The organism is Streptomyces sp. NPDC056061 (assembly GCF_042266885.1).
Taxonomy (GTDB): Bacteria; Actinomycetota; Actinomycetes; order Streptomycetales; family Streptomycetaceae; genus Streptomyces.
Map to the genome: position 1 here is coordinate 315,893 of NZ_JBHJWQ010000002.1, position 56,981 is coordinate 372,873.

Annotated in this window: 49 protein-coding genes and 2 tRNA genes (1 of these 51 cut by a window edge); 18 read left to right on the forward strand and 33 right to left on the reverse strand. The window is 70.6% G+C overall.

Annotated elements, in window-relative coordinates; all coding sequences use genetic code 11:
• The 12 genes from ACFC79_RS05455 to ACFC79_RS05510 all read right to left on the reverse strand — a co-directional run.
• A partial coding sequence (locus tag ACFC79_RS05455; RefSeq protein WP_376235503.1) for a hypothetical protein occupies positions 1-337 on the reverse strand: 337 nt, incomplete at its 3' end.
• Between the two features lie 232 nt (positions 338-569).
• Positions 570-1,352 (reverse strand): TIGR03936 family radical SAM-associated protein, encoded by a 783-nt coding sequence (locus ACFC79_RS05460; protein WP_376235505.1) that lies wholly within the window; start codon positions 1,350-1,352, stop codon positions 570-572.
• A gap of 405 nt (positions 1,353-1,757) precedes the next feature.
• Positions 1,758-3,683, reverse strand: coding sequence for a TIGR03960 family B12-binding radical SAM protein (locus tag ACFC79_RS05465; RefSeq protein ID WP_376235507.1), 1,926 nt, complete (start codon positions 3,681-3,683; stop codon positions 1,758-1,760).
• 50 nt (positions 3,684-3,733) lie between these two features.
• A complete protein-coding gene (locus ACFC79_RS05470; RefSeq protein ID WP_376235509.1) occupies positions 3,734-5,272 on the reverse strand; it encodes a CHAD domain-containing protein in 1,539 nt (512 codons plus the stop codon).
• A gap of 67 nt (positions 5,273-5,339) precedes the next feature.
• On the reverse strand, positions 5,340-6,530 hold the full coding sequence (rodA, locus tag ACFC79_RS05475) for a rod shape-determining protein RodA (protein WP_376235511.1): 1,191 nt from the start codon (positions 6,528-6,530) through the stop codon (positions 5,340-5,342).
• Positions 6,530-8,695 carry a penicillin-binding protein 2 gene (gene mrdA / locus ACFC79_RS05480; RefSeq protein ID WP_376235514.1) on the reverse strand — a complete coding sequence of 722 codons (2,166 nt, stop codon included), beginning with the start codon at positions 8,693-8,695 and terminating at the stop codon, positions 6,530-6,532. The genes rodA and mrdA overlap by 1 nt, the downstream gene beginning before the upstream one ends.
• A gap of 70 nt (positions 8,696-8,765) precedes the next feature.
• Positions 8,766-9,428, reverse strand: a complete 663-nt coding sequence (mreD, locus tag ACFC79_RS05485; protein ID WP_376235517.1) for a rod shape-determining protein MreD — start codon at positions 9,426-9,428, stop codon at positions 8,766-8,768.
• 11 nt (positions 9,429-9,439) lie between these two features.
• Positions 9,440-10,480: a rod shape-determining protein MreC gene (gene mreC, locus ACFC79_RS05490; protein ID WP_376235520.1), complete on the reverse strand. Its 1,041-nt coding sequence runs from the start codon at positions 10,478-10,480 to the stop codon at positions 9,440-9,442.
• A gap of 128 nt (positions 10,481-10,608) precedes the next feature.
• Positions 10,609-11,628: a rod shape-determining protein gene (locus ACFC79_RS05495; protein WP_376235522.1), complete on the reverse strand. Its 1,020-nt coding sequence runs from the start codon at positions 11,626-11,628 to the stop codon at positions 10,609-10,611.
• Between the two features lie 312 nt (positions 11,629-11,940).
• Entirely contained in the window at positions 11,941-12,354 is a 414-nt protein-coding gene (gene ndk, locus ACFC79_RS05500; protein WP_376235525.1) for a nucleoside-diphosphate kinase, read from the reverse strand.
• Positions 12,355-12,451: 97 nt separating this feature from the next.
• On the reverse strand, positions 12,452-12,811 hold the full coding sequence (locus ACFC79_RS05505; RefSeq protein ID WP_376235527.1) for a DUF4233 domain-containing protein: 360 nt from the start codon (positions 12,809-12,811) through the stop codon (positions 12,452-12,454).
• A gap of 3 nt (positions 12,812-12,814) precedes the next feature.
• Entirely contained in the window at positions 12,815-14,338 is a 1,524-nt protein-coding gene (locus ACFC79_RS05510) for a bifunctional folylpolyglutamate synthase/dihydrofolate synthase (RefSeq protein WP_376235530.1), read from the reverse strand.
• Positions 14,339-14,628: 290 nt separating this feature from the next.
• Here ACFC79_RS05510 and ACFC79_RS05515 point away from each other — a divergent pair, with 290 nt between their 5' ends.
• Complete coding sequence (locus ACFC79_RS05515; protein ID WP_376235533.1) at positions 14,629-15,090, forward strand: glycosyltransferase; 462 nt, start codon at positions 14,629-14,631, stop codon at positions 15,088-15,090.
• A gap of 28 nt (positions 15,091-15,118) precedes the next feature.
• On the forward strand, positions 15,119-15,847 hold the full coding sequence (locus ACFC79_RS05520; protein WP_376235535.1) for a glycosyltransferase family 2 protein: 729 nt from the start codon (positions 15,119-15,121) through the stop codon (positions 15,845-15,847).
• A 91-nt stretch (positions 15,848-15,938) separates the two neighbouring features.
• On the opposite strand, the gene ACFC79_RS05525 is transcribed toward ACFC79_RS05520, so the two are convergent.
• The gene (locus ACFC79_RS05525; RefSeq protein ID WP_376235538.1) at positions 15,939-18,587 is read right to left on the reverse strand and encodes a valine--tRNA ligase; all 2,649 of its coding nucleotides are present in this window, start codon (positions 18,585-18,587) and stop codon (positions 15,939-15,941) included.
• Positions 18,588-18,740: 153 nt separating this feature from the next.
• Between ACFC79_RS05525 and ACFC79_RS05530 the strand changes: the two genes are divergently transcribed.
• Positions 18,741-19,784, forward strand: coding sequence for a hypothetical protein (locus ACFC79_RS05530; RefSeq protein WP_376235828.1), 1,044 nt, complete (start codon positions 18,741-18,743; stop codon positions 19,782-19,784).
• 72 nt (positions 19,785-19,856) lie between these two features.
• Here the strand turns inward: ACFC79_RS05530 and clpX are convergent, their stop codons facing one another.
• From clpX to ACFC79_RS05555, 5 genes are all read right to left on the reverse strand, one after another.
• On the reverse strand, positions 19,857-21,155 hold the full coding sequence (clpX, locus tag ACFC79_RS05535; protein ID WP_376235541.1) for an ATP-dependent Clp protease ATP-binding subunit ClpX: 1,299 nt from the start codon (positions 21,153-21,155) through the stop codon (positions 19,857-19,859).
• Between the two features lie 157 nt (positions 21,156-21,312).
• A complete protein-coding gene (locus ACFC79_RS05540) occupies positions 21,313-21,996 on the reverse strand; it encodes an ATP-dependent Clp protease proteolytic subunit (RefSeq protein ID WP_376235543.1) in 684 nt (227 codons plus the stop codon).
• A 79-nt stretch (positions 21,997-22,075) separates the two neighbouring features.
• Positions 22,076-22,681 (reverse strand): ATP-dependent Clp protease proteolytic subunit, encoded by a 606-nt coding sequence (locus ACFC79_RS05545; protein ID WP_376235830.1) that lies wholly within the window; start codon positions 22,679-22,681, stop codon positions 22,076-22,078.
• Positions 22,682-22,970: 289 nt separating this feature from the next.
• Positions 22,971-24,395 carry a trigger factor gene (tig, locus tag ACFC79_RS05550; protein WP_376235546.1) on the reverse strand — a complete coding sequence of 475 codons (1,425 nt, stop codon included), beginning with the start codon at positions 24,393-24,395 and terminating at the stop codon, positions 22,971-22,973.
• 262 nt (positions 24,396-24,657) lie between these two features.
• Positions 24,658-24,734 (reverse strand) — tRNA-Pro (locus ACFC79_RS05555).
• Between the two features lie 177 nt (positions 24,735-24,911).
• Here ACFC79_RS05555 and ACFC79_RS05560 point away from each other — a divergent pair.
• A tRNA-Gly gene (locus tag ACFC79_RS05560) sits at positions 24,912-24,985 on the forward strand.
• Positions 24,986-25,173: 188 nt separating this feature from the next.
• Here the strand turns inward: ACFC79_RS05560 and ACFC79_RS05565 are convergent.
• Positions 25,174-25,368, reverse strand: a complete 195-nt coding sequence (locus ACFC79_RS05565; RefSeq protein ID WP_376235548.1) for a hypothetical protein — start codon at positions 25,366-25,368, stop codon at positions 25,174-25,176.
• A 520-nt stretch (positions 25,369-25,888) separates the two neighbouring features.
• On the opposite strand from ACFC79_RS05565, the gene ACFC79_RS05570 reads away from it, so the two are divergent.
• The gene (locus ACFC79_RS05570) at positions 25,889-27,043 is read left to right on the forward strand and encodes an acyltransferase family protein (RefSeq protein ID WP_376235551.1); all 1,155 of its coding nucleotides are present in this window, start codon (positions 25,889-25,891) and stop codon (positions 27,041-27,043) included.
• A gap of 171 nt (positions 27,044-27,214) precedes the next feature.
• Here the strand turns inward: ACFC79_RS05570 and ACFC79_RS05575 are convergent, their stop codons facing one another.
• The 3 genes from ACFC79_RS05575 to ACFC79_RS05585 all read right to left on the reverse strand — a co-directional run bounded on the left by ACFC79_RS05575 (position 27,215) and on the right by ACFC79_RS05585 (position 31,139).
• A complete protein-coding gene (locus ACFC79_RS05575; protein ID WP_376235554.1) occupies positions 27,215-27,721 on the reverse strand; it encodes an HD domain-containing protein in 507 nt (168 codons plus the stop codon).
• Positions 27,722-27,795: 74 nt separating this feature from the next.
• Positions 27,796-30,276, reverse strand: a complete 2,481-nt coding sequence (locus tag ACFC79_RS05580) for an FtsX-like permease family protein (protein ID WP_376235557.1) — start codon at positions 30,274-30,276, stop codon at positions 27,796-27,798.
• Entirely contained in the window at positions 30,276-31,139 is an 864-nt protein-coding gene (locus tag ACFC79_RS05585; protein ID WP_376235560.1) for an ABC transporter ATP-binding protein, read from the reverse strand. The genes ACFC79_RS05580 and ACFC79_RS05585 overlap by 1 nt, the downstream gene beginning before the upstream one ends.
• A gap of 398 nt (positions 31,140-31,537) precedes the next feature.
• On the opposite strand from ACFC79_RS05585, the gene ACFC79_RS05590 reads away from it, so the two are divergent.
• Positions 31,538-32,734 (forward strand): cation:proton antiporter, encoded by a 1,197-nt coding sequence (locus tag ACFC79_RS05590; RefSeq protein ID WP_376235562.1) that lies wholly within the window; start codon positions 31,538-31,540, stop codon positions 32,732-32,734.
• A gap of 238 nt (positions 32,735-32,972) precedes the next feature.
• Here the strand turns inward: ACFC79_RS05590 and ACFC79_RS05595 are convergent, their stop codons facing one another.
• Positions 32,973-34,118 carry a PP2C family protein-serine/threonine phosphatase gene (locus ACFC79_RS05595; RefSeq protein ID WP_376235564.1) on the reverse strand — a complete coding sequence of 382 codons (1,146 nt, stop codon included), beginning with the start codon at positions 34,116-34,118 and terminating at the stop codon, positions 32,973-32,975.
• 104 nt (positions 34,119-34,222) lie between these two features.
• Here ACFC79_RS05595 and ACFC79_RS05600 point away from each other — a divergent pair, with 104 nt between their 5' ends.
• Positions 34,223-35,455 (forward strand): GNAT family N-acetyltransferase, encoded by a 1,233-nt coding sequence (locus tag ACFC79_RS05600; RefSeq protein ID WP_376235566.1) that lies wholly within the window; start codon positions 34,223-34,225, stop codon positions 35,453-35,455.
• Positions 35,456-35,639: 184 nt separating this feature from the next.
• Here the strand turns inward: ACFC79_RS05600 and ACFC79_RS05605 are convergent, their stop codons facing one another.
• Positions 35,640-36,449: an Fpg/Nei family DNA glycosylase gene (locus tag ACFC79_RS05605; RefSeq protein WP_376235569.1), complete on the reverse strand. Its 810-nt coding sequence runs from the start codon at positions 36,447-36,449 to the stop codon at positions 35,640-35,642.
• Between the two features lie 92 nt (positions 36,450-36,541).
• On the reverse strand, positions 36,542-37,030 hold the full coding sequence (locus ACFC79_RS05610) for a ribose-5-phosphate isomerase (protein WP_376235571.1): 489 nt from the start codon (positions 37,028-37,030) through the stop codon (positions 36,542-36,544).
• 256 nt (positions 37,031-37,286) lie between these two features.
• Between ACFC79_RS05610 and ACFC79_RS05615 the strand changes: the two genes are divergently transcribed.
• The gene (locus ACFC79_RS05615) at positions 37,287-38,762 is read left to right on the forward strand and encodes an amino acid permease (RefSeq protein WP_376235573.1); all 1,476 of its coding nucleotides are present in this window, start codon (positions 37,287-37,289) and stop codon (positions 38,760-38,762) included.
• A gap of 251 nt (positions 38,763-39,013) precedes the next feature.
• Here ACFC79_RS05615 and ACFC79_RS05620 read toward each other — a convergent pair whose 3' ends face one another.
• Entirely contained in the window at positions 39,014-39,607 is a 594-nt protein-coding gene (locus ACFC79_RS05620) for a biotin transporter BioY (RefSeq protein ID WP_376235575.1), read from the reverse strand.
• A 414-nt stretch (positions 39,608-40,021) separates the two neighbouring features.
• Between ACFC79_RS05620 and ACFC79_RS05625 the strand changes: the two genes are divergently transcribed.
• Positions 40,022-41,488, forward strand: a complete 1,467-nt coding sequence (locus ACFC79_RS05625; protein ID WP_376235578.1) for an amino acid permease — start codon at positions 40,022-40,024, stop codon at positions 41,486-41,488.
• Here the strand turns inward: ACFC79_RS05625 and ACFC79_RS05630 are convergent.
• Positions 41,478-42,137 carry a histidine phosphatase family protein gene (locus tag ACFC79_RS05630; RefSeq protein ID WP_376235580.1) on the reverse strand — a complete coding sequence of 220 codons (660 nt, stop codon included), beginning with the start codon at positions 42,135-42,137 and terminating at the stop codon, positions 41,478-41,480. The two genes, ACFC79_RS05625 and ACFC79_RS05630, sit on opposite strands and share 11 nt — an antisense overlap.
• 702 nt (positions 42,138-42,839) lie before the next feature.
• Here ACFC79_RS05630 and ACFC79_RS05635 point away from each other — a divergent pair.
• Positions 42,840-43,481, forward strand: a complete 642-nt coding sequence (locus ACFC79_RS05635; protein WP_376235583.1) for a superoxide dismutase — start codon at positions 42,840-42,842, stop codon at positions 43,479-43,481.
• Positions 43,482-43,843: 362 nt separating this feature from the next.
• Here the strand turns inward: ACFC79_RS05635 and ACFC79_RS05640 are convergent, their stop codons facing one another.
• Entirely contained in the window at positions 43,844-44,722 is an 879-nt protein-coding gene (locus ACFC79_RS05640) for an alpha/beta fold hydrolase (RefSeq protein ID WP_376235586.1), read from the reverse strand.
• Between the two features lie 440 nt (positions 44,723-45,162).
• On the opposite strand from ACFC79_RS05640, the gene ACFC79_RS05645 reads away from it, so the two are divergent.
• From ACFC79_RS05645 to ACFC79_RS05655, 3 genes are read left to right on the forward strand one after another with little or no spacing between them, the layout of a single operon-like run.
• On the forward strand, positions 45,163-45,600 hold the full coding sequence (locus ACFC79_RS05645) for a hypothetical protein (protein WP_376235589.1): 438 nt from the start codon (positions 45,163-45,165) through the stop codon (positions 45,598-45,600).
• A 33-nt stretch (positions 45,601-45,633) separates the two neighbouring features.
• Complete coding sequence (locus ACFC79_RS05650) at positions 45,634-47,073, forward strand: hypothetical protein (protein ID WP_376235590.1); 1,440 nt, start codon at positions 45,634-45,636, stop codon at positions 47,071-47,073.
• Entirely contained in the window at positions 47,070-47,582 is a 513-nt protein-coding gene (locus tag ACFC79_RS05655; protein WP_376235593.1) for a hypothetical protein, read from the forward strand. The genes ACFC79_RS05650 and ACFC79_RS05655 overlap by 4 nt, the downstream gene beginning before the upstream one ends.
• Before the next feature lie 38 nt (positions 47,583-47,620).
• On the opposite strand, the gene ACFC79_RS05660 is transcribed toward ACFC79_RS05655, so the two are convergent.
• Positions 47,621-48,289 carry an O-methyltransferase gene (locus ACFC79_RS05660; RefSeq protein WP_376235595.1) on the reverse strand — a complete coding sequence of 223 codons (669 nt, stop codon included), beginning with the start codon at positions 48,287-48,289 and terminating at the stop codon, positions 47,621-47,623.
• A gap of 102 nt (positions 48,290-48,391) precedes the next feature.
• Between ACFC79_RS05660 and ACFC79_RS05665 the strand changes: the two genes are divergently transcribed.
• Together ACFC79_RS05665 and ACFC79_RS05670 are read left to right on the forward strand one after the other, a co-directional pair.
• A complete protein-coding gene (locus ACFC79_RS05665; protein ID WP_376235597.1) occupies positions 48,392-49,051 on the forward strand; it encodes a CatB-related O-acetyltransferase in 660 nt (219 codons plus the stop codon).
• On the forward strand, positions 49,048-49,884 hold the full coding sequence (locus ACFC79_RS05670) for an MOSC domain-containing protein (RefSeq protein ID WP_376235600.1): 837 nt from the start codon (positions 49,048-49,050) through the stop codon (positions 49,882-49,884). The genes ACFC79_RS05665 and ACFC79_RS05670 overlap by 4 nt, the downstream gene beginning before the upstream one ends.
• Here ACFC79_RS05670 and ACFC79_RS05675 read toward each other — a convergent pair.
• From ACFC79_RS05675 to ACFC79_RS05685, 3 genes are all read right to left on the reverse strand, one after another.
• A complete protein-coding gene (locus tag ACFC79_RS05675; RefSeq protein ID WP_376235601.1) occupies positions 49,874-50,140 on the reverse strand; it encodes a Scr1 family TA system antitoxin-like transcriptional regulator in 267 nt (88 codons plus the stop codon). The two genes, ACFC79_RS05670 and ACFC79_RS05675, sit on opposite strands and share 11 nt — an antisense overlap.
• Positions 50,137-51,060: a hypothetical protein gene (locus ACFC79_RS05680; protein WP_376235603.1), complete on the reverse strand. Its 924-nt coding sequence runs from the start codon at positions 51,058-51,060 to the stop codon at positions 50,137-50,139. The genes ACFC79_RS05675 and ACFC79_RS05680 overlap by 4 nt, the downstream gene beginning before the upstream one ends.
• A gap of 147 nt (positions 51,061-51,207) precedes the next feature.
• Complete coding sequence (locus ACFC79_RS05685) at positions 51,208-52,185, reverse strand: ArsR/SmtB family transcription factor (RefSeq protein ID WP_376235605.1); 978 nt, start codon at positions 52,183-52,185, stop codon at positions 51,208-51,210.
• Positions 52,186-52,247: 62 nt separating this feature from the next.
• Between ACFC79_RS05685 and ACFC79_RS05690 the strand changes: the two genes are divergently transcribed.
• Positions 52,248-53,465 (forward strand): MFS transporter, encoded by a 1,218-nt coding sequence (locus ACFC79_RS05690; protein ID WP_376235607.1) that lies wholly within the window; start codon positions 52,248-52,250, stop codon positions 53,463-53,465.
• A gap of 247 nt (positions 53,466-53,712) precedes the next feature.
• Positions 53,713-54,564: an NADP-dependent oxidoreductase gene (locus tag ACFC79_RS05695; RefSeq protein ID WP_376235832.1), complete on the forward strand. Its 852-nt coding sequence runs from the start codon at positions 53,713-53,715 to the stop codon at positions 54,562-54,564.
• A gap of 156 nt (positions 54,565-54,720) precedes the next feature.
• On the opposite strand, the gene ACFC79_RS05700 is transcribed toward ACFC79_RS05695, so the two are convergent.
• Positions 54,721-55,371 (reverse strand): DsbA family protein, encoded by a 651-nt coding sequence (locus ACFC79_RS05700; RefSeq protein ID WP_376235609.1) that lies wholly within the window; start codon positions 55,369-55,371, stop codon positions 54,721-54,723.
• 146 nt (positions 55,372-55,517) lie between these two features.
• Here ACFC79_RS05700 and pepN point away from each other — a divergent pair, with 146 nt between their 5' ends.
• A protein-coding gene (gene pepN, locus ACFC79_RS05705; protein WP_376235610.1) for an aminopeptidase N crosses the window boundary here: on the forward strand, positions 55,518-56,981 show its 5' portion. It continues 1,152 nt past the right edge of the window; only the first 1,464 of its 2,616 coding nucleotides appear in the window; it begins with the start codon at positions 55,518-55,520; its stop codon lies off the right edge, out of view.

Consider the following 56,981-nt stretch of genomic DNA (forward strand, 5'->3'; position numbering starts at 1 on the left):
ACTCCGCCACCACCGGCTCGACCACGGCCTCAACGGCTTCGACAGTCTCGGCAGCCTTCGGCGCACCCGCCGGAGCCGTCGCCTTGCGGACCGCACGACGACGCGGACGCGCCGGCGCGGCCTCCGCCTCCGGGGCGCTCGTGGGCTCGGCGGCGACGACGTCGCCCGCCGCGGCCTCGGTGGCCGGTATGGCCGGGGCGGCGTCCTGCGTCTCGGTCACCGGCGGACCCGCCGGGCGGGACGCGGCGCGCCGCCTGCGGCGCGGCGGCAGCTTGTCGCCGGGGGCGTTGTTCTCTTCGATGTTCCCGGTCGTGCCGGGTTCGTTGGACTGGGGCATGCGGGCGGTTCTCCCGTCAGGCTCCCGGGCGCCGCGTCTGGTTCCGGTCCGGCGCGGTCCGCGTGATGTGCGCGAATCCGCCGTCCGGGGCGCGGGCGCCGCACAGGAGCTCAATGTCTGGCTCACCGGTTCCGTACGTGATGTGCGCACGGCCTGGCGAAAGTCTTATGGGTCCTCGCGCGGTCCGACCCAGGTGGCTCCCGAGTCCCGGGACTGCGCTGCAACGACCGCCTTACGCGGAACCTGTACCTTCCGGCGCCGTCGCGACGGCGGTCCCGGTGGCCGTGGGTGGAACGGCCGGGGCTGCCTCGCGGTCGGGCGCGAGCGGGTCGGTCACCGTGCCGGACCCCTCGTCGAAGAGCCCCTGCGCCAGCCTGGTCACCGCTACCGGGACCGGCGGCGCCAGGTCGGCCACAACGCGGAGACCGGACAGGACGTCGTCAGGTCGCACGGCAGGCGTCACGTGCCGAACAACCAGCCGCAGTATCGCACAGGGCCTGTCGTCGGGCCCATCGGCCCGCGCGTCGAGAGCCCGCAGGTCGACCACGGCGGCCCGGGCATCGAAGGTGCGAACGCCGTTCTTGGCCCGGCGCTGCACCTCGACGCTCTCCGCGCCGTTGAACGCCTCCACGGCCTTGGCCGCCGTCTCGACGGCGACCCCGTCGAGACGCAGTTCCCACACGGAGGCGGTCAGCCGGTCGGCGAGGCCCGAGGTGCGGGCCTCCACGGCATCGACGACGTCGAGGCCGTCCGGCAGCGAGGCGTCGAGCAGTCCGCGCAGAACGGCCGGGTCCCGCGATTCGGTCAGGGCGATCTCCAGGTACTCGGCCTCACTGCCCGTGCCGGTGGGGGCGGCATTGGCGTACGACACCTTCGGGTGCGGGGTGAACCCCGCCGAGTAGGCCATGGGCACCTCGGAGCGGCGCAGTGCCCGCTCGAAGGCGCGCTGGAAGTCGCGGTGACTGGTGAACCGGAGGCGGCCGCGCTTGGTGTAGCGCAGTCGGATGCGCTGCACCGCCGGTGCGGGCGGTGGGCCTTCGGGCTGTCGCTTGCCCAGTGGTTCTTCTCCTCGGTGCGGGGCGGACGCGGTGGCGTGCCGCCCACGAAATGCGGGGTGGCCCGGGGTGTCCGGTCCGGCTCGCCCCCGCTCGGTGTTCTGCTCTCCGGGCGGGGAGATCTCTGGTCGGGCGCCGCGCTGGGCACAGTCGTTGCAGTACCCAGAGTACGCGCACGGGGGCTTCCGGGTTCCCGGGGCTCGGACGCCCCCGCTCCTGCGGGGGCGTCACGGCGGGCGCCGGACGCCGCGGCGGGCGGCTTCGGCCCGCACGGCGCGAACGCCCGGACCGGAGTTCCCGGACCGGGCGTTCGCCATCGAGTCGCCGCCCGGACCGCCCTCGGGGGCCCTCCTCGCGGCCGTCGGCTACTTCACGACCGTCAGCGGCAGCAGCTTCTTGCCGGTCGGGCCGATCTGGATGCTGGTGTCCATCTGCGGACAGACGCCGCAGTCGAAGCACGGCGTCCAGCGGCAGTCCTCGACCTCGGTCTCGTCGAGCGCGTCCTGCCAGTCCTCCCAGAGCCAGTCCTTGTCGAGACCGGAGTCCAGGTGGTCCCAGGGCAGGACCTCCTCGTAGGACCGCTCGCGGGTGGTGTACCAGTCGACGTCCACGCCGTACTCGGGCAGCGTCCGCTCGGCGGCCTTCATCCAGCGGTCGTAGCTGAAGTGCTCGCGCCAGCCGTCGAACCGGCCGCCGGACTCGTAGACCTCGCGGATGACGGAGCCGACCCGGCGGTCGCCGCGCGAGAGCAGGCCCTCGACGATGCCCGGCTTGCCGTCGTGGTAGCGGAAGCCGATGGAGCGGCCGTACTTCTTGTCGCCGCGGATCTTGTCGCGGAGCTTGGCCAGCCGGGCGTCGGTCTCCTCGGCGCTCAGCTGCGGGGCCCACTGGAACGGGGTGTGCGGCTTGGGCACGAAACCGCCGATGGAGACGGTGCAGCGGATGTCGTTCTGCCCGGAGACCTCGCGGCCCTTGGCGATCACGTTGACCGCCATGTCGCCGATCTGGAGGACGTCCTCGTCGGTCTCGGTGGGCAGCCCGCACATGAAGTACAGCTTCACCTGGCGCCAGCCGTTGCCGTACGCGGTGGCGACGGTGCGGATCAGGTCCTCCTCCGAGACCATCTTGTTGATGACCTTGCGCATCCGCTCGGAGCCGCCCTCGGGGGCGAAGGTGAGGCCGGAGCGGCGGCCGTTGCGGGTGAGTTCGTTGGCCAGGTCCACGTTGAACGCGTCGACGCGGGTGGAGGGCAGCGAGAGGCCGATCTTGTCCTCGGTGTACCGGTCGGCGAGGCCCTTGGCGATGTCGCCGATCTCGGTGTGGTCGGCGGAGGAGAGCGAGAGCAGTCCGACCTCCTCGAACCCGGTGGCCTTGAGACCCTTGTCGACCATCTCGCCGATGCCGGTGATGCTTCGCTCCCGCACGGGGCGCGTGATCATGCCGGCCTGGCAGAAACGGCAGCCGCGGGTGCAGCCGCGGAAGATCTCGACGGACATCCGCTCATGGACGGTCTCGGCGAGGGGAACGAGGGGCTGCTTCGGGTACGGCCACTCGTCCAGGTCCATCACGGTGTGCTTGGACACCCGCCACGGCACTCCCGACCGATTGGGCACGACCCGGCCGATGCGCCCGTCCGGGAGGTACTCGACGTCGTAGAAGCCCGGGACGTAGACGCCACCCGTCCTCGCGAGGCGCAGCAGCAGTTCCTCGCGTCCGCCGGGGCGGCCCTCGGCCTTCCAGGCGCGGACGATGTCGGTGATCTCCAGGACCGCCTGCTCGCCGTCGCCGATGACCGCGCAGTCGATGAACTCGGCGATCGGTTCGGGGTTGAACGCGGCGTGGCCGCCGGCCAGCACGACCGGGTCGTCGACGGTGCGGTCCTTCGCGTTCAGCGGGATGCCGGCGAGGTCCAGGGCGGTGAGCATGTTCGTGTAGCCGAGCTCGGTGGAGAAGCTCAGCCCGAAGACGTCGAACGCCTTGACCGGGCGGTGGCTGTCCACGGTGAACTGCGGGACCTCGTGCTCGCGCATGAGTTCCTCCAGGTCCGGCCACACGCTGTAGGTGCGCTCGGCGAGGACGCCCTCGCGCTCGTTGAGCACCTCGTAGAGGATCATGACGCCCTGGTTGGGGAGTCCGACCTCGTACGCGTCCGGGTACATCAGAGCCCAGCGGACGTCGCATTCGTCCCACGGCTTGACGGTGGAGTTCAGTTCACCGCCGACGTACTGGATGGGCTTCTGCACATGCGGGAGCAGAGCTTCGAGCTGTGGGAAGACCGAATCGACAGACATCGCGCACTTTCGAGAGCGGGCAGGGGTGACCATCCAGCGTACCGCGACGCTCAGCCTTCCCATGCCCGTCGCAGCTTGGGCCGGGAGGCCCGCCGCCACACCTCCGGCAGTCGCCGCTCCCGCGCGGCGGCGGTCGCCTCCTCGCGCCCGTGGAGCAGTCCCCAGGTGAAGGAGGTCTCCCCCGCGGCGTGCGCCCGGACGGCGAGGTCGCGCAGGGCGTCGCGGGCCACCACGCTGTCCTGGTGGTCGCCGAGGAGGGTCTGCAACTCCTTCATCCGCCCGGCGAACCGTTCGGCCGGCTTCCCCAGCGCGGGGCGGGCCGCCTCCGCCGCGTACCTGGCGCGTTTGGCGGCCTTGCGGACGTCGTGCAGGGCGAGGTCGCGGTCGTGGCCGGGCGGGAGGTCCCGGGCACGGTCGACGCGGGCCGCGAGGCGCGCGTACTCCTTGAGCACGGCGCGGGGCAGCGCCCGCCCGGGGGCGCCGGACGCGGCGGGCAGCAGCGGCGGCTCGGCGAGCAGGGCGTCGAGGCGGTCCAGCAGGGCCAGGTACCGCTCGCCGTCGAGCGCGGCGAGGACGCGGGCGCCGGAACCCCTGCGGCGGGCCGTCGACCAGATCCGGAGCCGGGCGCGGACCGGCCCGAGGGCCAGGGTGCGGGGCAGGTCGTCCAGTGCCGCGCGCAGCCGGGCGTCGAGCACCTCCTGGTCGCGGCCGGCGCCGAGCTCCGCGGCGAGCCATTTCAGCTCGTCGCCGACCGGGTCGGTGACGTTCCGGTCGAGGATCTTCCGGTACGTCCGCAGGGCGCTGCGGAGTCTGCGGGTGGCCACCCGCATCCGGTGCACGGAGTCGGGGAGGTCGCGGCGGACGGCGGGGTCGAGGGCGACGATCGCCTCGGTCTGGGCGCGGAGGTACGCGAGGACGTGGTCGCCCGCGTCGGCCGGTGCGGCCGGTCCCGGTGCGCCGCCCGCCCGTGCGTTCGGGGGGAGACGGTCGGGGTCGGTCGCGGCGAGTGCCCGGGCGAGTCCGGAGGGCGCGGTGGACGGGTGGGCTCCGGCCCGGCGCAGCCGTCGTCCGACGAGGTCGAGGAGGGCGGGGTCGCCGTCGTCGGCGAGTACGGCCTCGATCGTGGTCCAGGCGGCCGTGGTCCCGCCGCCGTCCGGCCGTTCGGCCCGCACGGTGTCGACGGACACTTCGGCGAGCAGGGTGCCGTCGGCGCCGTTCAGGTGGTGGACGTCGCGGGTGCCGAGCAGCCGGACGACGGGGACGAGTGCGCCGTCGCGGACCCGGGAGCGGAGCAGGCGGGCGAGGGAGCGGGGCAGGGTGTCGGAGGGCGGTGCGCGCAGGTCGTCGCGGGTGTCCGGGGCGACCGTGAACGTGAGGTGCCAGCCTGCGTCGGGCCCGCCCGTACGCTGGCACAGGGCGAGCGAACCGGCCGTGAGCCGCAGGTCCTCGGTGTCGTAGTGGACGGCGTCCAGTGCGATGGCGCCCCGGTGGACGACGGACGCCACCCCGGCCACCCGGGTCAGATCGGGCAGCCGGGCGGCCCCGGTGGTTTCGTACGTGCGTGCGATCTCGCGCTTCGAGTCCGCCATGAGTCGAATCTAGTGCGGTGACCGGCCGGGTGCGACAGTCCTTCCCCGCTCCGGGGGCTTCCCCGGCTCAGGCACTCATCGGCCGCTGCACCCGGATCGACTGGAGCAGCCCGACGGCGACCCAGACGGCGAACATCGACGAGCCCCCGTACGACACGAACGGCAGCGGCAGCCCGGCGACCGGCATGATGCCGAGCGTCATCCCGATGTTCTCGAACGCCTGGAAGGCGAACCAGGCGATGATCCCGGCGGCGACGACGGTGCCGTACAGCTCCGTCGTCTCGCGGGCGATCCGGCAGGCGCGCCACAGGACGACGCCGAGCAGGACGAGGATCAGCCCGGCCCCGAGGAAGCCGAGTTCCTCGCCCGCGACGGTGAAGACGAAGTCGGTCTGCTGCTCGGGGACGAACTGACCGGTGGTCTGGGTGCCCTGGAAGAGGCCCGTTCCGGTGAGGCCGCCGGAGCCGATCGCGATGCGGGCCTGGTTGGTGTTGTAGCCGACGCCCGCCGGGTCGAGCGCCGGGTTGGCGAAGGCGGCGAAGCGGGCGATCTGGTAGTCGTCGAGCAGGCCGAGCTGCCAGACCGCGACCGCGCCGGCCACGCCCGTGCCGAGCAGGCCGAAGATCCAGCGGTTGGAGGCGCCGGAGGCGAGGAGCACGCCGAGGACGATGACGGCCATGACCATCACGGAACCGAGGTCCGGCATTCCCATGACGACGGCCATCGGGACGGCGGCCAGGCCGAGGGCCTTGGCGACGGTCCGGTGGTCGGGGTGGAGCTGGTCGCCCGCGTCGACGCGTTCGGCGAGGAGCATCGCCATGATCAGGATGATGGTGATCTTGGTGAACTCGGACGGCTGGATGGAGAAGCCGCCGCCGATGATGATCCAGGCGTGCGCGCCGTTGACGGTGGCGCCGAGCGGGGTGAGGACGGCCAGTACGAACAGCACCGAGATGCCGTAGAGGATCGGGACGGCGCCGCGCAGGGTGCGGTGTCCGAGCCAGAGGGTGCCGACCATCAGGGCGAGGCCGATGCCGGTGTTGAGGGCGTGCCGGAAGAGGAAGTAGTACGGGTCGCCGTGGGTGAGCGAGTCCCGGCCCCGGGTCGCCGAGTACACCAGCAGCGAGCCGATGAACGAGAGGGCGAGCGCGGAGCCGAGCAGCGGCCAGTCGAGGCGGCGGACGACGGAGTCGCGGGCGACGAGCTTGCCCCAGGCGGAGCGTTCGGGGGCGTAGCGCGAGACGGAGAAGCCGGCCATCAGTCGCGCCTCCCCAGGACCGCGGCGAGGGTCTGGTTCTCCGGCGTCTTCTGCGAGGCCGGGTTGTAGGGCTTGATCTCCGGGGCGTCGATGGAGCCGTCCTGCTGGATCTTCGGCAGGGACTTCTGCGGGGCGGGCAGCAGTGCCTTCTTCAGGTCCTGCTTGCCGGAGTCGTCGAGGCCGTAGATGGCGTCGTAGATGTTGCGCACGGCGGGGCCGGACGCGCCGGAGCCGGTGCCGCCCTGGGAGATCGTCATGACGATCGAGTAGTCCTTGGTGTACGTGGCGAACCAGGAGGTCGTCTGCTTGCCGTAGACCTCCGCGGTACCCGTCTTGGCGTGCATCGGGATCTTGTCCTGCGGCCAGCCGCCGAACCGCCAGGCGGCCGAACCGCGGGTGGCGACCCCCGCGAGGGCTTCGTCGATCTGGTTGCGCGTCTTGCGCGTGAAGGGCAGCTTGCCGTGCGACGTGGGCTTGATCTCCTGGACGGTCTTGCCGTCGCCGCTGACGATCGCCTTGCCGACGGCGGGGTCGTAGAGGGTGCCGCCGTTGGAGATGGCGGCGTAGATGGTGGCCATCTGGATCGGGGTGACGAGGGTGTCGCCCTGGCCGATCGAGTAGTTGACGGAGTCACCGGCGCGCATCTTGCCGCCTTCGAGGCAGTTCTCGTACGCGATCTTCTCGACGTACGAGCCGTCCTTCTTGCCCTGCTTGCACCAGGCGTCCTTGTTCGCCTCGTAGAAGTCCTTCTTCCACTTGCGGTCGGGGACACGGCCGCTGACCTCGTTGGGGAGGTCGATGCCGGTCTCCTTGCCGAGGCCGAACTGGTGGGCGGTCTTGTAGAACCAGTCCTTGGGGTCCTTCTTCGGCTTGTTGCCGCCGTCCTTCTGCCACTCCTTGTGCGCGATGCCGTAGTAGACGGTGTCGCAGGAGACTTCGAGGGCGCGGCCGATGGTGATGTCGCCGTAGCCCTGGGACTCGAAGTTCTTGAAGGTCTGCCCGCCGACGTTGTACGAGCTGGGGCAGGGGTAGTGGCCGTCGAAGGGGTATCCGGCGTTGACCGCGGCGGTCGAGGAGATGACCTTGAAGATCGAGCCGGGGGCGGCCTGGGCCTGGATGGCCCGGTTCAGCAGCGGGAAGTTGGACTTGGGGCCGGTGAGCTTGGCGTAGTCCTTGACCGAGATGCCGCCGACCCAGGCGTTGGGGTCGTAGTTGGGCAGCGAGGCCATCGCCACGACGCGCCCGGTCTTGGCCTCCATGACGACGACGGCGCCGGAGTCGGCCTTGTAGTTCTGGTTGGTGTTCTTGTCGAAGGTCTTGCGGACCTCCTTCATCGCGTTGTCGAGCTCGTACTCGGCGACGGCCTGGACCCGGGCGTCGATGGAGGTGACGACGCTGGAGCCGGCCTCGGCCTTGTCGTTCTTCGCCTCGCCGATGACCCGGCCGAGGTTGTCGACCTCGTAGCGGGTGACCCCGGCCTTGCCGCGCAGTTCCTTGTCGTAGGTGCGCTCCAGGCCGGAACGGCCGACCTGGTCGGAGCGCAGGTACGGCGATTCGGTGTCCTGGGCCTTGGTGATTTCCTCGTCGGTGACCGGCGAGAGGTAGCCGAGGACCTGGGCGGTGTTGGCCTTGCCGGGGGCGGGGTAGCGGCGCACGGCGGTGGGTTCGGCGGTGATGCCGGGGAAGTCCTCGGCACGTTCGCGGATCGTGAGGGCCTGCTGGGTGGTGGCCTCGTCGGTGACCGGGATCGGCTGGTAGGGCGAACCGTTCCAGCAGGGCTGGGGGGTCTTCGCGTCGCAGAGCCGGACCTTGTCGATGACCTCCTGGGGCTTCATGCCGAGGACACCGGCGAGCCGGGTGAGGACGTCCTTGCCGTGGTCGTCCGTCTTCATCAGCTCGGTGCGGCTGGCGGAGACCACCAGACGGGTCTCGTTGTCGGCGAGCGGCACGCCGCGCGCGTCGAGGATGGAGCCGCGGACGGCGGGCTGGACGACCTGCTGGACGTGGTTGTTCTTCGCCTCGTCGCTGTACTCCTGGCCGTTGCGGATCTGGAGGTACCAGAGCCGCCCGCCGAGGGTGAACAGCAGGGAGAACACCAGGACCTGGATGACGACGAGCCGGACCTGGACCCTGGGGGTCCGGCCGGTCTCGGGGATGTTGCTCACGGGGTGCCCCCGGTGGTGGTCGGGCCGGAGTCGTGGGAGGGGCCGGGGGTGTCCGCCGGGTGCCGGTGCCTCACAGTCGCCTTACCCCCTTGATGCGTCCGGCGCGAGCCGCCCGGCCGCGGGACGCCTTGACGCGCAGTCCGCCGCGCTGGCCGCCGATCCGCAGGCCGGTGCCGGAGGCGAGCCAGCCTGACGTCACGTCGCCGCCGCCGGACGCGTCGGCGACCGGATCGTTCACCGTGCGCCGGGCGATCGCCATGACCAGCGGCACGACGAACGGGGCGAGCAGCAGGTCGTAGAGGGTGGCGGTGAACAGCAGGCTGCCCAGGCCGACGTGACGGGCCGCCGTGTCCCCGACGAGCGCGCCGACGACGGCGTACAGCAGGGTCGAGCCGATCGCGGCGCCGGCCACCCCGGCCAACGGCACGAACGCGGACCTGATCCGGCCGCTCTCCGGCTTGAGCAGTCCGGCGAGGTAGCCGATGACGCAGAGGACCAGGGCGTAGCGCCCGGCGGCGTGGTCGGCGGGCGGTACCAGGTCGGCGAGCAGCCCGGCGCCGAAGCCGATGAGGGCACCGCTGACGTGCCCGTACACGAAGGCGAGAGCGAGGACGACGAGGAGCAGCAGGTCCGGCACGGCACCGGGGAGTTGGAGGCGGGCGAGCACCGAGACCTGGACGACGAGGGCGGCCACGACCAGGACGACGGAGAGCAGAATCCGGTTCAGACGCATGGGGATCAGCTCTACCTCTGCTCGTTGACCGCGGTGCCGGTGCCGACACTGCCGCCGGGGCTCGGGCCGCCGCTCGGGTCGGGGCTCTCGTGGATGTTCCCGACGACGTTGCCGTCGGTGTCGACGATGTCGCCGTTGGGCGAGATGGTCACGGTGACGGTCGGGGTGGGCTTGGGCTTGGCGGGCTTGGCCGGGGCCTTGGGCAGGACCATGTCGCGGGGGTCCTCGCGCGGGGCCTGGACGACGATGCCGACGATGTCGAGCTTGGTGAACCCGACGTACGGGTTGACGTAGACCGTACGGGTGAGGCCGCCGCCGGACGGGTCGACGCGGACGACCTCGCCGACCGGGACGCCCGGCACGAACGGCTTGCCCTTGCTGGAGCCGAAGGTGACCAGGCGGTCGCCCTTCTTCACCTTTGCCTTGCCGTTGAGGAACTGGACGGAGAGCGGCCGGGAGCCCTGGCCGGTGGCGAAGCCGAGTTCGTCGGTCTTCTCCATGCGGGTGCCGACGGTGAAGTCGGGGTCGTTGGCGAGGAGCACCGTGGCGGTGGAGGGGCCGACGGTGGTGACCCGGCCGACGAGTCCGTCGCCGTTGATGACGGTCATGTCGCGCTCGATGCCGTCCCGCGAGCCGGCGTCGATGGTGATGGTCCAGGAGAAGCCCTGGGCCGCTCCTATGGCGACGACCTCGGCGGCCTTGATGCCGTACTGTCCGGTGGCCGACTTCTTGAGCATCTTGTCGAGCTCGCGGACCCGGTTGCGGTTCTGGTCGTCGCTGCCGAGCTTCGTCTTGAGCGCGGCGTTCTGCCGTTCCAGTTCGGCGATGCGATTGTGCCGGGTGCCGGAGTCGCGGACCGCTCCTATGGCGTTGCCCACCGGGTCGACGGCGGCCGCGACGCCGTTCTCGACCGGCCCGAAGGCCGCGGCGGCGGCCCGCCTGGCGCCGTCCACCGGTGATGCCTCGCCGCCCCGGATGTCCACCGTGATCAGTGCGAATGCGATGGCGATCAGCAGCACCAGGAGCAGCCGGCTCTCTCGTGTGTCCCTCACGTGCGGCGGCCGTGCCTTCCTCGTCGGAATATTCGTGCCTGTATGTCGACGCCCGCTGTGCGGACCGGCAGGGGTCCGCACAGCGGACCGCTGTGTCGTCCGCCCGTGCGCGGGCGGGTCGTGCCGTACTACCTGCGGGGCTGGGCGTCCAGCACCTGCTGGAGCGCCTCGAACTCCTCGACGCACTTGCCGGATCCGAGCGCCACCGAGTCCAGCGGGTCCTCGGCGATGTGGATGGGCATGCCGGTCTCCCGGCGCAGCCGCTCGTCCAGCCCGCGCAGCAGCGCGCCGCCGCCGGTGAGGACGATGCCGCGGTCCATGACGTCGCCGGAGAGCTCCGGCGGGCACTTGTCGAGCGTGGTCTTCACCGCGTCGACGATCGCGTTGACCGGCTCCTCGATGGCCTTGCGGACCTCGGCGGCCGAGATGACCACGGTCTTGGGCAGTCCGGAGACCAGGTCGCGGCCGCGGATCTCGGTGTGCTCGTCCTGGTCCAGATCGTCGGCCGAACCGATGGTGATCTTGATCTGTTCGGCGGAACGCTCGCCGAGGAGGAGCGAGTACTCCTTCTTGATGTGCTGGATGATCGCGTTGTCCAGTTCGTCGCCGGCGACCCGGATCGACTGGGCGGTGACGATTCCGCCGAGCGAGATGACGGCGACCTCGGTGGTGCCGCCGCCGATGTCGACGACCATGTTGCCGGTGGCCTCGTGGACCGGCAGCCCGGAACCGATGGCCGCCGCCATGGGCTCCTCGATGATGTGCACCTGCCGGGCACCGGCCTGCGTCGACGCCTCGATGACGGCGCGGCGCTCGACCCCGGTGATGCCGGAGGGCACGCAGACCACGACCCGCGGGCGGGCCAGGTAGCGGCGCTTGTGGATCTTCAGGATGAAGTAACGGAGCATCCGCTCGGTGATCTCGAAGTCGGCGATCACGCCGTCCTTCAGCGGGCGCACGGCGACGATGTTGCCGGGGGTGCGTCCGATCATCTTCTTGGCCTCGGAGCCGACCGCGAGGATGCCACCGGTGTTGGTGTTGATGGCCACGACGGACGGCTCGTTGAGAACGATGCCGCGCCCCCTGACGTACACCAGCGTGTTGGCAGTCCCGAGGTCGATAGCCATGTCACGACCGATGAACGACATTGATTTCCCCTTGTTCCCCATGAGGATGCGTCGGGCCTTCCGGAATAGCGACGATGGCTTGTTCTGGTCGGCGAGATGGGCGCTGTGGGCGTGGAAGATTCCATCGTAGTGCCGTCTGCACGGACACCGCGCGAGGGTCCTTCGCCATTGTGGGCGGAACGGGTGGCTGTTCCACTCATGGTGACGTTACGTCGAAGCGATCCGTTCCCGCGACCCGGTCCACTATGCCGAAGGGCGACCGAATTAATTCGGTCGCCCCAGGTCATGAGCGCTGTTCGGCTGATCAGCGGTCAGGAAACTCTCGGCCGCAGGTCAGAAAAGCCCCGGAAAGAAAAGCTTCAGTTCCCGCTCCGCGGACTCCTCCGAGTCCGAGGCGTGGATGAGGTTCTCCCGGGTGATCGTGCCGAAGTCGCCCCGGATGGAGCCGGGCGCGGCGGCGATCGGGTCGGTGGGGCCGGTCAGCGTACGGACGCCCTCGATGACCCGCTCGCCCTCGGCGACCAGTGCCACGACCGGGCCGGACAGCATGAACTCGACGAGCGGCTCGTAGAACGGGCGCCCGACGTGCTCGGCGTAGTGCTGCTCCAGGGTTGCACGGTCGAGGGTGCGGAGCTCCAGCGCGGTGATCTGCCAGCCGGCCTTGCGCTCGATCCGCCCGACGATCTCGCCGACCAGTCCGCGCCGGACGGCGTCGGGCTTGAGCAGAACGAGGGTGCGCTGGGTCATGGTGTGCGGCTCCTTGCGGGCATGCGGGTGCGGTTCTGCGAGGCTACAGGGATACGGAAACGGGTCCGCGGCCGGGTTTGGCCAAAGGTTACCGGGATCAGCCGCCCGCCGGGGCCTCGGCCGCCTCCTGCGCGGCCGCCCAGCGGGCCTTCGCCTCGTCGATCTTGCGGCCGTAGTGCACCGAGGCCCACCACAGCCCGCCGAAGACCACGCCGAGGACGAACATCATCGGAACGACGAAACCGCTGGCCACCAGGGCGATCTGAAGCACCCAGCCGAGCTGCACACCGCCGGGACGGGTGATCATTCCGCAGAGCAGCACGGAGAGCAGCATGCCGATGCCGCACACCGTCCACACCGTGGCGGTCGTCAGATCGTCGGACTTCATGGCGACGAGGCCGGCGAATCCGATCACGAAGAATTCACCGAGCAGTGTCGACGCACAGAGCATGCGCATGGGTCAGCGCCTTCCCAGGAGCAGCCGGGCCTCGCCGACCGTGATCACCGAACCGGTCACCAGAACCCCGGCGCCCGCGTACTCGTCCTCCTCCTCGGCGAGGGTGATCGCCGCCTCCAGCGCGTCGTCGAGCCGCGGCTCGACCTGGACGCGGTCGTCGCCGAAGACCTCGACGGCCACGGCGGCCAGGGCGTCGGCGTCCATCGCGCGGGCGGTGGAGTTCTGGGTGACGACGACCTCGGCGAAGATCGGCTCGAAGGCTTCGAGGAGTCCCCTGACGTCCTTGTCGCCGCTGGCTCCGACCACCCCGATGAGCCGGGAGAAGCCGAACGCCTCGGAGATCCCCTCGGCCGTGGCACGGGCACCGGCCGGGTTGTGCGCGGCGTCCAGGATGACCGTCGGGCTGGAACGGACCACTTCCAGGCGCCCCGGCGAGACCACCGAGGCGAACGCCTGCCGGACCGTGTCGACGTCGAGCGGACCGGGGCGCTCGGCACCGACGCCGAAGAACGCCTCCACCGCGCAGAGCGCCACCACCGCGTTGTGCGCCTGATGGGCGCCGTACAGCGGGAGGAAGATCTCCTCGTACTCGCCGCCGAGGCCGCGCAGCGTCAGCAGCTGTCCGCCGACGGCGATCTCGCGCGAGACGACACCGAACTCCATGCCCTCGCGGGCGACCGTGGCGTCCACCTCGACGGCCTTCTTCAGCATCACCTGCGCGGCGTCGACCGGCTGCTGCGCGAGGACGACCGTCGCGTCCTGCTTGATGACCCCGGCCTTCTCCCCGGCGATCTCGGCGGGCGTGGAGCCCAGCCGGTCGGTGTGGTCCAGCGAGATGGGGGTGATCACGGCGACCGGGGCGTCGATGACGTTCGTCGCGTCCCAGCTGCCACCCATGCCGACCTCGACGACGGCGACGTCGACCGGCGCGTCGGCGAACGCCGCGTACGCCATGGCCGTCAGCACCTCGAAGAAGGAGAGCCGGTAGGGCTGGCCACTGTCGACCATCTCCACGTACGGCTGGATGTCCCGGTACGTCTCGATGAACCGCTCGGGGTCCATCGGGGCGCCGTCCAGGCTGATCCGCTCGGTGATCGACTGGACGTGCGGCGAGGTGTAGCGGCCGGTACGCAGGTCGAAGGCACCGAGCAGGGCCTCGATCATGCGGGCCGTGCTCGTCTTGCCGTTGGTCCCGGTGATGTGGATCGAGGGGTAGGCGCGCTGCGGATCGCCGAGCACGTCCATCAGGGCGGCGATGCGCGTGACGGAGGGCTCCAGCTTGGTCTCGCCCCAGCGTCCGGCGAGTTCCTGCTCGACCTCGCGCAGCGCCTTGTCCACTTCGGGGTCGGCGGGGCGGGCGGGGACGTCCTGGCCCTGTGCCGGTCCCGAGCGGGTGCGCAGCGTGCGGCTCCCGGCCTCGATCACCGCCAGGTCGGGGTCGCGCTGGGTCGCCTCGTCGACGATCTCCGCGAAGGAGTCGTCGGAATCGGAGGCGTCGTGCCGGTCGGAAGGGCGGGGCTCACTCACGGGGCCAGTCTACGGATGGGCGCCGACATCGTGCGCGGCGCCCGGCGGCGTTCCGGGCCCGCTCCCGGTGGCGACGCCGTGCCGTCGGCCGGGTGCGGCGGACGAGCGCCCGGTGCACGGCGGAACGCGCCGCGGCGGCGCATGGTGGGGAGTGCGCCCGCATCCGCTGATCCCGATCGCCGTACCGGACGGCTCCCATCCGGCGCTCACCGAGTTCTGCGCCGTGCCGGGGTTCGAGACGCTGATCGTCCACACCGGCGAGAGCGCGCTGCGCGGTGGGAGCGGGCCGGGTGGCCCGTCGGGCCCCATCGAAGCAGACCCGGGAGAGCAGTCCCCGTGCCCGCCTCACTCGCCCTCGCCCTGGTCCCGTACCCCTTGTCCTCCTGCTGGGCCTCCTGCTCCACTGGGCCGGGGCCCGCCGGTCGTACACGCGCCGCTCCCCCGTCGAGCCGGGCGACGTCTCCTGGTTCGACGGGCACTTCTTCGTGCCGTGCCGCGACGAGGAGGCGGTCGTCGGCACCACCGTCACCCGGCTGCGCACCGACTTCCCGGCCTCGCACGTCTGGGTGATCGACGACGACAGAGACGACCGCACGGGGGCGATCGTCACCGAACTGGCCGCGGACGACCCCCGCGTGCACCTGGTGGCCCGCCGCCGCCCGAACGCCGGGACCGGGAAGGGCGCGGCGTCAACGCCGCGTACGACCGCCTCGGGGCGTTCCTTCCGGAGGGCACCGACCGTTCCCGCGTGATCGTCTGTTCGCGGTGTCCAACGCCGGGATGCAGCTGTTGCGCAACCGCACCGGCTCCACCGGCCACGGCGGCAACGGTCAGTGCACCCGGCTCGCCGCGCTGGACCGGATCGCGGTGGCCGAACGCCGCCCCTGGCTGGAGGGCGCGCTCCTGGAGGACCACGAACTCGGCCTGCGCATGCTGCTGGCCGGCGACCGCACCACACACGTCGCCGGCACCTGGGGCTCCCAGGAGGGCCTGCCCAGCGCCCGCCGGCTGCTGACCCGGCGCACCCGCTGGGCCCGGGGCTACCTCCAGTGCGTGCGGTACGCGCCCCGGATCGTCCCGTCCCGGCACATCGGCGGTCGCGGCGTGCTGGAGACGCTGTACACCTTCCTGCAGCCGCCGGCCCATCTGCTGACCCCGGCGCCGACCGTGGTCCTGCTCGGTTCCCTCGCCGTCGCGGCGGCCACCGGCCAGGACACCGGCGACGAACTCCGCGGGCTCCTGGACCACCGGCCGCTGGTGCTGGTCCTGGCGTCCGTGTCCGTCCTGCCGTTCGTCCTGTGGGGTCCGCTCTGCCGCCGGGACCACGCGCCCGACGCGTCGATGGTGAAGTCGCTGCTGTGGGGCGTGGCGCTGTGGCTGTACGCGTACCACCTGTTCGTCGTCTCGGCGCGGGCGTTCGTGCGCATGCTGCGTGGCCGGAACGGCTGGGCGAAGACCCGCCGCAACACGGAGCCGCCGACCGCGGGCCCGGTCGCGCCGGAGTCCTGACGGCGCGGACGGCGGCTCCCGCGCCCCTGAAAGGGTGAAGCCCCCGTACTCCCGGCATCGGGAGTACGGGGGCTTCGCCGTCGGCGGGCGCTCAGCCCTGCGGCAGCTTCGCCAGCTGGGCGGTGATCCGCTCGATGTCGGACTCGGCCTTGGCGAGCCGGCCTCGGATCTTGTCGACCACGTTGTCCGGGGCCTTGGCGAGGAATGCCTCGTTGCCGAGCTTGCCGTTGGCCTGCGCCTTCTCCTTCTCGGCGGCGCCGAGGTCCTTCGTCAGGCGCTTGCGCTCGGCCTCGACGTCGATGGTGCCGGACAGGTCGAGGGCGACGGTGGCCCCGGCGACCGGCAGCGACGCGGTGGCGTGGAAGCCGTCCCCGGCGGGCTGGAGGCGCAGCACCTGGCGGATGGCCGCCTCGTGCGGGGCGAGCGCCGTACCGGCGAGGGTGAGCTGGGCCGGGACCTTCTGGCCGGGCTGGAGGCCCTGGTCCGAGCGGAACCGGCGGACCTCGGTGACGACCTGCTGGACCAGCTCGATCTCCCGCTCGGCCGCTTCGTCCCGGAAGCCGCCCGGGGCGTCGGCACCGGGAACGCGCACGGCCTTCGGCCAGTCGGCGACGACGACGGACTCCTTGCCGGTGAGCGTGGTCCAGAGCGTCTCGGTGACGAACGGGACCACGGGGTGCAGCAGCCGCAGCATCACGTCGAGGACCTCACCGAGGACCCTGCCGGAGACCTTCGCCTGCTCGCCGCCCGCGAAGAACGTCGTCTTGGACAGCTCGACGTACCAGTCGAAGACCTCGTCCCACGCGAAGTGGTAGAGCGCCTCGCTGAGCTTGGCGAACTGGAAGTCGTCGTAGAACGCGTCGACTTCGGCGACGGTCTTGTCGAGGCGCGACAGGATCCACCGGTCGGTCACCGACAGCTGCTCGACGGGCGGCAGTTCGCCCTCGACCGTGGCGCCGTTCATCAGCGCGAAGCGCGTGGCGTTCCAGATCTTGTTGGCGAAGTTGCGGGAGCCCTGGACCCAGTCCTCGCCGATCGGGACGTCGACCCCGGGGTTGGCGCCGCGCGCCAGGGTGAAGCGCAGGGCGTCGGAGCCGTACTTGTCCATCCAGTCCAGCGGGTTCACGACGTTGCCGAAGGACTTCGACATCTTCTTGCCGAACTCGTCGCGGACCATGCCGTGCAGCACGACGGTGTGGAAGGGCGGGACGCCGTCGTTGACGTACAGCCCGAACATCATCATCCGGGCGACCCAGAAGAAGAGGATGTCGTAGCCGGTGACCAGGACGGAGTTCGGGTAGAACTTCGCGAGGCTGTCGGTCTTCTCGGGCCAGCCGAGCGTGGAGAACGGCCACAGGCCGGAGGAGAACCAGGTGTCCAGGACGTCGCTGTCCTGCGTCCAGCCCTCGCCGGTGGGGACCTCGTCATCGGGTCCGACGCAGACGACCTCGCCGTTCGGGCCGTACCAGACGGGGATGCGGTGGCCCCACCAGAGCTGGCGCGAGATGCACCAGTCGTGGAGGTTGTCGACCCAGTCGAAGTAGCGCTTCTCCATCTCCTGCGGGTGGATCTTGACCTTGCCGTCGCGGACGGCGTCGCCGGCCGCCTCGGCGAGCGGGCCGACCTTGACCCACCACTGGAGCGACAGGCGCGGCTCGACGGTGGTCTTGCAGCGCGAGCAGTGGCCGACGGAGTGGACGTACGGCCGCTTCTCGGCGACGATCCGGCCCTCGGCGCGCAGCGCGGCGACGATCGCCGACCGGGCCTCCAGGCGGTCCAGGCCCTCGAAGGGGCCGGGGACGGTGATGACCGCGCGCTCGTCCATGACCGTGAGGAACGGCAGGTCGTGGCGCTTGCCGATCTCGAAGTCGTTCGGGTCGTGGGCGGGCGTGACCTTCACGGCGCCGGTGCCGAACTCCGGGTCGACGTGGTGGTCGGCGACGACGGGAATGGTGCGGTCGGTGAGCGGCAGCTTGATCCGCTTGCCGATCAGGTGCGTGTAGCGCTCGTCGTCGGGGTGGACGGCGACGGCGGTGTCACCGAGCATCGTCTCGGCGCGGGTGGTGGCGACGACGATGGTGTCGTCCCCCTCCCCGTAGGTCATCGAGACGAGCTCGCCGTCGTCGTCCTGGTACTCGACCTCGATGTCCGAGATCGCGGTGAGACAGCGGGGACACCAGTTGATGATGCGTTCGGCGCGGTAGATCAGCCCGTCGTCGTACATCTTCTTGAAGACGGTCTGGACGGCGGTGGACAGGCCCTCGTCCATGGTGAAGCGCTCGCGGGACCAGGCGACGCCCTCGCCGAGCCGACGCATCTGGCCGGAGATCTGGCCGCCGGACTCGTTCTTCCACTTCCAGACGCGCTCGACGAACGCCTCGCGGCCCAGGTCGTGGCGGGACTTGCCCTCCTTGCCGAGCTCACGCTCGACGACGTTCTGGGTGGCGATGCCGGCATGGTCCATGCCGGGCTGGTACAGCGCCTCGAAGCCCTGCATGCGCTTGCGGCGGACGAGGGCGTCGATCAGCGTGTGCTCGAAGGCATGCCCGAGGTGCAGGCTGCCGGTGACGTTCGGCGGCGGGATGACGATGGAGTACGGCGGCTTCTCACTGTGCTCGTCGGCCTCGAAGTAACCCCGTTCTACCCAGCGCTCATACAGCTTCCCCTCTACCTCGGCCGGTGCGTACTGGGTCGGCAGTTCGGGGTTGCTGGCTGGCGTCTGCTGAGTGTTCTCGGTCACGGGGGACAGTTTACGGCCGTCGCAGTCGTGTGCCGAAACAGGTTTGTTCCGTAACGGTGTGCCTCCCGGTGGACCATCCGCGCACGCGTTCGGTCAGGATGTTCGGAAAAGATAAACACGTCGATGAGCACCTCCGAACAGGGGACACCGCACATGAGCCACAACCAGCCCGGACCGTACGGCGGCCAGCCGCCCCAGGGCCAGCCCGGCCCCTACGGCCAGCAGCCCGGGCCCTACGGCGCCCCGCCGCCCCAGCCGCAGGGCCAGCCCGGCCCGTACGGTCAGCCCCAGCAGCCGAACCCGTACGGCCAGCCGCCGCAGGGCCAGCCCGGCTACGGCTACCCGCAGCAGCCCCCGCAGGGAGTCCCCCCGCAGGGCCAGCCCGGCCCGTACGGTCAGCCCCAGCAGCCGAACCCCTACGGCCAGCAGCCGCCCGCACCCCCGTACGGCGGTCAGCCCCCGTACGGCGGCATGCCGCCGGCCCCGGAGCAGCCGAAGAAGAAGACCGGCCTGATCATCGGCGGCGTGATCGTCGCCCTGGCGGTCATCGGCGGCGGCATCTACTTCCTGACGTCGGGCGGCGGCGCGAGCAACAGCGATGTCGCGGACTCCACCAAGGGGTACAAGCTGACGCCCGCGGCGTCGGTGGACGACTACAAGAAGGGCAACAGCTCACTGGCCAAGCCCGGTCCGGTGACCGGTGAGCAGAAGACCCAGTTCGACGGGCTCGGCTTCAAGAACGCCCAGCAGGTCGGCGCCCAATACACCTCGGGCTCCGAGCAGAACCAGCTCTCCGTGAAGAGCCTGACGTTCCAGGGCTTCTGGGGCGATGTCAGCGACCCCGCCAAGATCATCGACAGCTCGTTCACGAACACCGAGCAGAACATGAAGAAGAGCAACGATGGCGTGGAGTACTCCCTCGTCGACAGCCCCAAGCAGGTGACGCCGCCCGGGTTCGAGGGTGCGCTGATGAAGTGCCAGGACCTGAAGATCGCCAACAGCAAGGGCGACGGCACCGCGGAAGGAGCGGGGCCCAAGGAGTTCACCGCCCCCGTCTGCATCTGGGCCGACTACAGCACGGTCGGCGTGGTCATGGGTGTCGACGTGGCGCAGTCCATGGCGGGCAAGGGCATGTCCCAGGACGACGTGGCCGCCCTGACCGCCAAGCTCTACAAGACCTCCCGCACCAAGATCTGACCGCAACAGAACCACGCGAGGGGCGCCCGGCGATCCATCCGCCGGGCGCCCCTCGCGTCGTCGCTCCCGCCCTCAGGCGGACTTCTCGTGCCTGCCGCCGTCGTTCTTGCCGATCGTGCGCGGCTCGCGCGGGACCAGCGTCGGGTTCACGTTGTCGCGGACGACGTCCGCAGTGATGACGACGCGGGCGACGTCCTTGCGGGACGGCACCTCGTACATCACGGACTGGAGGACCTCCTCCATGATGGCCCGCAGGCCACGCGCCCCGGTGCCGCGCAGGATCGCCTGGTCGGCGATGGCCTCCAGGGCCGGGCGGTCGAAGTCCAGCTCCACACCGTCGAGTTCGAAAAGACGCTGGTACTGCTTCACCAGCGCGTTGCGCGGCTCGACGAGGATCTGGAGGAGCGCCTCGCGGTCCAGGTTGTGGACCGAGGTGAGGACGGGCAGCCGGCCGATGAACTCCGGGATCATCCCGAACTTCACCAGGTCCTCCGGCATGACCTCCTGGAACTGGTCGCTCGCCTCGATCTCCCGCTTGGAGCGGATGGTCGCGCCGAAGCCGATGCCCTTGGCGCCCGCGCGCGCCTCGATGATCCGCTCCAGACCGGAGAACGCGCCGCCGACGATGAACAGCACGTTCGTCGTGTCGATCTGGATGAACTCCTGGTGCGGGTGCTTCCGGCCGCCCTGCGGCGGGACGGAGGCGGTGGTGCCCTCCAGGATCTTCAGCAGGGCCTGCTGGACGCCCTCGCCGGAGACGTCACGGGTGATCGACGGGTTCTCGCTCTTGCGGGCGACCTTGTCGATCTCGTCGATGTAGATGATCCCGGTCTCGGCCTTCTTGACGTCGTAGTCCGCGGCCTGGATCAGCTTCAGCAGAATGTTCTCGACGTCCTCGCCGACATAGCCGGCCTCCGTCAGCGCCGTCGCGTCGGCGATGGCGAACGGGACGTTGAGCATGCGGGCCAGGGTCTGCGCGAGCAGCGTCTTGCCGGAGCCGGTGGGGCCCAGCAGCAGGATGTTGGACTTGGCGAGCTCGATGGCGTCGTCCCGGCCCTGCGCGCCGCCGTTCTCACCCGCCTGGACCCGCTTGTAGTGGTTGTACACAGCGACCGAGAGGGCCTTCTTCGCGGGCTCCTGCCCGACGACGTACCCCTCCAGGAACTCGTAGATCTCGCGCGGTTTGGGGAGTTCCTCCCACCGGACCTCGGAGGTCTCCGCGAGCTCCTCCTCGATGATCTCGTTGCAGAGATCGATGCACTCGTCGCAGATGTACACACCGGGTCCCGCGATGAGCTTCTTCACCTGCTTCTGGCTCTTTCCACAGAACGAGCACTTGAGCAGGTCGCCGCCATCACCGATGCGTGCCACGAGGTGCTTCCCCTTCGCCTGGGAGCAGCTTGGTTCAGCGGCTCCTGGTGCCTCTATCCGACGGTACCTTGCCTTGGCCCCCGTTCGGGCCCCCCTTGGCAGGGTTCACACGGCCGGAACCGTGCGAACGCCTCGCGCCAAGGGGTGAAGGCCGACGTCAGGCGGCCGCTCCGGCCGCGCTCTTGCGAGTCGACACGATCTGGTCGACGAGACCGTAGGCGAGGGCTTCCTCGGCGGTCAGGATCTTGTCGCGCTCGATGTCGTCGCGGACCTTCTCCAGCGGGGTGGTGGAGTGCTTGGCCAGCAGCTCCTCCAGCTGGGTGCGCATCCGCAGGATCTCGTTGGCCGCGATCTCCAGGTCGGAGAGCTGCTCACGGCCGGTCTGGGAGGACGGCTGGTGGATCAGCACGCGGGCGTTGGGCAGCGCCATCCGCTTGCCGGGCGTGCCGGCGGCGAGCAGCACGGCCGCGGCCGAGGCGGCCTGTCCCATGCAGACGGTCTGGATGTCCGGCTTCACGAACTGCATCGTGTCGTAGATCGCGGTGAGCGCGGTGAACGAGCCGCCGGGGCTGTTGATGTAGATCGAGATGTCGCGGTCCGGGTCCATCGACTCCAGGCACAGCAGCTGCGCCATGACGTCGTTCGCCGAGGCGTCGTCGATCTGGACGCCGAGGAAGATGACGCGCTCCTCGAAGAGCTTCGCGTACGGGTCGTACTCGCGCACACCCTGCGAGGTGCGCTCCACGAAGCGCGGCACGATGTAGCGGTTGTCCACCTGCGGGCCCGTGTAGAGGCCGCTCGCGGAGGCGCCGGGGAAGTTGTTCATGTGGGTGTTCACCATCCTGGTGGCGTTCTGTGGCTGGGTGTCTCGGCGTACGAGAGGTGCGCGGGGCGAGGAGCCGGATCCGGTGGGTGCCGGATCAGGCGCCGGTGCCGCCGCCGCCCGGAACGCCCGATGCGATCGAGATGATCTCGTCGATGAGGCCGTACTCCTTGGCCTCCTCCGCGGTGTACCAGCGGTCGCGGTCGCCGTCGCGGATGATCGTCTCGACCGTCTGCCCGGAGTGGCGGGCGGTGATCTCCGCCATCCGCTGCTTGGTGCGCAGCAGGTACTGGGCCTGGATCTTGATGTCCGAGGCCGTACCGCCGATGCCGGCCGAACCCTGGTGCATGAGGATGTCGGTGTTGGGGAGCGCGAAGCGCTTGCCCGCGGTACCGCCGGTCAGCAGGAACTGGCCCATCGAGGCCGCCATGCCCATACCGATGGTGACCACGTCGTTCGGGATGTACTGCATGGTGTCGTAGACCGCCATACCGGCCGTCACCGAGCCGCCGGGGCTGTTGATGTAGAGGTAGATGTCCTTGTCCGGCTCGGCGGCGAGAAGAAGCAGCTGCGCCGTGATCTTGTTGGCGATCTCGTCGTCGACCTGCTGACCGAGGAAGATGATGCGTTCGCCGAGCAGTCGGCTGTAGACCTGGTCACCGAGGCCTCCACCGAGGGACGGCTCACCGGCGGCGTAGGGCATCAGATTCGTCACGTATCCACCTGCTCGTCTCTGACGGCTCCGGCCGTCTCAGCGTCTTCGTACCGGGTGGGCGGGGACTCCCCTGCCCTTCCTATTCATGGACCCTAACGCGCAGGTGGGACAACGCCATCCCGCTTCCCCAACTGTTCGCTGGGAGCGCAAGGTCCGCAGTCCGCACAAGGGTTGTGGGCCACCGTACGCCACCGGCGGACGGGTCCGGACCACGGGGCGAAGCGGACGGGCTCCGGACGCTGTGCGTCCGGAGCCCGTCGTACGGATCGTGCGAGGCTCAGGCCTCGTTCTTCTCCGCGGCGGCCTCGGCCTTGTCGGCAGCCTCGGTCGCGGCCTCGACCACGGCCTCGGCGGAACCGTCGGCGGCCTCGACCGTCTCGATGGCCTCCTCGTCGTCCTCCAGGTCGACGACCTCACCGTTGGTGTCGACGACCTTGGCGGCCTCGACGACCACGGCCAGCGCCTTGCCGCGGGCGACCTCGCCGACGAGCATCGGCACCTGGCCGCCCTCGACGACGGCCTGGGCGAACTGGTCGGGGCTCATGCCGGAGGAGGCGGCACGGCGCATGAGGTGCTCGGTGAGCTCCTCCTGGTTGACGTTCAGCTTCTCCTTGTTGACGATCTCGTCGAGGAGGAACTGGGTCTTGATGCCCTTGACCGCCTGCTCGGAGGTCTCGGTCTCGAACTCCTCGGCGGTCTTGCCCTGGATCTCCAGGTACTTGTCGAGGGTCAGGCCCATCTGGCCGAGCTGGTGGTGCTCCAGGTTGTGCTTGCGGGTCTGGACCTCGTCCGCGAGCAGCTTCTCCGGGATCGGGACCTCGGCGAGCTTCAGCAGCTCCTCCAGGACGCGCTCCTGGGCCTGGGTGGCCTGCTCGTACTGCTTGCTGTCCGCAAGGCGCTTGCGGCTGTCCGCCTTCAGCTCGTCGAGGGTGTCGAACTCGCTCGCCATCTGGGCGAACTCGTCGTCCAGCTCGGGGAGCTCACGGGCGGCGACGGCGCTCACCTTGACGGTGACCTCGGCCTCCTTGCCGGCGGCCGAGCCGCCCTTCAGCTCGGAGGTGAAGGTGGCCTCGCCACCCGCCTCCAGGCCGGTCACGGCGGCGTCGATGCCGTCGAGCAGCTCGCCGGAACCGATGGTGTACGAGACACCCTCGGCCACGCCGTCCTCCAGGACCTCGCCGTCGACCTTGGCCTGCAGGTCGATCGTCACGACGTCGCCCTCGGCGGCGGCGCGCTCGACCGGGTTGGTGGACGCGAAGCGCTCGCGCAGCTGCTCCACGGCCTTCTCGACGTCCTCGTCGCTGACCTCAAGGGCGTCGACGGTGACCTCGATGCCGGAGTAGTCCGGAATCTCGATCTCGGGGCGTACGTCAACCTCGGCGGTGAAGGCCAGCAGCTCGCCGTCCTTCAGCTCGGTGATGTCGACCTCGGGCTGGCCGAGGACGTTGAGCTCACCCTCGTTGACAGCCTCGGTGTAGAACTTCGGGAGCGCGTCGTTGACGGCCTCCTCCAGCACAGCACCGCGGCCGAACCGCTGGTCGATGACCCGCGCGGGGATCTTGCCCTTGCGGAAGCCCTTCACCGTGACCTGCTGGTTGATCTTCTTGTACGCCGCGTCGAGGCTGTCCTTGAGCTCCTCGAAGGGCACCTCGACAGTGAGCCGAACCCGGGTCGGGTTCAGGGTCTCCACGGCGCTCTTCACGGTTCGGTCTCCTTGTGGCTGACTTCTTGGGGTTCTGCTCCGCCGCACGGGGCGGCTTCGCGGACCGAGCCCGGTACATCAGACACACGGGCACGCATTTTGCATAGTAACGGCAAGGAGACGGACTCCCACAATGCGCTCCCGCCGGTGGTCGTGATCCCGCCGGAACGGTCCGCCGATGCCGCCGGAGCGGGTTCCCGTCCCTGTCGGACGGGTCCGCATTCCTGCCGATTCCTGCCGGTTGGGTCCGTGGTCCTGCCGTTGGTCGGGGTGGCCGGATTCGAACCGACGACCTTCCGCTCCCAAAGCGGACGCGCTACCAAGCTGCGCCACACCCCGTCGGTGCGACACGTAGGGTACATGCAGTCGGCCGGTGCATCGGCCGCTTCGTACGAGCGGCACGGCGAGTGGCACGAAACGCGACCGGGCGATCGCGGATCGGGTGTGCGGGCGGCCCCCGCGACCCGCTACGATGCTTCTCGTGCCGCCGGTCACCGGACCTGCGGTGCGGTGCTTGCGGGCGTAGCTCAATGGTAGAGCCCTAGTCTTCCAAACTAGCTACGCGGGTTCGATTCCCGTCGCCCGCTCCATGCCTGGGCCCGGTTCGGCGAACTGCTCGTCGAACCGGGCCCTTTGCGTTCCGTTCACGTTGTGTGCCGTTCGCTTCCCGCGCCCTTCGCGGACCACGCCGCAAACACCGCCGTCGCGCACGACGCGGCCGGGCGAACCGGTCGCACCGCCGCGGCGGGCTGCGCGCCCTGCACGGGCGCCGGGCGGGTCAGAAGCTGATCTGGTTGATGGTATGCGCTATGGAGTCCATGAACTTCTGGATCGTCGGCGCCATCCCCGTCGATGCCAGGAAGAAGCCGAAGAGCGCCGCGACGATCGCGGGCCCGGCCTTTATGGAGCCGCCTCGGATCATGACCACCAGGACGATCGCCAACATCAGCACCACGGACAGCGAAATGGCCACAACTGATCACACCCTCGGTCGGTTCGCCTTGCCGGCCCGGAGGCATGCGGCCGAGCACCCCTCCGTTCGGTCCATCGTGCCACCAACTGCCCGGTGACCGCTGCCGCGTGACGAATCGACGTGACGGGATCACGCCATCCTTGCGCGCCCCGCGCGACTCCGTGCGACCCCACGTGCGCCCGGGGCACCCGGTCGGACGACGGGCGTGATCGGCCCGCCGCCGCTCCGCACCCCCGACCGCGGACGGCGAATCTTTCTGTGAGCGACCTGTGAATCAATAAGTCACAACAACCTATCGCCATGAGAGTTTCCACATCCGCACACGTTATTCACATGCAATCCCCAGACGTGCACGCAGCGAAATCGGCACCCCTGCAACACCCTCCGTTATGCCCCATTCAAGGTGATTAATCCGGGCATAACGGTCAGCTGTTCACGGTTTCGGGTCTGATTGGACGCGAACATTCAATAACCGGAGGCGGTTTTACGAATTTCGATCGATGCGTCTATGGTGCTTTAGATGTTCCACGCTCCGAACGTATTTCAGAGGGCCCCGCTCCCGTCGGCGACCCGGGAGTCGGAGCCCAGACACCGAGGGCCGCTGCCCACCGCCGAGGCACCACCCGCAACGGCTGGGAACAAGCCTCCGACGGCCGTCCCGGCAAGGAAACGGGACGCCTACTTCGACAACGCCAAATATCTCGCCATCGTTCTGGTGGCGATGGCGCACGCATGGGAACCGGTGATGGAGGGAAGCCGGACCACCCGCGCGTTGTACATGGTCGCGTACACCTTTCACATGCCCGCGTTCATCATCGTCTCCGGCTATTTCTCGCGCTCGTTCGACATGTCGGCCGCCAAGGTGAAACGCCTGGTCACCGGAGTCGCCGTGCCCTATGTGGTGTTCGAGACCGCGTATTCGCTGTTCAAGCGGTACGCGGACGACTCGCCCGGTCAGCCGATCAGCCTGACCGACCCCTGGTATCTGACCTGGTTCCTGATCGCGCTGTTCATCTGGCGGATCACCACTCCGTTGTGGCAGTCGCTTCGGCATCCGCTTCCGGTGGCGTTGGTCGTCGCCGTGCTCGCCTCTTTCTCGCCGACGATCGGTGACGATCTCGATCTCCAACGAGTGCTGCAGTTCCTGCCGTTCTTCGTGCTGGGCCTCCGGCTGAAGCCCGAACACTTCGAGCTGGTACGCCGACGCGAGGTGCGCATGGCCGCCCCCGCGGTCTTCGCCTCCGCCCTGGCGGCCGCCTACTGGCTGGCGCCGCGGATGCAGTTGGGCTGGCTCTACCGCAGCAACAGCGCGCAGGAGATGGGCGCCCCGTGGTGGTCCGGCGCGGTGATGACGCTGCTGCTGTTCGGCTGCGCGCTGCTGCTCAGCATCGCCTTCCTGTCCCTGGTTCCGCGCCGCCGCACCTGGTTCACCGTCCTCGGCGCCGGAACGATCTGCGGCTATCTGCTGCACGGATTCCTGGTCAAGGGCGCCGGATATGCCGGGGTGTTCGACGCCGAACCATGGCTGTCGGCGCCCGTCGGTCTGGTCGTCGTCTCCCTCGTCGCGGCCGCCGCGGTGACGCTGATGTGCACGCCGCCGGTACGACGGGCGCTGCGCCCGGTGACCGAGCCGGAGATGAACTGGGCGTTCCGGCGGGACACCACCCGTCGCTGAGCCCGCCCGGAACGCCGTGGGGCCGCCTGCCGGTCCGTACGCGGATCGGCGGGCGGGCCCCGTGCGGGACGGGCGTCGGGCCCGTGCCGACCGGCCCGTGGGGACCGGCGTGGGTCCCGTGCGGCTCGGCCCGCGGGGACCGGAGTGGGTGCCGTGCGGATCGGTGTCCGGTCAGTCTTTCGCCGTGTTGGCTTGAATCGATCGCTCGACGGGCGATTCACCAGGGGTGAGACCGAGAAGACTCCGCACATGCGCATACTTCTCGGCCAGCCGGGTACGCGTCGCCGGTTCCAGCACGGCGAGACGTGCCGGGTCGGCGTTGTGCGCCAGGTCGGACTCCTTGACGAGCAGGGCGCCCGGGGTGTCGAGGATGCGGCGGGTGTAGGCGGGAAGGTCCTCGCCCGCACGCTTGGTGACGGCGAGGACCATGTCCTTGACCTGTTGCGGCAACGCGGCGCCGACCAGCCATTCCTCCGTCAGCGCCGCGTCCTCGACGGCATCGTGCAGCCAGGCGGCGGCGATCTGGTCGTCGCTGCCTCCTCTGGTCCGGACGCCCTCGGCGACGGCGGCGAGGTGTTCGGTGTACGGGCGTCCCGCCTTGTCCCGTCGACCGGCGTGGGCCGTGCGGGCGATGGCCTCGATTTCGGCCAGGTCGAGGTTGCTGCGTGGCGTGGTCATGCCCCGACTGTACGGGCGACCGCCCGACCCATTCCGCGGTCGGGCGGTCGGTCCGCTCCCGCGGTCGGTCCGTGCTACGGGCGGGCGGCCGCCCCGCGCAGGGCCGCCCGGGCCGGGATCAGCGCGGCGGCGAGCCCGAGCACGACCGTCGCGGCGACGAAGGTCCCGTACAGCAGCGGCGGGATGTAGGGGGATTCGCCGGTCAGTCCCCTCATCATCGGGTTCAGCGTGGCCAGCGCGATGGCCGTGCCGAGCCCGACCCCGGCGACGGTGACGAGCAGCGCCTCCCAGCGGATCATGCCCAGGACCTGGCGTCGGGTGGAGCCGACGAGACGGAGCATGATCAGCTCGCGCCGACGGTCGAGGACGGTCATCACCAGGGTGTTGACGGCGGCGACGGCGGCGAATCCGCCGAGGACCGCGGCCATGACGGTGTTGGCCCAGGCGCCGAACTCGCGGTCCTTGTCCTGCGCGGCGGCGTAGCCGGAGGCGTCGGTGACGGTGCCGAGCGCGGCAAGTTTCCGTGCGGCGTCGGGGGTGCCCCGCACCAGCAGCTCGGAGGCGTACGGCGTGCTGACGCGGCCCTCGAGGTCGGCGGCGGGAAGGGTGACGAGGCTGGTGCCCTGGCCGCGGCCGTAGACGGCGACGATCTTCGGCGATGCCTCGGTGCCGTCCGGGAGGTGCACCGTGAGGCGGTCGCCGGTCCTGCGGTCCGCGGAGTCGGCGAGGGTGGTGTCGATGGCCACGGTGCCGGGGCGCAGACTGCCGAGCGAGCCGGACCGGACGTCGAGGTCCTGGACCTTGCTCAGGGCGTCGCCGGTGCCGATGAGGCCCTGGGCGGGGGCGCTCTGCAGCATGCGTGTTTCGCCCGAGCCGACGGGCACCAGGACGGAGGTGCGGAGCAGGCCGACGGCGGTGGAGACGCCGGGGACGGCGGCGGCCCGGTCGGTGGCGTCGGAGGCGAGTCCCGCGGGGGCGGTGACGACGTGGTCGGCGGTGATGGCGTCGCGCTGCTGGTGGGCGGTCACCCGTTCCTGGCTGGTCTGCATGAACACGAGCGTGGAGGCGAAGGCCATGGCGAGCACGATCGGGGTGATCGCGGAGGCGAGTCGCCGGGAGTTCGTACGGGAGTTGGCGGCGGCCAGCGAGCCGGCGGCGCCCGCGGCACGCAGCGGGAGTCCGATGGCCGCGGCGCAGATCCGGGCGATCAGCGGCCCGAGCAGACCGACGGCGAGCATGAAGAGCATGACGACGCCGAGTGCGGCGTTCGCCGCGTCCTCGCCACCACTGGCGCCCGCGACACCGGCCAGGGCGATGCCGCCGATGAGCGCGACGATGCCGAGCGGGGTGCGGATCCAGCCGTACGGCGGCTGTTCCACGGCGGACTGGGCGAGGGCGAGTCCGGGCTTGATCCTCGCGGGGCGGCGGGCGGCGAAGTACCCGGCGCCGAGCGCGGTGAGCATGGTGGTGGCGGTGGCGACGGCCAGCGGCAGCACGGACACGTGCAGCTCGACGGCTTCGGGGATGGCGCCCTTGTCCCGGAGCTGTCCGAACCACCAGTGGGCCAGGGCGGTTCCGGGCAGGCAGCCGATCAGTCCGGCGAGCGGGGCGATGAGCAGGGATTCGGTGGCGATGGTGCGGCGCAGCTGGCCGGGGGTGGCGCCGATGGCGCGCAGCATGGCGAACTCGCGGCTGCGCTGGCCGACGGAGAGGGCGACCGTGCCGGCGGCGGTGAAGACGGCGACCATGGTGGCGACGCCGCCGAAGGAGCCGCCGAGTCCTATGAGGAGTTCCTCGGCGCCCGCGAGGTTCGGGTCCTCGACTCCGCCGCGGCCGTCGCCGGTGTGGACCCGGGCCCCGGCCGTGTGGCCGATGCTCTCGCGGACCTGGTCGGCGAGGGTGCCCGTGGCGGTGCCCGGTGCGGCGAGCACGGCGATGGCGTCGACCCGGCCGGGGTGGCCGGAGAGCTTCACGGCCTCGCGGTCGGCGAACCAGACGGTCGCGTCGGTGCCGGTGGTGCCCGCGATCCGGAACGTCTTCGCGCCCGCGGGGGTGTCGAGGGCGATGGTGTCGCCGACCCGGCCCCCGGTCCCGGTGGGGAGAACGACCTCGCCGGTGCGGGGGGCTTCGCCGGTGAGCAGCCGGGTGCCGGTCAGGGCGGTGGAGGCCCAGCCGTGGGCGGTGAGGGGGGTGCCGTCGTGGCGTACGGAATAGGCGACGTCTCCGATCGCGGTGGCGGCGCCGGGTGCCGAGGCGGCTTTGCCGACCAGTGATTCGGGGAGGCGTGCGGTGTCGGGCACGAGCGCACCCACATCGGACTCGCTCTCGCCGTGGCCGATGATCAGGTGGACCTTCTGGTCGGCGGCGACCACGACAGGGGCCTTCGCATAGCGCTCCGCGGGGACGGAGGCGCGCAGACCGGTCTCCAGCAGGATGCCGCAGGCGGAGACGATGGCCGCGGCCAGCAGGAGGGCGACGAAGGTCCCGGCGAACGACGCGGGTTTGAAGCGAACGGCCGCGCGGGCGAGGCCGTTGGGGACGCGCGGGGTGAACATCAGGCTGCTGCTCCTGCGTGAGCGGGGGTGCCCGCGGTGGTGTGCGCGGGGACCGAGGTGGTCAGCGCGGTGAGCCGGGCGGCGATCTGCGCGACGTCGGAGCGCGGCAGGCGGTCCGCGATCGCCCCGTCGGCGAGGAAGAGGACCTGGTCGGCCCAGGCCGCGGCGGCCGGGTCGTGGGTGACCATGACGACGGTGGCGCCGAGGCTGTCCACCGCGTGCCGGAGCAGTCCGAGGATCTCGGCGGCGGTGGTGGTGTCGAGTGCGCCGGTCGGCTCGTCGGCGAAGATCACGTCGGGGCGGGTGATCAGGGCGCGGGCGACGGCGACGCGCTGCTGCTGGCCGCCGGAGAGCTGGCCGGGGCGTCGGCCGCCCTTGTCGCCGAGGCCGACCGCGGTGAGCATCTCGGCGGCGGCGCGGCGGCTGCGGGCGGTGCCGGTGCGCTGTCCGGCCAGGCGCATCGGCAGCAGGACGTTCTGCTCGACGGTGAGCGACGGGAGCAGGTTGAACGCCTGGAAGACGAAGCCGAGGCGGGTGCGGCGCAGTTCGGTGAGCCGGTTCTCGTTCATCCCGGTGATCTCGGTGCCGCCGAGGCGGACGGAGCCTGCGGTGGGGCGGTCGAGGCCGGCCGCGCACTGCAGGAAGGTCGACTTCCCGGAGCCGGAGGGGCCCATGACCGCGGTGAAGCCGGCGCGCGGGAGGGCGAGGTCGATGCCGCGCAGCGCGTGCACGGCGGAGCCGCCGCGGCCGTACTGCCGACTGACGCCGCGCAGTTCGACCGCGTGGTCCGGGTGACCGGGCCGCCGGTGGACGTCCGCCGCGTACTGCCCCTGCGCGCCCTGCTTGGTGCGTCGCAGCCCCATGATGTCCGCCTTCCGTTGTTCGCCGACCGGTCTTCCGGCCCGTTCGTCGTCCGGTCCTGCGCCGGTGATTCGAACGTACGGATTGCGGGTGGGCGCGGACCATGGCGACTGCTGGCGGATCGGGGGTGGGGAAAACCCCATGAGGAGCCGGGGGCCGAGCCGCTCGGACCGGGAACGACGGCCGGCTCGCGAGACGGCGCGGCGGAGCCGCAGGGGGCACGAGGGCGCGGGGCACGTGGCAGCGTCCGGTCACTCCCGGAGGCCCAGGAGCGGCCACGGGAACGGGCACCATAGTTGCAACGTCAATCGTTCGGTAAACTAATTACTGACGATTTCTTGACGCGCTCTTGACCCAACAAAGGATCAGGCTCATCGGACACGCAGACACGCTCATCGCCATGGGCGGCGCCTTTCTCGCCGCCGCCGTTCTCGCCCGCGTCGGCAGCCGCATCGGACTGCCGACGATCCCCCTGTTCATCCTGGCCGGAATCCTGCTCGGCCCGCACACCCCGGGCATCGTGCTCGTCGCCGACCCGCACGAGCTGGAGATGCTCTCGGCGCTCGGCCTGGTGCTGCTGCTCTTCTACCTCGGCCTCGAATTCCATCTCGACGACCTCAAGACCGGCGGCCGCAAGATGGTCGTCGCGGGCTCCGTCTACCTGGCACTGAACGTCGGGGCCGGGCTCGGCTTCGGCTTCGCACTGGGCTGGGGCACCTCGGAGGCCCTGGTCATGGCCGGGGTCATCGGCATCTCCTCGTCGGCCATCGTGACCAAGATCCTCGTCGACACGAAGCGCCTGGCCAGCCCGGAGACGAAGACCATCCTGGGCATCATCGTGGTCGACGACATCTTCCTGGCCCTCTACCTCGCCGGGCTGCAGCCGGTCCTGTCCCACTCGGACAGCCTGGGCGCCGCGGTGCTCGACGGGGGCAAGGCGTTCGCCTTCCTGCTGCTGCTGGCGCTCACCGCCCGGTTCGGCACGAAGCTCATCAGCAAGGTCATCCACACCCAGGACGACGAACTGCTCGTCATCTCCTTCCTCGGGGCCGCCGTCTTCGTGGCCGGGGTCTCCGAGTGGTTCGGGGTCGCGGACGCGATCGGCGCCTTCATGGTGGGACTGATGCTCGGCAGCACGACGTCGGGCAAACGCATCCTCACCCTGGTCCACCCGCTGCGCGACGCCTTCGGGGCGATCTTCTTCTTCGCCTTCGGACTCTCCATCAACCCCGGTGACCTGCCGGGCGTGATGTGGCCGGTGCTGGCCGCCGTGGTGCTGACCGTGGCCATGAACGTGCTCTCCGGCATGGTCTCGGCACGGGTCTACGGATTCGGCGCGCAGGCCGCGGCGAACATCTCCACCACCCTGACGGCCCGCGGCGAGTTCGCGCTGATCCTCGCCACCATGGCCGCGGGCGCCGGACTCGACGAGCGGCTCCCGCCGTTCATCGCCGGATACGTACTCGTCCTCGCGGTCCTGTCGCCGCTGGCCGCCGGGCGGTCGCACTGGCTGGCCCGCTTCCTGCCGGGCGGACGGGGCCGGAGTGAGGGCAGTGGCAGCGACGACGGGACGAAACAGGTCTCGGTCCCGGCCTGAGACCACGTGACGCCCGGTCGCCCGGGGGATGCCGGGCCCTGGTCCGCCTCGGGGAGGTTCCCGCGCCGACGGTGCGGTCGCCTCCCCGCATGCCGTTCCCCCGCGCTTCCCCGGTATGTCCCCGAGAGCCCTGTCCGCCGCGACGGACGCGGGTACGGCACGGGCGGTACGGGCAAGCGCGTACGGTACGGGCGGTACGGGCAAGCGCGTACGGTACGGGCGGTGCGCGCCGACGGGGTCAGGCGCTGCGCGACAGCAGCAGCAACGCCCGGTCGTCGTTGACGTCCTTGGCGCACGCCTCGATCAAATGCCAGGCCGCGCCCTCGAAGCCGGTGGCGACATAGCGGTCGGCCTCGCCGGTCAGCCGGTCGATGCCCTCCTCGATGTCGCGGTCGGACGCCTCCACCAGGCCGTCGGTGAACAGCATCAGCACGTCGCCGGGGCCCAGCGAGCCCTTCACGGCGTCGAACTGCGCCCCGTCGTACACCCCGAGCAGCGGCCCCTCCGCGGCCTTCTCCTCCCACCGGCCGCTGCCGGAGTGGAGTTGCAGGGCCGGCGGGTGTCCGGCGGAGAAGAGTTCGTAGTCGCCCGATTCGAGGTCGAGGACCAGATGGATCGAGGTGGCGAAGCCCTCGTCCCAGTCCTGCCGCAGCAGATAGCCGTTCGCCGCCGGGAGGAAGCCGTGCGGCGGCAGCGAGCCGAGGAGGCCGCCGAAGGCGCCGGACAGCAGCAGGGCACGCGATCCCGCGTCCATGCCCTTGCCGGAGACATCGGTGAGCACGGTTTCCATGGTCCGGCCGCCGTTGGTGCAGGCGGCGACGACGAAGTCCCCGGAGAAGGACTGACCGCCCGCCGGGCGCAGTGCCATCTCGCAGTGCCAGCCCTGCGGCAGCCGGGGCAGGGCGCTCTGCACCCGGATGCGTTCGCGCAGGTCGAAGAGCATGGTGCTGCCGCGCCGCCACGGCACGCCGACCCTGGCCCGGAACTGTGCGAGGACCAGCCCGAAGAGGCCGCAGGCGGCGACCACCAGGACGATGCCGGGCGTCACCGTGCCGGGGCCGTCCTGGTACGGGCCGAGCCCCAGCGACTCCACGATCAGGGCCGCGGCGGCGGCCGAGTACAGGCCGAGCAGGCTCGCCGGACGCAGCAGCAGACCGCCCGCCACGATGGGCAGACCGAGCGCCGCCGGGGAGAACCACAGCGGCTCCAGCAGGGTGGCGCAGGTGATGGCCGGAACGGTGAGCAGCAGTCCGGCCAGCGCGATCCAGTCGGCCCCGTCGCCACGGAAGTAGTCGACCCCGGATTTGCGCAGCGCGACGCGCGCCCGGTGCACCGATTTCCTCAATCGGGCCGGGTACGTGTCTGCTCCTGCGCGACGGGCCATTGCGGGGACCCTATCCACCCGAGGCCGCCAGGTGGAGGGGGACCCCGTGACAATGCGTTCGAAATCGGGTCGACCAGGTGCTGCACCCCTGGTAGGCATGGGTCATGACTACCGAGCTCCGTGTACTGCGACCGTCCGAGTGGAACCAATGGTTCGAGTGTCTGGAACTCGCGTTCGGCGGGGTGGCGGAGCCACCGGAGCAGCGCGAGCTCGATGAACAGCTGACCGAGCATGAGCGGTCGCTCGGCATCTGGGACGGCTCCGACGTCGTCGCCACGTCGGGGGCGTTCAGCTTCCGGGTCGCCGTACCCGGGGGGACGCTGGTGCCCGCCGCCGGGGTGACGATGGTGAGCGTCGCCGCCACGCACCGCAGGCGCGGGCTGCTGACCTCGATGATGCGCCGCCAGCTCGACGACGTCCGGGCGCTCGGCGAGCCGCTCGCCGTGCTGACGGCGTCCGAGCCGGTGATCTACGGCCGATTCGGGTACGGCGCGGCCACCCGCCAGATGTCGCTGGTGATCGACACGGACCGGGTGCGGCTGACGGTGCCGGACGGCACCGACGCGGTGCGGCTGCGCCACGCGAAGCCGGACGAGGCGACGGCCGCGTGCGAGAGCGTGTACGACCGGCTGGTCGCCGGTCGGCCCGGCACACCGGCCCATGGGCCCGGCTGGGAGCGGAAGTCGATGGTCGACCCGGTGAGCGCGCGGGAGGGCGGCTCGGCCCAGCAGTGCGTACTGGCGGAGGTGGACGGCGAGGTCGTCGGCTATGTGACGTATCGCATCAAGCCCGAGTGGGACCTCTCCGGCCCCAAGGGCACGGTGCGGATCGGCGACCTGGCGGCGCTGGATCCGGCGGCGTACGCGGCGCTGTGGCGGTTCGTGTTCGACATCGACCTGACGTCGACCGTCGAGGCGCGCAACCGGCCGGTCGACGACGCGGTGCTGCACCTGGTGTCGGACGTGCGGCGGTGCGGCATCCGGATCCGGGACTCGCTCCACGTGCGGCTGGTGGAACTGGGCGCGGCGCTGGAGGCGCGGACGTACCAGGCCCCGGTGGACGTGGTGTTCGAGGTGGAGGACGCGTTCTGCCCCTGGAACGCGGGGCGTTGGCGGCTCACCGGTGACGCGAAGGGGGCCGCGACCTGTCGGCGGACCGAGGACGCCGCCGATCTCGCGCTCACGGTGCGGGAGCTGGGCTCGGCCTACCTGGGCGGCGAGTCGCTCACCGCGCTGGCGGGGGCCGGCAGGGTGCGGGAACTGCGGCCCGGCGCGCTGGCGGAGGCGTCGCGGGCGTTCGCCTCGGACGTCGCGCCCTGGCTGCCGCAGGGGTTCTGACACCCCGACCGCGTCCCGGAGAGAAACCCTGGGGGGCTGACACACCGGCCGTCCCGGAGAGAGCCCCTGGGGGCTGATGCCCGACCGCGCCCCCGGGACCGACCGCGCCCCCGGGACCGACCGCGTCCCCGGGACCGGTGGCGGCCCCGGGACCGGTGGCGGCCCCGGACCGTCGGAGCGGCGTTCAGACCCGCTGGCAGTCCGGGCACCAGAAGAGGTTGCGGGCGGCGAGATCGGCGGTGCGGATCTCGCCGCCGCAGATGTGGCAGGCCTGCCGGGCCCGACGGTAGACGTACACCTCGCCGCCGTGGTCGTCGACGCGCGGCGGGCGGCCCATCGCCTCGGGCATGTGCTCGGGCCGGACCGTGTCGATCCGGTTGTTGCGCACGCCCTCGCGCATCAGCACCACCAGATCGGCCCAGATCGCGTCCCACTCCGCGCGTCGGAGGTCCTTGCCCCGGCGGTACGGGTCGATGCCGTGCCGGAACAGGACCTCCGCGCGGTACACGTTGCCGACCCCCGCGATGACCTTCTGGTCCATCAGCAGGGCCGCGACGGTGATACGGCTGCGGGAGATCCGCCGCCAGGCGCGCTCGCCGTCCTCGTCGGTGCGCAGCGGGTCCGGGCCGAGGCGGTCGTGTATCGCGTCCTTCTCGGGCTCGGTGATCAGCGCACAGGTGGTGGGGCCGCGCAGGTCCGCGTGGTGGTCGTCGTTCACCAGGCGCAGCCGGACCGTGTCGGTGGGCGGCGGGGCCGGGGCCGGGCCGAAGCCGAGCTTGCCGAAGAGGCCCAGGTGGATGTGGACCCAGCCGGTGTCCCCGAAGCCGAGGAAGAGGTGCTTGCCGTGGGCGTCGACGCCGGTGAGCGTCCGGCCGTCGAGCAGTGCGGCGCCGTCGGAGAACTTGCCCTGCGGGCTGCTGACCCGCACCGGCCGCCCGGCGAACCTGTCCCGGTGGTCCGCCGCGAGGCGGTGGATCGTATGTCCCTCGGGCACTCCGGCGGCTCTCCTCGATGGCGTGCGGACGTGGTGACGTGCGTAAATGCCTGTGCCGCCGGGGGCACCGGCGGCACAGGGGTGGGCGTGTGTCAGCCCTGCTGCGGGTGGTGGTCCGGGATCGGCGGGAGCTCGCCGGTCGTCTCGTACGCGGTCAGCATCTCGATGCGGCGGGTGTGGCGCTCCTCGCCGGAGTACGGGGTGGCGAGGAAGACCTCGACGAACTTGGTGGACTCCTCCACCGAGTGCATCCGGCCGCCGATGGCGACCACGTTGGCGTTGTTGTGCTCGCGGCCCAGAGCGGCGGTCTGCTCGCTCCAGGCGAGCGCGGCACGCACGCCCTTGACCTTGTTGGCGGCGATCTGCTCGCCGTTGCCGGAGCCGCCGATCACGATGCCGAGGCTGTCCGGATCGGCGGCCGTCCGCTCGGCGGCACGCAGGCAGAACGGCGGGTAGTCGTCCTGGGCGTCGTAGATGTGGGGACCACAGTCGACGGGCTCGTGGCCATGGGCCTTCAGCCACTCGACGAGGTGGTTCTTGAGTTCATAGCCGGCATGGTCCGAGCCGAGGTACACGCGCATGTTCCGAGTGTGGCACGAGCGTCGCCGGGTAGCCGTCATCGGGGTCTGGACCCTCCGGCCGGCCCGCCCGACGGGCGGCGGGAGCCGCGTGCGGGCTTCCTGTACGGGTGCCGTGTGGTCGACGCCACTCGGACAAATGCGGAAGAAGGGGTTCCGCTTTTGCGGTCCGGCGGGCTTCAATGCATCACTCGCTGCCGCACCCCACTCCGGCGGCGAGTCACGCACCGCGTGATCCGAGAACGTAAGGATTCGATCCATGACGTCGCAGACGACTCTGGCCGAGCCGGGCCACCAGCCCGAGAAGCCGGACCGGCCGAACGAGCCGGACACAACGGGCTCATCCGACGGACTCCAGGCAGGGCTCAAGAACCGTCATCTCTCGATGATCGCCATCGGCGGGGTGATCGGCGCGGGCCTCTTCGTGGGCTCCGGCGCCGGTATCGCCGCCGCGGGACCGGCCATCCTGCTGTCCTACGCCCTGGTCGGCCTGATGGTCGTCTTCGTGATGCGGATGCTCGGCGAGATGGCCGCGGCCCGCCCCAGCTCCGGCTCCTTCTCCGCCTACGCCGACCAGGCGCTGGGCCGCTGGGCCGGTTTCTCGATCGGCTGGCTGTACTGGTTCTTCTGGGTCGTGGTGCTCGCCGTCGAGGCGACGGCGGGTGCCAAGATCCTGGAGGGCTGGGTGCCGGGCGTCCCGCAGTGGGCGTGGGCGCTGATCGTGATGGTCGTACTGACCGCGACGAACCTGGTCTCGGTCGGCTCGTACGGCGAGTTCGAGTTCTGGTTCGCCGGGATCAAGGTGGTGGCGATCGGCGCCTTCGTCGCCATCGGGCTGCTCGCCGTCTTCGGGGTGCTGCCGGGCTCGGACAACCCCGGCTCCGGTTTCGCCCACCTCACCGACACCGGCGGGTTCTTCCCCCAGGGGCCCGGCGCCATCCTCACCGGTGTGCTGATGGTCGTCTTCTCCTTCATGGGCAGTGAGATCGTCACGCTGGCGGCCGGTGAGTCCGAGAACCCGCAGCGCGCCGTCCAGAAGGCCACCAACAGCGTGATCTGGCGGATCGCCGTCTTCTACCTGGGCTCGATCTTCGTCGTGCTCACCCTGCTGCCGTGGAACGACGAGTCGATCGTGAAGGACGGCAGCTACGTCGCCGCCCTCAACTCCATCGGCATTCCGCACGCCGGCCAGGTGATGAACGTCATCGTTCTGACCGCCGTGCTGTCCTGCCTGAACTCCGGTCTCTACACCGCCTCGCGGATGGCGTTCTCGCTCGGTGGCCGCGGGGACGCGCCCAGGGCCTTCGCGCGGGTGAACAAGCGGGGGGTGCCGCAGGCGGCGATCCTCTCGTCCGTCGTCTTCGGCTTCGTCGCCGTGTTCTTCAACTACCAGTGGCCCGACACCGTCTTCCAGTTCCTGCTGAACTCCTCGGGTGCGGTCGCCCTGTTCGTCTGGCTGGTCATCTGCTTCACGCAGCTGCGGATGCGCGGCATGATCCTGCGCGAGTCGCCGGAGAAGCTGGTCGTGCGGATGTGGCTCTTCCCGTATCTGACCTGGGCGACCATCGCGATGATCTCGTTCGTCCTCGTCTACATGCTGACCGACGACGGCGGACGCGAGCAGGTGCTGCTCTCCCTGCTCGTCGCGGCGCTGGTGGTGACGGTCTCGCTGGTGCGCGAGGCGCGGCGGCGCAGGACCGCGTCCGAGGGCGCCGCGCGGGAGCCGCGCGCCTGAGAGCCTGTCGGGTGACCTCTGACCGGGCGGCCACGTCCTGGCACGCACGCTTCCGGCGTTGCCGACATGACCGAGTAGCTCCGCTACTGGGCCCTCCCGGCGCCTTGGAATCGCACGCACCATGCCGCGTCCGCTTTCCGATCGATGGCCACCCGACAGGCTCTGAGCCGGGAGCGGAACGCACAAGCGGCTCGCCGGTCCCCTGCGACGGGACCGGCGAGCCGCTTCGACGAGTGGCGGGGGCGCGGACGTCAGCCCCGGCGTCCGGCCAGCTTCCAGGCCGTCGGCAGCGCGCCCATCGCGAGGGCCGCCTTCAGCGCGTCACCGACCAGGAACGGCACCAGACCGGCCGCGACCGCGGCGCTCATCGACATGCCGGTGGACAGCGCCAGGTACGGGACGCCGACCGCGTAGATGATCGCGGAGCCCAGCACCATCGTGCCCGCGGTGCGCAGCACGGAGCGGTCGCCGCCGCGCCGGGCGAGGGCTCCGACGACGACCGCGGCGAGCAGCATGCCCAGGACGTAGCCGAACGACGGGAAGCCCATCCCGGACCTGGCCTCGGCGAACCACGGCATGCCCGCCATGCCGGCGAGCGCGTACACGGCGAGGGAGAGGAAGCCGCGGCGGGCGCCCAGCGCGGTGCCGACGAGGAGCGCGGCGAAGGTCTGGCCGGTGACGGGGACCGGGGAGCCGGGGACCGGGACGGCGATCTGGGCGGCGATGCCGGTGAGCGCGGCGCCCCCGAGGACCAGGGCCGTGTCGACGGCGTAGCGGTGGCGGGCGGCGGGCAGCAGGTCGGCGAGGACCGCTCCGGTGCGGGCAGGGGCGGCAGCAGTGCTCATCGGGACTCCGCAGGGTGAGTGAGGGCAGGTGGGGACAGACTGGACCTGACGTTAGCCCACGGGTTAACGGTCGATCACCGTCAGCGGCTGACAAAGCGGCGGCCGGAGCGTTGGTGGGGTCCGAACAAAGACCGTCGGGCAATCATGCAGTGGCGTGATGCTTGTCACGGTGGCGAGGGCGGTTCGACCAGCGCTTTACTCACAGCGCACGGACCGGAGGGACTGTAGGGTCCTGCCAAATTCACCGTCCGGGCCCAGGGAGGACATCCTGCGGCGTCGTCATGTACCCGGATGTACACCTTGTGTGAGCATCGTGCCCGTATAGCGGACAGTGGTTCCCCGCGAACGGCGTGCCTGCTCAGACTGTCCGCGCAGGCCCTCCCCCACGCCTCCCCTACCGAACAGAGTTCGCCCATGTCCCGGACCCCCGCGTCTCCCCCCGCCGACTCCGCGGCCGACTCCGCAACCGAATCCGCGGCCGTCGCACCGCCCGGCCCACCCGCCACCGGCCCGGCCTCCGGTGCCGACTCGGCCCTCACCCACGGGCTCAAGCAGCGCCATCTCTCGATGATCGCCCTCGGCGGCGTCATCGGCGCCGGGCTCTTCGTCGGCTCCGGCGCGGGCATCGCCGCCGCCGGTCCCTCGATCGTCGTCGCGTACGCCGTCTCCGGGCTGCTGGTCATGCTCGTGATGCGGATGCTCGGCGAGATGTCGGCCGCGAATCCGGCGTCCGGATCCTTCTCCGTCCACGCGGAACGGGCGATAGGGCCGTGGGCGGGGTTCACCGCGGGCTGGGCGTTCTGGGTGCTGCTCTGCGTCGCCGTCGGGCTGGAGGGCATCGGCGCGGCGAAGATCGTCACCGGGTGGCTGCCCGGCACGCCGGAGTGGGCCTGGGTCGCGCTGTTCATGGTGGTCTTCCTGGGCACGAACCTGGCGTCGGTGACGAAGTTCGGCGAGTTCGAGTTCTGGTTCGCCGCGCTCAAGGTCGCGGCGATCACCCTGTTCCTGGTCCTGGGCGTGCTGGCGATCCTCGGGGTGCTTCCGGGCACGGACGCCCCCGGCCTCACCCATCTGAACGGGGAGGGCGGCTTCCTGCCGAACGGCGGCGAGGGCCTGGTGATCGGACTGCTCGCCTCGGTCTTCGCGTACGGCGGTCTGGAGACCGTCACGATCGCCGCCGCCGAGTCGGAGAATCCGGTGCGGGGTGTCGCCGGGGCGGTGCGCACGGCGATGTGGCGGATCGCGCTGTTCTATGTCGGCTCGATGGCCGTCGTGGTGACGCTGGTGCCGTGGGACGACCCGAAGGTCGTGGACGTCGGCCCGTTCTACGCGGCCCTGGACGGTCTCGGGATCGGCGGTGCCGCGCAGATCATGAACGTGGTCATCCTGATCGCCCTGCTGTCCGCGATGAACGCCAACATCTACGGCGCCTCGCGCATGGCCTGTTCGCTGGTCTCCCGGGGGCAGGGGCCGCGGCGCCTGGGCCGGATCTCCTCCGGTGTCCCGCGCACGGCCGTCCTGGTCTCGTCCGTGTTCGGCTTCGTGTGCGTGCTGCTCAGCTACTGGCGCCCGAACGACGTCTTCCCGTGGCTGCTCAACATGATCGGCGCGGTGATCCTCGTCGTCTGGATCTTCATCGCCGTCTCCCAGCTGATCCTGCGCGGCAGGCTGCGGCGCGAGGCACCGGAGAAGCTCGTCGTGCGGATGTGGCTCTTCCCGTACCTGACGGTACTGGCGATGCTGGCGATGGGCGGGATCTTCGTCCTGATGCTGTTCCAGCCCGACACCCGCGACCAGTTGGTGGCGACCGGTGTCATGACCGCCGTGCTGACCGTCGTCGGTGTCGTGCGGCAGCGGCGCCGGGCGCCCGTCAGGGACTGAGGGCGAAACCTCCGGCGGCGCGGGAGGGATCGGGGACGCACGGCATGTTGAGCGAGAGCAGTTCGCCGCCCCGCTCCCCGATCCGCAGCTCGCTGACCGCAGTGTTCCGCAGCTTCGGGAACACCCGGCGGTAGGAGCCCAGCGGAATCGACAGCAACTCGCAGAGCACCAGGCGCAGCAGGCTGTTGTGGGCGACGACGAGGACCCGCTGCCCCGGGTGGCCGTCCGCGATCCGACGCAGCGCCATCGTCCCCCGGGCCGCCGCCGTCCTGGGGTCCTCGGCCCCGGGGAAGGGGTGGACCACCGGGTCGGCGCGGTATGCCTCGGCCCGCTCCGGCTGCTCGGCCGCGAACTCCGCGAAGGTGCGCCCCTCCACCGCGCCGAAATCGCATTCCCGCAGGTCGGGTTCGCGCCGGGGAACGAGACCGAGGGCCCGGCAGGCCGGTTCGGCCGTCTCGATCGCACGGCCGAGCGGCGACGTCCAGATCGCGTCGACCGGGTGCCGGGCCGCCCACTCGCCCAGTTGCCTGGCCTGGCGGCGCCCCTCGTCGGTGAGCGCGATGTCGCTGATCCCGGCGTAGCGTTTCTCCGCGTGCCAGACGGTCTGCCCGTGGCGGACGAGCAGCAGCAGGGCCGGGCTCCGGGTCATGACGTCTCCGTTCGGATGCGGGCGCGGGCGGACTGCGGACCGCACGCCCGGTGAAGGTCAGCCTGCCGTCCGTCCGGACGCCGAGCAGGTCGAGGTAATCCAGGCAGTCGCGTTCCAGTCTGCCCGTGCCGGTCGGCAGGGCCGTCCGGCGCCCGGCCCCGTCGGCGGGCTCGCCGGACAGGAAGCCGGTGGCCCCGGGGCGCGACGAGGGGGAAGCGGGTGCCCGTCCCGGCGAGGGGTACGCCACACCCCCGCGCCGGTTCGCGCCCGCGGGCCGGGGCGTCCGGCAGGGCCGGCTCCGCGCCGGGAAGGACGGCGATCAGCGCGCCGCCACCCACCCCCGACACGCCACCCACCCCCGACACGCCGCCCTCCCCCGACACGCCGCCGGGCATCCGGCGGCCGTCCGGGGCCCGGCGGCCGTGAACGGCCCCGGCCCGGTCCGCCACCGGCGACGAGGCAACCCGCTTCCGGACCGGCGTCGTGCCGAGCGGCGAGTTCCGGTCGCCCACCATGGGCGTGTCGGCGGCGATCTGCGCCGCGCACCCCCATCCGGCTTCGACTTCCGCCCCGCTTCCGGGCGCACCGACACGAGGCCGGGCCTAAGACGAATGACTGATCACCATCGATCACCCCTGCTGCTAGCCTGCTCTTGCATATTGATTGCAATAACAACAGGGCAGCAGCTGGAGGGTTCGAACCATGGCCACGTACACGCTTCCGGAACTCCCGTACGACTACGCGGCGCTCGAACCGGTCATCAATCCGCAGATCATCGAGCTCCACCACGACAAGCACCACGCCGCGTACGTGAAGGGCGCGAACGACACCCTGGAACAGTTGGAGGAGGCGCGCGACAAGGGCGCCTGGGGGGCGATCAACGGGCTCCAGAAGAACCTGGCGTTCCACCTCTCCGGCCACATCCTGCACTCGATCTACTGGCACAACATGACCGGTGACGGCGGCGGCGAGCCGCTCGCGGCGGACGGCGTCGGCGATCTCGCGGACGCGATCACGGAGTCGTTCGGCTCCTTCGCCGGTTTCAAGGCCCAGCTGACGAAGGCCGCCGCCACCACGCAGGGTTCCGGCTGGGGCGTCCTGGCGTACGAACCGGTCAGCGGCAAGCTGATCGTCGAGCAGGTCTACGACCACCAGGGCAACGTCGGCCAGGGCTCCACCCCGATCCTGGTCTTCGACGCCTGGGAGCACGCCTTCTACCTCCAGTACAAGAACCAGAAGGTCGACTTCATCGACGCCATGTGGGCGGTCGTCAACTGGCAGGACGTGGCGAAGCGCTACGCGGCCGCCAAGGAGCGCGCCGACGTGCTGCTGCTCGCCCCCTGACCGGGAGGCGCGTGAACGTCCTGCCTCGTGATCGTCTTCTCAACCTTCACCGGGCAGGCGGATGAAGGGAGAACCCCCGCCAGGACGTGACTGGCGGGGGTTCTTCTTGTCGTGGTGCCGTCGCGCGACGGGGCGACCGCCGCGCGACGGACCGGACCGGGCTCGGCACGACACGAGAGGCGGGCTCGGCGCGACGGGCACGGCGCGCGACACGACAAGCACGACACGACGAGCACAACACGACGAGCACAACACGACGGGCACGACACGACGGGCACGGCACGACACGACGGGCACGGCTCGGCGGGCACGGTGCGACGGGCGGGCTCGGCACGTGACCGATCCGTGCGGCCGATGAGGGCTCAGGCCCGGCTGGGGGCGTGTTCCAGCAGAGTCCTCAGCACCTGGTCGGCATGCGTCCAGAGCACCGACCCGCCCGCGTCCGGCACCAGGTGCCGGACCGCGCCCGGGATGCGCGCAGTGAGACCGGCGCCCAGGTCGGGCGAGTGACTGGTGTCCTTCTCCCCGTACCAGAGGTCGACGGGTACGGCGATGTCCGACAGGGCGATGTCCCACCGGCCCATGGCCAGCGCGGTGTCCCGGGCATAGCCTGCGGCGGCCCCCTGCGCGAATGCCTCGTCCAGGGCGCGGCGGTAGGCCGAGGCGAAGTCCGGCCGCTGGTAGACGGCGAGATCGCACGCGGGGCTGTGGGACATGACCATGTCCCACATGGCCTGCGCGGTGAATCCGGCGAAGACCTTCTCGGCGGCGGCCGGGTCGGACACCGCGAGGTCGACAAGGCCCCGCAGGTCGTCCGGGAGCGCGTCGGAGAAACGCGGCTCGGCGACCTCGTCCGCCCCGGAGACCACCGCGAGTGCGCCGACCACCCCGGCGGCGGCGCAGGCCAGGGCGAAGGGCGCCCCCTGCGAGTTGCCGACCATCAGCGGCCGGTCCAGTCCGCGCCGGGCGGAGAACGCGCGGATGTCCTCGACGAAGTCGCCGAAGGTACGGCCCGGCAGCGGCGAGGAGGCCCCGAGGCCGGGTCGGTCGAAGGAGATCAGCCGGACGCCGAACCCGTCCACGACACCGTCACCGAATCCGAGGTGCCGACTGGTGGCGGCCCCCGGCGACAGCAGCACCGGCACCCCGTCCTGCGGACCCCACTCGGCCCAGCCCAGCAGCCGCCCTCCCGCAAACTCTTCCGTACCGATACGAACCGGGTCGTTCACGCGCAAATCCATGGATCCGATCATGCACCGGTCCGCGCGGCGGCGTCGAACGACTTTCCGGCAGACGCCGGAACGAACAACTTCGGACGGCCCAGAGGCCGGATGGCTGCCCAAGGGCGCCACGAAGAGCCCGGCGCGCGGCGAAAAGTCCCCACGTCCCACCTCGCGCCTTCGTGGAGAGTGTCCGCATCTTCATGAACTCCATGCCCGACCCCTGAGACCGGCTTGCCGTCCGCCGGATTCGGTTCAGGGGCTGTCCCGGCATCCGTGATGGGCCGGCGCACGGTGCCGAATCCGGTGCGTCGCGAGGCGGAGGGTCGCCCTCACATGTCCCCCGCATACGCCCCCGTATACGGACGGTCCGGCGACACGGCGAGATACCGCTGCTGTCGTCGGATGCCCGCCGGGGCAGCCTTTAGGCTGCTCGGCAGGCAGGCGACGGGGGGGAACGCATGACATGGGACGAGTGGGAGCGGATCAAGGCCGACGCGTCCACGCGGCAGGCCACGTCGACGCAACTGAACCAACTTGCCCCGGCCGCGGGAGGAGGTGTCAACGCCCCGGACCTGGCCTCCTGCCCGGCAGCGAAGAAGGCCGCGGCGAAGGCGATCGGGCAGGATCTGGAACCCGGTGTGGCACGGGACGGCAGGCACGCGGCCGAGCAGATGAACACCACCGTCAAGGAGTTCGGGCCGAAGGACGGTTACGGCTGGGACACGTCCGGCGCGCTGAAAAGAGCGCACAAGACCTGGGAGAGCCAGGTCAAGATGCTGCTCGGCCGCCTGGCTTCCGAGAAGGCGCTGCTGAGCGAGACCGGCGCGGGATTCCGGAGCAACGACCTCGGCATCGCCGCACAACTGACCCGGCAGTCCCGGATCCACGGCGTCTGAGCAGGGGGAGTTGTGCCGACGTACCACGAAGTGATGAGTGCAGATCTGTCCGAACTCTCCACCGGAGCCGTCAAGTGGAAGGAAACAGCAGCCAAGTTCAAGAAACTCGCGGACCAGTACGAACGGGATGTCCACGGCATCTCGATCGACGATTCCTGGGTGGGCCTGAGCGCACAGGCAGCCAACGGCAGATTCACCGTCACCCTCAAGGAGATCCGGGGGGCGCACCAGGAGGCGAAGGCAATCGCCGAAATCCTGCGTGACGCGCACGCGGAACTCACCGACCTCCGGAAACGGGTCGAGGCGGTACGCGACGACGCCACAGGAGCAGGAATGCGCGTCTCGGACAGCGGCGTCGTCGCCTTCGACTCCACACGTCTCACGCAGAGCGAGCGCATGGCGTACGTCCATGACCCGTCCTTCCAGGAAAGCGCCCGCACCGCAGCGGACGAGTGGGCGCAGAGGCTCGCGCAAGCCGTGAAGGCGGTCTCCGAAGCCGACGACGGCATCCGTCTCGCCCTGGATGCCGCAGTTCTCGACTCCGACCTCATGGACGGCACTCTCAACGGTTTCAACCGGAAGGCCACGGCCGGCCCCTACCCCTCCCTGCAGGAGACCGGAAAGGCCGCCCACATGCCCAAGGCCCGCAAGGATGTGGCCAAGTGGTGGCGCGACCTGGACCCGGTGACCCGCGGCATCCTGCTCCAGGAACGGGGCGACGAGCTACGTGCGGCAGGAATCATGGATCCCCAGTACCAATGGCATGCCCCGGACCCCGGGTCGGGGCCGTTCGGCGTGGAAAAACCGACAGCACGGGACCTGAAGTACCACGCCTGGGCCATCGGTATCGCAGCGGCCGGTGATTTCGCCGGGGAAAACCAGGCGTCCCGCAACATGATGCATTATTTGGGCGGCACCGGCGAGCCGCTCGAACTCGACGTGAACAGCATGCTGCACGACGACGCCTCGTTCCGGTCCAACGCAGAACGCATGCACATCGCCGAATATCGGGATGAGTGGAACAGGAAAGCACTTAAAGAGTTCGAGAAGGCCGGGGGTGACAAGCTGATCTCCATGCCGGTGGAGACCGTACATTCCGGTGGAACTTTCACCGACGCCAGCTGGTTCCACGCTGTCGGGTCGCACGAGCAGAACATCTCGGGAATGGTGACGGTCGAACCTGGCGACGACGGAAGGCCCACGGTTTCCCTCGAATATCAGGTGAACGTTTGGGACCGCTACAACTGGGACAAGGGGAAGTCCACAGATTTTCCCGGAGGAATCGTCATCGAAGACAAGGACATGGGCCACCTCCACACCGTCGGCATCGCCCAGGAGTTCGACATGCGCGGCAGTAGCGCGACATTCACCCATGACCTGAGCAGCGACACATACCCCGCCATGAAACCCGACGTCCCGGGCCGGGCCGGAAGTCGCGGAGACGTCTCGCGAGGCGACGAGGGAAACCGATGAACAAACGACGCAGAACATTTGGCATCCTGATCGCCGTACTGATTTCCACCGCTCTCCTCACCTCCTGCTCCGCCAACAGCTCATCCCCCACCGTCCACCGAAGCACCTATCCGTACTGGAAAAAGGGCGCCGGAGCCACCGAAGCTGCAGCGTTCATGAAGGTGAAGATCCCTGAAGGGGCCACGGAGGTACGAGGTGCCGTCCAGGTCAACCCCCGGGAGGACAACTACATCCTCTCCTTCCGCACCGACAAAACCACCGCAACGCGCGCCGCGCAGGACCTGCGGTCCCCGAACCCGCCGGAACCATGGAAAGTAAACCCACTACCGCAATCCGAGCACTTCAGGCACCTCGGCCTTACTGAGCCGGAAACACTGAAAGGCGCTTTGCATGCCGGCGTCTGCCCTCCATGCGCCGAAGACAACCGAAGGCGCAACGTCGCCTGGATCGAGATCTACGTCGAAAACCTCGAATCCGACCGGGCCCGGGTGTACCTGCGCGCGTTCTGACCGCACTCCCGCACGCACTACGGGTCCGCGCCCCGACGTCAGCCGGTGACCAGGGCCATCATCAGCCCGTCGTAGCCCTTGCTGCCGACCGTCTGGAGCGCGGTGGCCGTCAACGTCGGTTCGGCTGAGACGAGTTCGGTGAACCTGCGCACGCCCTGCACCTTCGGGTCGTCGCTGTCGCCGTCGACCACCTCGCCGTCGCGCACGACGTTGTCGGCGATGATCAGGCTGCCGGACCGGGTGAGCTTCAGCGACCAGGCGAGGTAGTCGGGGTTGCTCGGCTTGTCGGCGTCGATGAACACCACGTCGAACGGCCCGTGCCCCTCCGCCGCGAGCTCCGGGAGCGTGTCGAGGGCCCGGCCGACCCGGATGTCGACGACGTGCGCGAGTCCGGCACGCTCGATGTTGGCCCGTGCGACCTCCGCGTACGCCGGGTCGGCCTCCAGGGTGACGACCCTGCCGCCCTCGGGCAGTGCGCGCGCCAGCCAGATGGTGCTGTAGCCGCCCAGGGTGCCGATCTCCAGCACGGTGCGCGCACCCTGGAGCCGGGTCAGCAGATGGAGCAGCTTCCCCTGGTTGGCGGCGACCTGGATGGCGGGAAGTCCGGCCTCGTCGCCGGCCGCGACGGCCGCGTCGAGGGCCTCGTCGGATCCCACCAGCAGTCCGTTGAAGTAGTCGTCGACCTCGGTCCACCGCTCCGCCGTCATGCGTGCTTCCCCTCTTCGTACGCCCGCTCGGGCGCCGCTCCGGATGCCACGAGTTCCTAAAAGGAACTTATCTCATGCGAGGCGGGTGCGATGATGAGTTCCATGAACTCCCCGCCCGCCCCGCCGGCCGATCCCACCGTGCTGCACCCGATGCCCGGGCAGCCGCGGGTCGTACTGCTGAAGCCCCTGGTGAAGTCCGAGCTGATCGAGGTAGGGGACTTCTCGTACTACGACGACCCGGACGACGCGACGGCGTTCGAGACCCGCAACGTGCTGTACCACTACGGTCCCGAGAGGCTCGTCATCGGGAAGTTCTGCGCGCTGGGCACCGGGGTGCGGTTCATCATGAACGGCGCCAACCACCGGATGGACGGCCCGTCCACCTTCCCGTTCCCGTCCATGGGCGGTTCCTGGTCGGAGCACTTCGACCTGCTGACCGGGCTGCCCGGTCGCGGTGACACCGTCGTCGGCAACGACGTCTGGTTCGGGTACGGCTCCATGGTGATGCCGGGTGTGCGGATCGGGCACGGCGCGATCATCGGCGCGGGCTCCGTCGTCACCTCGGACGTGCCCGACTACGGCATCGTCGGCGGGAACCCGGCCCGGCTGATCCGCACCCGGCACGACGAACGGACCGTCGCCCGACTGCTCGCCGTCGCCTGGTGGGACTGGCCTCTCGACCACCTCACCCGTCACATCCGCACCATCATGTCCGGCAGCGTCGACGCGCTCGAAGCGGCCGCCCCGGAAGGGACACCGTGACCATCACCGTTCGTGAACTCGTCCACTACCCGGTGAAGGGCTGCGCCGGGATACCGGTCGACTCCGCCCGGGTCCTCGGGACCGGCCTCGAACACGACCGCACGTTCATGGTGGTGAACGCGGACGACGGGGCGTTCCGCAGCCAGCGCACCCACCCCGCGATGGCCGCGGTCCGGGTCGAAGTCCTGGACGGCGGCGCGGTGTTGTCCCTGGCGGCCGAGGGCGTCGAGCCGCTGCGGCTGGACGTGGTCCGGGACGGCCCGCGCCGCGAGGTCAGCATGTTCGACCGCCCGCTCGGTGCGGCCGCCGACCAGGGCGACGAGGCCGCGGAATGGTTCTCCGACGCACTCGGCGCGAAGTCCCGTCTGGTGCGCGTGGTGCCCGGATTCGACCGGGACGGCTGGGGCGACACCCCCGGCAAGCTCAACTTCGCCGACGCGCACGCGGTCCTGGTCGCCTCGACGGCCTCCCTGGACGACCTCAACGCCCGTATCGCCGCCCGGGGCGCGGCCCCCGTTCCGATGAACCGCTTCCGCGCCAACATCGTCCTGACCGGCGGCGACGAACCACACTTCGAGGACCGGGCCCGCCGGATGCTCCTCGGCACGGTGGAACTCGCCCACTCCGTACGGGCCACGCGGTGCGCCGTACCCATGGTCGACCAGACCACCGGCGAACGCGTGGGCCCGGAACCGATCCGTACCCTGTCGACGTACCGCCGCGAGCCGGAGTACGGCAACAGGGTCAGCTTCGGCGCGAAGAACGCGGTGGTGTGCGAGGGCGTGATCAAGGTCGGGGACGCGGTCGAGATCGCGGAATGGCTCAGCCCGTGAACGCCCCGGCCTTCACACCGCCGACGAACGCCCCGGAGGGCATCGGAGCCGTGAGCGCGGGCTCCCGGATGACCGCCGCGAACCGCGCGCCCTGCTCCTCGATCGCCTTCCTGCGCACCTGGCGGATCGCCACCCTCTCGTCAATTGCCTGAAGGGAACGCGCCTTCGGGCCCGCGCCGAGCAGCGCCCTGACGTGATCGGTCGTGACCGAGCGGTGCGCGCGTCCCGTGCGGAGAGCGACCGGGGGCGTCGTCACCACAGGTCCGCGTTCTTGTCGGGTTGCAGGGAATCCCCGATGTGGGACATGACCGACCAGATGATGGCCCGCCGGCACTCGCTCATCCTCTTGGCCTCGATGTACAGCGTGTTGTCCCCGCTGACCCGGTAGTTCTCCCGGCGGCCGTCCGCCTTGAGCTTCAGGCCCTCCATGCGGCGCCGCAGGTGGGGAATGGTGATGGCTACCTGGTGGTCGTCCACCACCAGCCGGGTGACCTCGTCCCAGGGGATCTCGTCGGCGGCGCCGTGGACGTACAGGTACGTGGCACCGATCTCGAAGGAGCCGTACCGGACGTCGCCGCCCTCGGCCAGCTCGCGCACGATCTTGCCCACCCTCGCCTCCACGACACGGTCGATGATCCCGCCGAACATCGGCGTCAGCGTGCCCGGGGAGCGCAGGAGCGTGCGGAGGAAGTTGCCGCCGGTGTCGGTCAGGAAGTAATTGCCGGACAGGAGGTGGAAGTCCGAGCCGGGAGCCATCTCGATCCGGGCCTCGATCCGGTCCGACACCGGCCGTGCGGCGGTCGATCCCAGGTGGGTGACGTGGCGGGTCAGGGTCACATCGTGGATGTCCTCCCAGCGGAGCGCCCACCGCACCCTGCTCCGGCCGCGGTAGGCGATTCCGTCCTCGTGCAGGACGAGCCAGGAGGCGAAGGAACGGGTGAGTGCGAACACCCCCCAGACGAACAACAGGGCGCAGACGGCATCGAATATGAGGTGTCCGACGCCGTGCGTGGCCTCGGGTATGTCGATGAACAGCCAGAACGCGGCCACCGGGACGACGGTCAGGGCGAGCTTGCCCATCGTCGGACGTTCCCGGTAGCGGACGAGGACCCCGCCCAGATCGGCCTCGTCCACCGGTCGGCGGCCTTCGCCGCTTCCTCTGTCCCGATCAGTCATGACCCCTCCCGATGCGCTGTGTCGACGTTCCGCCATATCGCCTTTTCGGTAAGCGGACGGGACAACTCGGTTGCTTGTCAACGCAGTTGTTCCGCTGCTCCGGCCGCAGCCTATTTCCCGCCTCGGACAGCCCCGACCCCATCCCCCTCACGCGTCCCGCCGTGCCCCCACCAGGGCGTCGCCCACGTCCGTACGGAAGTACAGCACCGACCGCCCGGCCCGGCGCCGGTCGACCAGGCCGGAGTCCAGCAGAACCCTGAGGTGACGGCCCACCGAGCCGAGTCCCTGTCCGGTCAGCGCCACCAGGTGAGTGGTGCTCTTGGGCTGGGCGAGCAGCAGCAGCACCGCCGCCCGCGCGGGGCCGAGCAGACGTCCCAGCGCGTCCGGCACGCGCTCCCGGTCCGCGTCGGCGAGGGCGCCCGAGCACGGGTAGACGACCGCGTACCGCAGGGCGTCGTCGTCCCAGGACACCCAGCCCGCGCGCAGGGTGACGGGAACGAAGAGGAGCCGCACCCCGGACAGGTGCTTGGGCGGGTAGTCGTGCGCGTTGATCCGGAGTCGGCTGTCGCCGAGCCACCGCATCCCCGGGCGCAGGCCGTCGAGGGCGGCGGCCCATCCGTCCCGGCTCAGCTGCCCGGTCCGGGCGACGATGTCCGCCTCGATGATCCGGCGGCGGCGTCGCCAGTCCGGCAGGAGCGTGTGCCGCCACACCCAGTGCAGGACGTCGGCGGCGGACCGGGCCAGGTCGTCACGGTCCAGGAGCGGCGGGAGGGGCCGGCCGCCGAGGGACACCAGCAGGTCGGACCGGGCCCGCCCGGGTGCGGTGGCGCGTACGGGCGCGAGCTCCTCCTCGAAGCTCGGCGTGCCCTCGCCCGTGGGGGTGGGGGTGATGAAGTCCGCGTTCCAGGTGCCGCAGAGCGCCACCGGTATGAGCAGGGCGGCCACCGGGTCGGCGGCCTGCCGGGCGCGGTAGGCGGGCAGGTGGGTGTCGAGCCAGGACCGTTCGCCGGGGTGGTGGGCGCTCCCCCGCTCCAGGATCTGCACGGCGGCGACGGTCTCGGCGAGTGGCGAGACGACGAACCGGCTTCCGGCGAGGGTGTCCGTGTTGATCTGCCACAGGCCCATGACGTTTCGCCTCCGCGCGAAACAGTAACGGCCCGTGCGGACCGCTGCCGAGACTCCCCCGCATGCGCACCTACCGAGAACTCCTGCGGACTCCGCAGTTCCGGCCGCTCTTCGCGACCACCGCCACCCATGTCGCCGGACAGACCACGAGCGGGCTGGCCCTCGGCACCCTCGTCTACGCGGCGACCGATTCGCCGTTGCTCGCCGCCCTGTCCATGTTCGGCTCCTCGCTCGCCCAGGTGATCGGCGCGACCGTGCTCATGTCGGCGGCGGACCGGCTGCCGCCGCGGGCCGCGATGAGCGGGATGGCGCTCGCCTTCGGGCTGGCGACCGCAGTGCTCGCCGTCCCCGGGCTGCCGCTGCCGGTCGTCTTCGCGATCGTCCTGGCCCAGGGGGTGATCGCCGCGGTGGGCGGCGGGGTGCGGTACGGCCTGCTCAACGAGGTACTGCCCAAGGACGGTTATCTGCTGGGGCGTTCGGTGCTGAACATGTGCGCCGGCCTGATGCAGATCGGCGGATACGCGGTCGGCGGGCTGCTGGTGGTGGCGTTGTCCGCGCGCGGGACGCTGCTGGTGGCCGCCGCCCTGTATCTGACCGGGGCGGCCGTCGCCCGGTTCGGGCTGGCGCGGCGGGCCCCGCGGGCCGCCGGTCGGCCGTCGGTCGCCGAGACGTGGCGGATCAACTCCGTGCTGTGGTCCTCGGGGCCGCGCCGCCGGATCTACCTCTCGCTCTGGGTGCCGAACGGGCTGGTCGTCGGCTGCGAGTCGCTGTTCGTCCCGTACGCCCCCGACCGTGCCGGGCTCCTCTTCGCCTCCGCCGCGCTGGGAATGCTCGTCGGGGACACGGCGGTGGGGCGGTTCGCCGCTCCGCGCCTGCGGGTCCGGGCGGCCACGCCGCTGCTGCTGCTCCTGGCCGCTCCGTACCTGCTGTTCGCCGCACGTCCGGCGGTGCCGCTCGCGCTCGCCCTGGCCCTGCTCGCCTCGGTCGGGTTCGCGGCGAGCCTGCTGCTCCAGGAGCGGTTGATGGCCCTGACCCCGGACGAGATGACCGGTCAGGCGCTCGGGCTGCACTCCTCGGGCATGGTCACCCTCCAGGGCGTCGCGGCCTCGCTCGCCGGGGCCGTCGCCCAGTGGACCTCGCCCGGGACGGCGATGTCCGTGATGGCGGGGGCGTCCGTCGTGGTCACCCTGACCCTGGCAGGGGCGGAACGGCGGGCGAGGGCGGTGGATGTCCCGGCGGGCCGCCGGACACCGGGAACGGTCGGGAGCGAATCCGGGTGACCGGCGGTCCCGCCCCCGTTAACGTCCTGGGAGCAAGAGGGACAGGCTCCCCGTTGCTCCCCGGGACGTTGACGTGCGCCCGTTCGCCCGGCCCGGCATCGGCGGGAAGCGGGCAGGCCGGGACACCACGGATCTGCGAAGCAGACAGAGGACAAGAGGACAGAGGACAGACGTGTTAGAGACGTATCGCGCAGTGCAGTTCACGGAGTACGGCGGGCCCGAGGTCCTGCACCTGGTGGACCGCGAGATGCCGCGCCCGGGGCGCGGGGAGGTCCTGATCGAGGTCCGGGCCGCCGGGGTGAATCCGCTGGACTGGCAGCTGCGCAGCGGGGCCGTCGCGGCGATGATGCCGGTGGCGTTCCCGTCCGTGCCCGGTGGCGACGTCGCCGGGGTCGTCGTCGCGGTCGGCGAGGACGTTGCCGACTTCGAGGCGGGGGACGAGGTCTTCGGCTCGATCGGTTCCGGCGGCTATGCGCAGTACGCGCTGGCTCCCGCGGCGCGGCTGGCGCGAAGGCCCGGCAACGTGCCCTGGGAGGTGGCGGCCGGGCTGCCGGTGGCCGTCGACACGGCGTACCAGGCGCTCGGCGATCTCGGGGTGAGGGCCGGGGAGACCCTGGTCGTGGACGGGGCCGCGGGCGGTGTCGGGTCCGTCGCCGTGCAGATCGCCGGACAGCTCGGCGCCACCGTGATCGGTACGGCGAGCGAGCGCAACCACGCGTATCTGCGCTCGCTCGGCGCCGAACCCGTGACGTACGGCGAAGGACTCGCCGAGCGGATCCGCGCCGTCGCCCCGAACGGCGTGGACGCGGCACTCGACGCCGCCGGGAAGGGTTCGCTGCCGGACCTCGTCGAGGTGGCGGGCGGGCCGGGGCGCGTCGTGACGATCGCCGACCACCGGGCGGCGGACCACGCGGTGCGTTTCGTGTTCGCCGGGGCGGACACCGTGCGTGAGCGGCTGGAGCAGGCTGCCGCGCTGGTCGTGAACGGCGAACTCACCCTGTCGGTGGCGGAGACGTACCCGCTGGCGCGGGCCGCCGACGCGCACCGGCGGAGCGAGGGCGGTCATGTGCGCGGCAAGCTGGTCGTCGTGCCGGACTGACGCCCCGGGGAGCGGGGCGGGTGCCCCTGCCCGGATCCGCGCAGGCGCCCTTCGCGCAGGAGGGCCCCTGCGCGTGGGAAGGGCCCGGTTCCCGCTCAGGAGCCGTGGAACTCGCCCCTGCGCGGGCCCGCCGCCCGCCCCGCGCCGCCGTCCGCGTCAGTCGAAGACCGGGCCCTGCGTCCGGGTCCGCTTGATCTCGTAGAAGCCGGGGATCGACGCCACCAGCAGCGTGCCGTCCCACAGCTTCGCCGCCTCCTCGCCCTTCGGGGCGGGGGTCACGACCGGGCCGAAGAAGGCGATCTGCTCGCCGTCGGCGCCGGGGACGGCGATGACCGGGGTGCCGACGTCCTGGCCGACCTTGTCGATGCCCTCCTTGTGGGAGGCGCGCAGCTCGGCGTCGTAGGCGTCGGAGTCCATGTACTCGATCAGGTCGGCGGGCAGGCCGACCTCTTCGAGCGCACCCGCGATCGCCTCGCGGGTGGCGCCCTCCCCCTGGTTGTGGAAGCGGGTGCCGAGCGCGGTGTAGAGGGGGCCGACGATGTCGTCCCCGTGCTTCTGCCGGGCCGCGACGACCACGCGGACGGGGCCCCACGCCTGGTTCTCCAGCATGTCCCGGTACTCCTCGGGCAGCTCGTCGAGCCTGTCCTCGTTGAGGACCGCGAGGCTCATCACGTGCCAGCGGACCTCGACGTCGCGGACCTTCTCCACCTCCAGCATCCAGCGGGAGGTCATCCACGCCCAGGGGCAGAGGGGGTCGAACCAGAAGTCGACGGGGGTCCTGCCGGTCACCGTGGTGTTCTCGGACATGTTTCTCCTCGTGAGGGCGTGCACACCTGTGCGCGAGAACGCCTTCGGGTGCACCGGCCATTCCCGTATGCCCGGCCGGGTGACGGCATGGGAGGATCAAAGTATTCGAACGTGCACAAAGGAACGTGACACAAAGGAGTGTGCCGGTGCCCGGTGAGAACCTGTCCCGCGACGAGGCCCGCGAGCGGGCCGAGCTGCTGAGCGTCGAAGGTTACGAGGTCGCTCTCGATCTGCGGTCGGCCGTCGGCCCGTCCGACGGGGACGGTGACGGCACCTCCTCCGGCCCGCTGACCTTCCGCTCGGTGACCACCATCCGGTTCCGCACCGCGCGGGCGGGCGCGTCGACCTTCGCCGACCTCGTGGCCCCGGGCGTGAACGCCGTGACGCTGAACGGCCGGGCACTCGACCCCGCCACCGTCTTCGACGGGACGCGGGTGGCGCTGGACGACCTGCCGGAGGGCGGGAACGTCCTGGTGGTCGACGCGCAGTGCGCGTACAGCCGGACCGGCGAGGGCATGCACCGCTTCGTCGACCCGGAGGACGGCGAGGTCTACCTCTACACCCAGTACGAGCCGGCCGACGCGCGCCGGGTCTTCGCGAACTTCGAACAGCCCGACCTGAAGGCTCCGTTCCGCTTCGAGGTGACGGCGCCCGAGGACTGGACGGTTTGGAGCAACGGGGCCGAGGAGTCGCGGAACGGCGGGGTGTGGCGGTTCGCCGAGACGAAGCCGATCTCGACGTACATCACCGCGGTCGTCGCCGGTCCGTACCACTGCGTCACCGACTCCTACAGCCGTACGTTCGACGACGGCACGACGCTGGAGATCCCGCTCGGCGCGATGTGCCGCAAGGGGCTCGCCCGTCACTTCGACGCGGACGACGTCTTCCTGATCACCAAGCAGGGCCTGGACTTCTTCCACGACAACTTCGACTACCCGTACCCGTTCGGGAAGTACGACCAGGCGTTCGTGCCCGAGTACAACCTCGGCGCGATGGAGAACCCGGGCTGTGTCACGTTCCGCGAGGAGTACATCTTCCGCGGGAAGGTGACCCAGGCGGCGTACGAGGACCGGGCCAACGTCATCCTGCACGAGATGGCGCACATGTGGTTCGGCGACCTGGTCACCATGCAGTGGTGGGACGACCTGTGGCTGAAGGAGTCGTTCGCCGACTTCATGGGCATCTTCGCGATGGTCGGGGCGACCCGTTTCGAGGACGGCTGGATCACCTTCGCCAACAACCGCAAGTCGTGGGCGTACCGTGCCGACCAGCTGCCGTCCACCCACCCGATCACGGCCGACATCCACGACCTGGAGGACGCCAAGCTCAACTTCGACGGCATCACGTACGCCAAGGGCGCCTCGGTGCTGAAGCAACTGGTGGCGTACGTGGGGCGGGAGGCGTTCCTGGAGGGCGCCCGGCGCTACTTCAAGAAGCACGCCTACGGCAACACCCGGCTGGACGACCTGCTCTCCGTGCTTGCCGAGACCTCCGGACGCGACATGACGGCCTGGGCGAAGTCGTGGCTCCAGACGGCGGGCGTCAACTCGCTGACACCGGTGGCGACATACGATGCGGCGGGCCGGATCACGGAGCTGGCGGTACTCCAG

Excerpts from the sequence above, each read along its gene's own strand:
- ACFC79_RS05625 (WP_376235578.1), top strand. The coding sequence starts at position 40,022 with ATGTCCCGGACCCCCGCGTCTCCCCCCGCCGACTCCGCGGCCGACTCC.
- ACFC79_RS05505 (WP_376235527.1), bottom strand. The coding sequence starts at position 12,811 with ATGCGCATGCTCTGTGCGTCGACACTGCTCGGTGAATTCTTCGTGATC.
- ACFC79_RS05590 (WP_376235562.1), top strand. The coding sequence starts at position 31,538 with ATGGGCGGCGCCTTTCTCGCCGCCGCCGTTCTCGCCCGCGTCGGCAGC.
- ACFC79_RS05570 (WP_376235551.1), top strand. The coding sequence starts at position 25,889 with ATGTTCCACGCTCCGAACGTATTTCAGAGGGCCCCGCTCCCGTCGGCG.
- ACFC79_RS05630 (WP_376235580.1), bottom strand. The coding sequence starts at position 42,137 with ATGACCCGGAGCCCGGCCCTGCTGCTGCTCGTCCGCCACGGGCAGACC.
- ACFC79_RS05540 (WP_376235543.1), bottom strand. The coding sequence starts at position 21,996 with ATGGTGAACACCCACATGAACAACTTCCCCGGCGCCTCCGCGAGCGGC.
- mreD (WP_376235517.1), bottom strand. The coding sequence starts at position 9,428 with ATGCGTCTGAACCGGATTCTGCTCTCCGTCGTCCTGGTCGTGGCCGCC.
- ACFC79_RS05665 (WP_376235597.1), top strand. The coding sequence starts at position 48,392 with ATGAACTCCCCGCCCGCCCCGCCGGCCGATCCCACCGTGCTGCACCCG.
- ACFC79_RS05465 (WP_376235507.1), bottom strand. The coding sequence starts at position 3,683 with ATGTCTGTCGATTCGGTCTTCCCACAGCTCGAAGCTCTGCTCCCGCAT.
- ACFC79_RS05585 (WP_376235560.1), bottom strand. The coding sequence starts at position 31,139 with ATGGGGCTGCGACGCACCAAGCAGGGCGCGCAGGGGCAGTACGCGGCG.
- ACFC79_RS05600 (WP_376235566.1), top strand. The coding sequence starts at position 34,223 with ATGACTACCGAGCTCCGTGTACTGCGACCGTCCGAGTGGAACCAATGG.
- ACFC79_RS05495 (WP_376235522.1), bottom strand. The coding sequence starts at position 11,628 with ATGTCGTTCATCGGTCGTGACATGGCTATCGACCTCGGGACTGCCAAC.
- ACFC79_RS05695 (WP_376235832.1), top strand. The coding sequence starts at position 53,713 with ATGCCGCGCCCGGGGCGCGGGGAGGTCCTGATCGAGGTCCGGGCCGCC.
- ACFC79_RS05620 (WP_376235575.1), bottom strand. The coding sequence starts at position 39,607 with ATGAGCACTGCTGCCGCCCCTGCCCGCACCGGAGCGGTCCTCGCCGAC.
- rodA (WP_376235511.1), bottom strand. The coding sequence starts at position 6,530 with ATGGCCGGCTTCTCCGTCTCGCGCTACGCCCCCGAACGCTCCGCCTGG.
- ACFC79_RS05595 (WP_376235564.1), bottom strand. The coding sequence starts at position 34,118 with ATGGCCCGTCGCGCAGGAGCAGACACGTACCCGGCCCGATTGAGGAAA.
- ACFC79_RS05655 (WP_376235593.1), top strand. The coding sequence starts at position 47,070 with ATGAACAAACGACGCAGAACATTTGGCATCCTGATCGCCGTACTGATT.
- ACFC79_RS05530 (WP_376235828.1), top strand. The coding sequence starts at position 18,741 with ATGAGCCACAACCAGCCCGGACCGTACGGCGGCCAGCCGCCCCAGGGC.
- ACFC79_RS05645 (WP_376235589.1), top strand. The coding sequence starts at position 45,163 with ATGACATGGGACGAGTGGGAGCGGATCAAGGCCGACGCGTCCACGCGG.
- ndk (WP_376235525.1), bottom strand. The coding sequence starts at position 12,354 with ATGACCCAGCGCACCCTCGTTCTGCTCAAGCCCGACGCCGTCCGGCGC.
- ACFC79_RS05470 (WP_376235509.1), bottom strand. The coding sequence starts at position 5,272 with ATGGCGGACTCGAAGCGCGAGATCGCACGCACGTACGAAACCACCGGG.
- ACFC79_RS05520 (WP_376235535.1), top strand. The coding sequence starts at position 15,119 with ATGCAGCTGTTGCGCAACCGCACCGGCTCCACCGGCCACGGCGGCAAC.
- ACFC79_RS05650 (WP_376235590.1), top strand. The coding sequence starts at position 45,634 with ATGAGTGCAGATCTGTCCGAACTCTCCACCGGAGCCGTCAAGTGGAAG.
- ACFC79_RS05635 (WP_376235583.1), top strand. The coding sequence starts at position 42,840 with ATGGCCACGTACACGCTTCCGGAACTCCCGTACGACTACGCGGCGCTC.
- ACFC79_RS05610 (WP_376235571.1), bottom strand. The coding sequence starts at position 37,030 with ATGCGCGTGTACCTCGGCTCGGACCATGCCGGCTATGAACTCAAGAAC.
- ACFC79_RS05660 (WP_376235595.1), bottom strand. The coding sequence starts at position 48,289 with ATGACGGCGGAGCGGTGGACCGAGGTCGACGACTACTTCAACGGACTG.
- ACFC79_RS05580 (WP_376235557.1), bottom strand. The coding sequence starts at position 30,276 with ATGTTCACCCCGCGCGTCCCCAACGGCCTCGCCCGCGCGGCCGTTCGC.
- ACFC79_RS05690 (WP_376235607.1), top strand. The coding sequence starts at position 52,248 with ATGCGCACCTACCGAGAACTCCTGCGGACTCCGCAGTTCCGGCCGCTC.
- ACFC79_RS05545 (WP_376235830.1), bottom strand. The coding sequence starts at position 22,681 with ATGCCCTACGCCGCCGGTGAGCCGTCCCTCGGTGGAGGCCTCGGTGAC.
- ACFC79_RS05615 (WP_376235573.1), top strand. The coding sequence starts at position 37,287 with ATGACGTCGCAGACGACTCTGGCCGAGCCGGGCCACCAGCCCGAGAAG.
- ACFC79_RS05680 (WP_376235603.1), bottom strand. The coding sequence starts at position 51,060 with ATGACTGATCGGGACAGAGGAAGCGGCGAAGGCCGCCGACCGGTGGAC.
- ACFC79_RS05640 (WP_376235586.1), bottom strand. The coding sequence starts at position 44,722 with ATGGATTTGCGCGTGAACGACCCGGTTCGTATCGGTACGGAAGAGTTT.
- ACFC79_RS05685 (WP_376235605.1), bottom strand. The coding sequence starts at position 52,185 with ATGGGCCTGTGGCAGATCAACACGGACACCCTCGCCGGAAGCCGGTTC.
- ACFC79_RS05700 (WP_376235609.1), bottom strand. The coding sequence starts at position 55,371 with ATGTCCGAGAACACCACGGTGACCGGCAGGACCCCCGTCGACTTCTGG.
- ACFC79_RS05575 (WP_376235554.1), bottom strand. The coding sequence starts at position 27,721 with ATGACCACGCCACGCAGCAACCTCGACCTGGCCGAAATCGAGGCCATC.